The organism is Flavobacteriales bacterium, assembly GCA_021296215.1.
GTDB lineage: Bacteria > Bacteroidota > Bacteroidia > Flavobacteriales > ECT2AJA-044 > ECT2AJA-044.
On the sequence record JAGWBA010000014.1, the window covers coordinates 1 to 57,144 of the forward strand.

General features: G+C 49.4%; 53 protein-coding genes and 1 other RNA gene. 36 read left to right on the forward strand and 18 right to left on the reverse strand.

The genetic code is table 11. The features are described 5' to 3' along the window. Positions 1-204 precede the first annotated feature (204 nt). Positions 205-2,343: a gliding motility-associated C-terminal domain-containing protein gene (locus J4F31_03860; protein ID MCE2495706.1), complete on the forward strand. Its 2,139-nt coding sequence runs from the start codon at positions 205-207 to the stop codon at positions 2,341-2,343. Positions 2,344-2,435: 92 nt separating this feature from the next. On the opposite strand, the gene gyrB is transcribed toward J4F31_03860, so the two are convergent. The 3 genes from gyrB to J4F31_03875 all read right to left on the reverse strand — a co-directional run bounded on the left by gyrB (position 2,436) and on the right by J4F31_03875 (position 9,322). After that, a complete protein-coding gene (gene gyrB, locus J4F31_03865) occupies positions 2,436-4,385 on the reverse strand; it encodes a DNA topoisomerase (ATP-hydrolyzing) subunit B (protein ID MCE2495707.1) in 1,950 nt (649 codons plus the stop codon). A 178-nt stretch (positions 4,386-4,563) separates the two neighbouring features. Next, positions 4,564-6,225, reverse strand: a complete 1,662-nt coding sequence (locus J4F31_03870) for a TonB-dependent receptor (GenBank protein ID MCE2495708.1) — start codon at positions 6,223-6,225, stop codon at positions 4,564-4,566. Between the two features lies 1 nt (position 6,226). Beyond that, positions 6,227-9,322 (reverse strand): tetratricopeptide repeat protein, encoded by a 3,096-nt coding sequence (locus J4F31_03875; protein ID MCE2495709.1) that lies wholly within the window; start codon positions 9,320-9,322, stop codon positions 6,227-6,229. Between the two features lie 133 nt (positions 9,323-9,455). Here J4F31_03875 and J4F31_03880 point away from each other — a divergent pair, with 133 nt between their 5' ends. Beyond that, positions 9,456-10,151, forward strand: coding sequence for an ATP-binding cassette domain-containing protein (locus J4F31_03880; GenBank protein MCE2495710.1), 696 nt, complete (start codon positions 9,456-9,458; stop codon positions 10,149-10,151). Here the strand turns inward: J4F31_03880 and J4F31_03885 are convergent. Further along, positions 10,060-11,247, reverse strand: coding sequence for a glycosyltransferase (locus tag J4F31_03885; protein MCE2495711.1), 1,188 nt, complete (start codon positions 11,245-11,247; stop codon positions 10,060-10,062). The genes J4F31_03880 and J4F31_03885 overlap by 92 nt on opposite strands. Further along, positions 11,231-12,343: a glycosyltransferase gene (locus J4F31_03890; GenBank protein ID MCE2495712.1), complete on the reverse strand. Its 1,113-nt coding sequence runs from the start codon at positions 12,341-12,343 to the stop codon at positions 11,231-11,233. Before J4F31_03890 ends, J4F31_03885 begins: the two co-directional genes overlap by 17 nt. An 86-nt stretch (positions 12,344-12,429) precedes the next feature. Between J4F31_03890 and murB the strand changes: the two genes are divergently transcribed. Further along, positions 12,430-13,467 carry a UDP-N-acetylmuramate dehydrogenase gene (gene murB, locus J4F31_03895; protein MCE2495713.1) on the forward strand — a complete coding sequence of 346 codons (1,038 nt, stop codon included), beginning with the start codon at positions 12,430-12,432 and terminating at the stop codon, positions 13,465-13,467. Between the two features lie 39 nt (positions 13,468-13,506). Then, a complete protein-coding gene (locus tag J4F31_03900; protein MCE2495714.1) occupies positions 13,507-13,713 on the forward strand; it encodes a membrane or secreted protein in 207 nt (68 codons plus the stop codon). A gap of 25 nt (positions 13,714-13,738) precedes the next feature. On the opposite strand, the gene J4F31_03905 is transcribed toward J4F31_03900, so the two are convergent. The 7 genes from J4F31_03905 to J4F31_03935 are packed head-to-tail and all read right to left on the reverse strand — an operon-like array spanning position 13,739 to position 20,707. Next, positions 13,739-14,746: an FAD:protein FMN transferase gene (locus tag J4F31_03905; GenBank protein MCE2495715.1), complete on the reverse strand. Its 1,008-nt coding sequence runs from the start codon at positions 14,744-14,746 to the stop codon at positions 13,739-13,741. A gap of 50 nt (positions 14,747-14,796) precedes the next feature. Further along, positions 14,797-16,053, reverse strand: coding sequence for an NADH:ubiquinone reductase (Na(+)-transporting) subunit F (nqrF, locus tag J4F31_03910; protein MCE2495716.1), 1,257 nt, complete (start codon positions 16,051-16,053; stop codon positions 14,797-14,799). A gap of 20 nt (positions 16,054-16,073) precedes the next feature. Further along, a complete protein-coding gene (nqrE, locus tag J4F31_03915; protein ID MCE2495717.1) occupies positions 16,074-16,691 on the reverse strand; it encodes an NADH:ubiquinone reductase (Na(+)-transporting) subunit E in 618 nt (205 codons plus the stop codon). A 10-nt stretch (positions 16,692-16,701) separates the two neighbouring features. Further along, positions 16,702-17,415 (reverse strand): NADH:ubiquinone reductase (Na(+)-transporting) subunit D, encoded by a 714-nt coding sequence (locus J4F31_03920; protein ID MCE2495718.1) that lies wholly within the window; start codon positions 17,413-17,415, stop codon positions 16,702-16,704. Positions 17,416-17,420: 5 nt separating this feature from the next. Next, the gene (nqrC, locus tag J4F31_03925; GenBank protein ID MCE2495719.1) at positions 17,421-18,152 is read right to left on the reverse strand and encodes an NADH:ubiquinone reductase (Na(+)-transporting) subunit C; all 732 of its coding nucleotides are present in this window, start codon (positions 18,150-18,152) and stop codon (positions 17,421-17,423) included. Positions 18,153-18,156: 4 nt separating this feature from the next. Then, positions 18,157-19,341 (reverse strand): NADH:ubiquinone reductase (Na(+)-transporting) subunit B, encoded by a 1,185-nt coding sequence (locus tag J4F31_03930; GenBank protein ID MCE2495720.1) that lies wholly within the window; start codon positions 19,339-19,341, stop codon positions 18,157-18,159. A gap of 13 nt (positions 19,342-19,354) precedes the next feature. Further along, a complete protein-coding gene (locus tag J4F31_03935; GenBank protein ID MCE2495721.1) occupies positions 19,355-20,707 on the reverse strand; it encodes a Na(+)-translocating NADH-quinone reductase subunit A in 1,353 nt (450 codons plus the stop codon). A gap of 118 nt (positions 20,708-20,825) precedes the next feature. On the opposite strand from J4F31_03935, the gene J4F31_03940 reads away from it, so the two are divergent. From J4F31_03940 to meaB, 11 genes are all read left to right on the forward strand, one after another. Then, complete coding sequence (locus tag J4F31_03940; protein ID MCE2495722.1) at positions 20,826-22,124, forward strand: DUF5103 domain-containing protein; 1,299 nt, start codon at positions 20,826-20,828, stop codon at positions 22,122-22,124. A 22-nt stretch (positions 22,125-22,146) separates the two neighbouring features. After that, positions 22,147-22,599, forward strand: coding sequence for a DUF3667 domain-containing protein (locus J4F31_03945; GenBank protein ID MCE2495723.1), 453 nt, complete (start codon positions 22,147-22,149; stop codon positions 22,597-22,599). Positions 22,600-22,760: 161 nt separating this feature from the next. Beyond that, a complete protein-coding gene (locus J4F31_03950; protein ID MCE2495724.1) occupies positions 22,761-23,264 on the forward strand; it encodes a hypothetical protein in 504 nt (167 codons plus the stop codon). Between the two features lie 160 nt (positions 23,265-23,424). Next, a complete protein-coding gene (gene apaG, locus J4F31_03955; protein MCE2495725.1) occupies positions 23,425-23,811 on the forward strand; it encodes a Co2+/Mg2+ efflux protein ApaG in 387 nt (128 codons plus the stop codon). A 75-nt stretch (positions 23,812-23,886) separates the two neighbouring features. Then, positions 23,887-25,512, forward strand: a complete 1,626-nt coding sequence (gene pruA / locus J4F31_03960) for an L-glutamate gamma-semialdehyde dehydrogenase (protein ID MCE2495726.1) — start codon at positions 23,887-23,889, stop codon at positions 25,510-25,512. Between the two features lie 3 nt (positions 25,513-25,515). Continuing rightward, positions 25,516-25,830, forward strand: coding sequence for a septum formation initiator family protein (locus J4F31_03965; protein MCE2495727.1), 315 nt, complete (start codon positions 25,516-25,518; stop codon positions 25,828-25,830). Continuing rightward, positions 25,830-26,381 carry a hypothetical protein gene (locus J4F31_03970; protein ID MCE2495728.1) on the forward strand — a complete coding sequence of 184 codons (552 nt, stop codon included), beginning with the start codon at positions 25,830-25,832 and terminating at the stop codon, positions 26,379-26,381. The genes J4F31_03965 and J4F31_03970 overlap by 1 nt, the downstream gene beginning before the upstream one ends. A gap of 3 nt (positions 26,382-26,384) precedes the next feature. After that, on the forward strand, positions 26,385-27,779 hold the full coding sequence (locus J4F31_03975) for a hypothetical protein (protein MCE2495729.1): 1,395 nt from the start codon (positions 26,385-26,387) through the stop codon (positions 27,777-27,779). Continuing rightward, positions 27,769-29,832: a methylmalonyl-CoA mutase gene (gene scpA / locus J4F31_03980; protein ID MCE2495730.1), complete on the forward strand. Its 2,064-nt coding sequence runs from the start codon at positions 27,769-27,771 to the stop codon at positions 29,830-29,832. The genes J4F31_03975 and scpA overlap by 11 nt, the downstream gene beginning before the upstream one ends. A 12-nt stretch (positions 29,833-29,844) precedes the next feature. Further along, positions 29,845-30,066 (forward strand): zinc ribbon domain-containing protein, encoded by a 222-nt coding sequence (locus J4F31_03985; GenBank protein ID MCE2495731.1) that lies wholly within the window; start codon positions 29,845-29,847, stop codon positions 30,064-30,066. Continuing rightward, a complete protein-coding gene (gene meaB / locus J4F31_03990; protein MCE2495732.1) occupies positions 30,066-31,076 on the forward strand; it encodes a methylmalonyl Co-A mutase-associated GTPase MeaB in 1,011 nt (336 codons plus the stop codon). The genes J4F31_03985 and meaB overlap by 1 nt, the downstream gene beginning before the upstream one ends. Here the strand turns inward: meaB and J4F31_03995 are convergent. Next, positions 31,053-31,499 (reverse strand): hypothetical protein, encoded by a 447-nt coding sequence (locus J4F31_03995; protein ID MCE2495733.1) that lies wholly within the window; start codon positions 31,497-31,499, stop codon positions 31,053-31,055. The two genes, meaB and J4F31_03995, sit on opposite strands and share 24 nt — an antisense overlap. 176 nt (positions 31,500-31,675) lie before the next feature. Next, positions 31,676-32,197 carry a hypothetical protein gene (locus tag J4F31_04000; protein MCE2495734.1) on the reverse strand — a complete coding sequence of 174 codons (522 nt, stop codon included), beginning with the start codon at positions 32,195-32,197 and terminating at the stop codon, positions 31,676-31,678. Positions 32,198-32,280: 83 nt separating this feature from the next. Here J4F31_04000 and J4F31_04005 point away from each other — a divergent pair, with 83 nt between their 5' ends. The 11 genes from J4F31_04005 to J4F31_04055 all read left to right on the forward strand — a co-directional run bounded on the left by J4F31_04005 (position 32,281) and on the right by J4F31_04055 (position 41,728). Beyond that, complete coding sequence (locus J4F31_04005; protein MCE2495735.1) at positions 32,281-33,480, forward strand: pyridoxal phosphate-dependent aminotransferase; 1,200 nt, start codon at positions 32,281-32,283, stop codon at positions 33,478-33,480. Beyond that, positions 33,480-34,475 carry a D-glycero-beta-D-manno-heptose-7-phosphate kinase gene (locus tag J4F31_04010; protein ID MCE2495736.1) on the forward strand — a complete coding sequence of 332 codons (996 nt, stop codon included), beginning with the start codon at positions 33,480-33,482 and terminating at the stop codon, positions 34,473-34,475. Before J4F31_04005 ends, J4F31_04010 begins: the two co-directional genes overlap by 1 nt. A gap of 6 nt (positions 34,476-34,481) precedes the next feature. Beyond that, positions 34,482-36,293 carry a hypothetical protein gene (locus J4F31_04015; protein MCE2495737.1) on the forward strand — a complete coding sequence of 604 codons (1,812 nt, stop codon included), beginning with the start codon at positions 34,482-34,484 and terminating at the stop codon, positions 36,291-36,293. A 58-nt stretch (positions 36,294-36,351) separates the two neighbouring features. Then, positions 36,352-37,452: an amino acid permease gene (locus J4F31_04020; GenBank protein ID MCE2495738.1), complete on the forward strand. Its 1,101-nt coding sequence runs from the start codon at positions 36,352-36,354 to the stop codon at positions 37,450-37,452. Positions 37,453-37,590: 138 nt separating this feature from the next. Further along, the gene (locus J4F31_04025) at positions 37,591-38,505 is read left to right on the forward strand and encodes a hypothetical protein (protein ID MCE2495739.1); all 915 of its coding nucleotides are present in this window, start codon (positions 37,591-37,593) and stop codon (positions 38,503-38,505) included. A 20-nt stretch (positions 38,506-38,525) separates the two neighbouring features. Next, entirely contained in the window at positions 38,526-39,260 is a 735-nt protein-coding gene (gene ubiE, locus J4F31_04030; GenBank protein ID MCE2495740.1) for a bifunctional demethylmenaquinone methyltransferase/2-methoxy-6-polyprenyl-1,4-benzoquinol methylase UbiE, read from the forward strand. Positions 39,261-39,319: 59 nt separating this feature from the next. Next, positions 39,320-40,024: a PorT family protein gene (locus tag J4F31_04035; protein MCE2495741.1), complete on the forward strand. Its 705-nt coding sequence runs from the start codon at positions 39,320-39,322 to the stop codon at positions 40,022-40,024. Then, on the forward strand, positions 40,024-40,899 hold the full coding sequence (locus tag J4F31_04040) for a hypothetical protein (protein MCE2495742.1): 876 nt from the start codon (positions 40,024-40,026) through the stop codon (positions 40,897-40,899). The genes J4F31_04035 and J4F31_04040 overlap by 1 nt, the downstream gene beginning before the upstream one ends. Further along, positions 40,889-41,131 (forward strand): hypothetical protein, encoded by a 243-nt coding sequence (locus J4F31_04045; protein ID MCE2495743.1) that lies wholly within the window; start codon positions 40,889-40,891, stop codon positions 41,129-41,131. The genes J4F31_04040 and J4F31_04045 overlap by 11 nt, the downstream gene beginning before the upstream one ends. 12 nt (positions 41,132-41,143) lie before the next feature. Next, complete coding sequence (locus J4F31_04050) at positions 41,144-41,467, forward strand: EamA family transporter (protein MCE2495744.1); 324 nt, start codon at positions 41,144-41,146, stop codon at positions 41,465-41,467. Then, on the forward strand, positions 41,468-41,728 hold the full coding sequence (locus tag J4F31_04055) for an EamA family transporter (GenBank protein ID MCE2495745.1): 261 nt from the start codon (positions 41,468-41,470) through the stop codon (positions 41,726-41,728). On the opposite strand, the gene J4F31_04060 is transcribed toward J4F31_04055, so the two are convergent. After that, positions 41,725-42,453, reverse strand: coding sequence for an RNA methyltransferase (locus tag J4F31_04060; GenBank protein MCE2495746.1), 729 nt, complete (start codon positions 42,451-42,453; stop codon positions 41,725-41,727). The genes J4F31_04055 and J4F31_04060 overlap by 4 nt on opposite strands. 49 nt (positions 42,454-42,502) lie before the next feature. On the opposite strand from J4F31_04060, the gene J4F31_04065 reads away from it, so the two are divergent. The 9 genes from J4F31_04065 to J4F31_04105 all read left to right on the forward strand — a co-directional run bounded on the left by J4F31_04065 (position 42,503) and on the right by J4F31_04105 (position 54,490). Continuing rightward, complete coding sequence (locus tag J4F31_04065) at positions 42,503-44,767, forward strand: BamA/TamA family outer membrane protein (GenBank protein ID MCE2495747.1); 2,265 nt, start codon at positions 42,503-42,505, stop codon at positions 44,765-44,767. A gap of 67 nt (positions 44,768-44,834) precedes the next feature. After that, positions 44,835-45,890 (forward strand): class I fructose-bisphosphate aldolase, encoded by a 1,056-nt coding sequence (locus tag J4F31_04070; protein ID MCE2495748.1) that lies wholly within the window; start codon positions 44,835-44,837, stop codon positions 45,888-45,890. Between the two features lie 10 nt (positions 45,891-45,900). Continuing rightward, positions 45,901-46,743, forward strand: a complete 843-nt coding sequence (locus tag J4F31_04075; protein MCE2495749.1) for an acetyl-CoA carboxylase carboxyltransferase subunit beta — start codon at positions 45,901-45,903, stop codon at positions 46,741-46,743. A 168-nt stretch (positions 46,744-46,911) separates the two neighbouring features. Next, a complete protein-coding gene (locus J4F31_04080; protein MCE2495750.1) occupies positions 46,912-49,068 on the forward strand; it encodes a TonB-dependent receptor in 2,157 nt (718 codons plus the stop codon). A gap of 147 nt (positions 49,069-49,215) precedes the next feature. Next, on the forward strand, positions 49,216-50,106 hold the full coding sequence (locus J4F31_04085) for a DUF4249 domain-containing protein (GenBank protein ID MCE2495751.1): 891 nt from the start codon (positions 49,216-49,218) through the stop codon (positions 50,104-50,106). A gap of 97 nt (positions 50,107-50,203) precedes the next feature. Further along, positions 50,204-50,473, forward strand: coding sequence for a 30S ribosomal protein S15 (gene rpsO, locus J4F31_04090; GenBank protein ID MCE2495752.1), 270 nt, complete (start codon positions 50,204-50,206; stop codon positions 50,471-50,473). 169 nt (positions 50,474-50,642) lie between these two features. Then, positions 50,643-52,799: a polyribonucleotide nucleotidyltransferase gene (locus tag J4F31_04095; GenBank protein ID MCE2495753.1), complete on the forward strand. Its 2,157-nt coding sequence runs from the start codon at positions 50,643-50,645 to the stop codon at positions 52,797-52,799. Between the two features lie 83 nt (positions 52,800-52,882). Next, positions 52,883-53,746: a sigma-70 family RNA polymerase sigma factor gene (locus J4F31_04100; protein MCE2495754.1), complete on the forward strand. Its 864-nt coding sequence runs from the start codon at positions 52,883-52,885 to the stop codon at positions 53,744-53,746. Positions 53,747-53,842: 96 nt separating this feature from the next. Further along, positions 53,843-54,490: a ribulose-phosphate 3-epimerase gene (locus J4F31_04105; GenBank protein ID MCE2495755.1), complete on the forward strand. Its 648-nt coding sequence runs from the start codon at positions 53,843-53,845 to the stop codon at positions 54,488-54,490. A 171-nt stretch (positions 54,491-54,661) separates the two neighbouring features. On the opposite strand, the gene J4F31_04110 is transcribed toward J4F31_04105, so the two are convergent. Beyond that, positions 54,662-55,873 carry an alanine dehydrogenase gene (locus J4F31_04110; protein MCE2495756.1) on the reverse strand — a complete coding sequence of 404 codons (1,212 nt, stop codon included), beginning with the start codon at positions 55,871-55,873 and terminating at the stop codon, positions 54,662-54,664. 106 nt (positions 55,874-55,979) lie between these two features. On the opposite strand from J4F31_04110, the gene ssrA reads away from it, so the two are divergent. Continuing rightward, positions 55,980-56,354, forward strand: a transfer-messenger RNA (tmRNA) gene (gene ssrA, locus J4F31_04115). 41 nt (positions 56,355-56,395) lie between these two features. On the opposite strand, the gene J4F31_04120 is transcribed toward ssrA, so the two are convergent. Both J4F31_04120 and J4F31_04125 read right to left on the reverse strand, forming a co-directional pair. Continuing rightward, positions 56,396-56,566, reverse strand: a complete 171-nt coding sequence (locus tag J4F31_04120; protein MCE2495757.1) for a hypothetical protein — start codon at positions 56,564-56,566, stop codon at positions 56,396-56,398. A 165-nt stretch (positions 56,567-56,731) separates the two neighbouring features. After that, on the reverse strand, positions 56,732-57,094 hold the full coding sequence (locus tag J4F31_04125) for a hypothetical protein (GenBank protein ID MCE2495758.1): 363 nt from the start codon (positions 57,092-57,094) through the stop codon (positions 56,732-56,734). Between the last annotated feature and the right edge of the window lie 50 nt (positions 57,095-57,144).

Sequence of the window (57,144 nt, forward strand, 5' to 3'; positions counted from 1 at the left end):
ATTTTGTAATCGCTGAGTTTGCTATATTTTACAGGCATTACAGAACAAATCTATCCAATTGTTCCGGTCTTATGCCTTTATTATTCTGATTTTGGGGCCACAAAGTTAACAAACGTTTAGGGGGTTACACCAACGAATTGGCCATTTCTCTCGTGTATTTTGGTACTTTTAACCTTGCCATATGGACCTACGAAAAACCCATTCATGAAAAAAACTCTTCTTCTTGTTATTCTTCTCTTTTCTTGGGCCACAGTTCCCGCACAAATTTGGGCGGGATTGGATCAGGTCATATGCGGTTCAGACTCAGTCACTCTGGGTGCTCAAGTTGATCATGTGGCTCCGACCCTCGTTTACGCGAATGGGGCGAATCTAACAGACGATCAATACTCGGACGTTATTGCTTTGGGATTCAATTTTACTTTCTTCGGGAATACGTACGATAAGTTGGTTTTCAGCTCGAACAACTACATCACTTTCGACACTACGGTAGCCACCGGGTATTCGAACTGGGACATTACGGGTCCAGCACCCACGGCGGGAAACACACCCACCAATGCCATCCTCGGGCCATGGCAAGATGTAAACCCTTCCCCATTTCCTCCTCCACCGGTCTATGCAGTGATGTACGGAATATACGGGCCACCGGGACAGCGGGTATTCGTTGCTGGTTTTTGCGAAACTCCCATGTTCAGCTGTACCGGACTACTCTTTAGTTCTCAAATTAAACTGTTCGAGGCCGACAACCACATCGAAATGCATATTCAGAGCAAACCTCTCTGTACCAATTGGAATTATGGTCATGCGATACAAGCAGTGACTAATTCAGACTTGTCTTTCACTGTGGTAGTTCCTGGTCGAAATGCGGGTACGGCAACTGCGCCGGTGACCTGGACCGTCAATCAGGATGGAATGTCCTTTTTCCCAGTAGGGACGTCATATTTTTCATTTCCCATCGCTTTTGCTCCGACAGTCTTCAGTAATATTCCACCCGTCGTTGAGTGGTTCGATTCAACTGGAACCAGCATAGGTATTGGCGATACCATTCAGGTACTTCCTCCTGGAAATATGACGTACTACGCCAGCGTATTGATCTGCGGAAATCAACAGACAATATCGGACACTGTAAACATACAGTTCTCGGGTTTGAACCCACTGTGGGATGTCGACTCAGTCATTTGTAAAGGAGATAGTACGGGAAACATCACCTCATTATCGACCGGAAATGCGGTGCCCCTCAGTTATTTATGGTCCACTGGAGACACCACTGCCGACCTATTGAACATATCAGCCGGCACCTATTTCGTAACCTTAACTGATCAGGAAGGATGCTGGGTCAGTGATACCGTTGACGTTTTCGAGGCCGACAGCCTGCTTTTTAATCCGGTCGTTGAAGACGATCGATGCAACAATGGCGTAGGAAGGGTTATTCCAAACATAGCCGGTGGTGTTCTGCCCTATCAAATTCTGTGGAGTAACGGATCTGTATCGGACACATTGTCAAATGTTACCGCCGGTGTATATAGTCTTATATGTACGGACGCCTTGGGCTGTGTACATACTGACACCTTCACAGTTGGCAACATGGATTTCGCGGTTGTTATTGATTCCATTTTAGGCCTTCCCGAAGCTTGCGGTCGAGCTGATGGGTTCATTGAAGTGGCTGCCTCCGGAGGCACCTCCCCCTATTTATACGAGTGGAGTGATGGCTCAACGGGCTCCTTAATTTCGGGTTTAATGACTGGCTTCTACGACCTAACAGTGAGCGACCTCAACGGATGTACGGCCTACGGTCAGTACTTTGTACCCTACCATGAGGCACCGATTCCGGGAATCGTGGGACCCGATTCGGTTGATACTGCAGATCCGTATGCCACATTCTACGATACTACAGATGCCATTGCGAGCTGGACTTGGCAATTCGGCGATGGGTCAAGCGGAATAGACAGTGTGGTCACGCATGTCTATCAGCAGGACGGAGAATACTTGGTTTCTCTGACCGTCACTGACAGCATGGGATGCGAAGGCATTACCACAAAAACGCTATTCGTTGTTGAGGAATTCTTTTACTATGTTCCGAATGCCTTTACACCGAATCAGGACGGAACCAATGAATTGTTTTTTCCAGTTATCCTAGGAGCGGATCCGACCACCTACTTGTTTCAAATTTACAGTCGAAACGGCCAAATGATCTGGGAATCGAGTGATCTGAGTACCGGTTGGAACGGTACTGTTGATAACGCCGGAACGGAAGCTAAGCAAGATGTATTCACTTGGCGATTGTATTTCCGAACGTTCAGCGGACGCGAGATTGTGGAGAAAGGAACCATTACCCTGATCAGATAAGTCAAACCGTTTGAATCCTGATCTTCCTTCGAAGGGGATAAAAATGAAAATCCCGCCGTAGGCGGCGGGACTTCCAATAAAAACTAACCAAATTAGACGTCGATATTCGCGTATTTCGCGTTCTTTTCGATGAACTCACGTCGGGGTGGAACATCGTCTCCCATAAGCATGGAAAACACGCGATCCGCTTCCGCTGCGCTGTCTATTGAAACTTGACGCAGGGTGCGGCCATCCGGACGCATCGTTGTTTCCCATAGCTGTTCAGCATTCATCTCTCCAAGACCTTTGTAGCGCTGAACACCGACTCCTTTCTTCTCTTCACCGCCCATTTCCAACATCAGTTGGTCACGTTGGTCATCGTTCCACGCATACTGCTCTTTGCTTCCCCTTTTCACGAGATACAGTGGTGGCGTGGCGATATAGATGTAACCAGCTTCAATTAGTTCTTTCATGTAGCGGAAGAAGAAGGTCAAGATCAAAGTCGATATGTGGCTTCCGTCAACATCAGCATCACACATGATAACGACTTTATGGTACCGCAGTTTCTCGATATTCAATGCACGCTCATCTTCTTCTGTACCTATTGTGACTCCCAGAGCCGTAAAGATGTTCTTGATTTCTTCGTTCTCAAAAACGCGGTGCTGCATGGCCTTTTCAACGTTGAGGATCTTACCCCGAAGCGGGAGTATGGCCTGAAACTTTCGATCGCGGCCTTGTTTGGCCGTTCCACCTGCCGAATCTCCCTCTACGAGGAATATCTCGCAAGCTTCCGGATCTTTATCCGAACAATCGGACAGCTTTCCAGGAAGACCGGTACCCGTCAACACGTTTTTGCGTTGCACCATCTCTCGGGCCTTTCTTGCGGCGTGACGAGCACGTGCTGCAAGAATAACCTTTTGGATGATCACTTTAGCCGATTTAGGATGCTCTTCAAGATAGTTTGAGAGCATTTCACCGACCAATTGGTCTACAGCCCCGCTCACTTCTGAGTTACCCAATTTGGTTTTCGTTTGACCTTCGAACTGAGGCTCCATAACCTTTACGGAAACCACGGCGGTCAAACCCTCGCGGAAGTCGTCACCACTCACCTCTACCTTTTCCTTTTCGAGCATGCCGCTATCTTCGGCGTACTTCTTCAAGGTACGAGTAAGCGCTCTCCGGAATCCGGCCAAGTGCGTACCCCCTTCGTGGGTATTGATGTTATTCACGTAAGAGTGGATATTCTCGTTGAACGTGGTATTGTAATGCATGGCGACCTCTACGGGAATATCGTTCCGCTCACCCTCCATGTACATCACCTCTTCAAGCAACTTGTCGCGGTTCTCATCGAGGAATTCAACGAATTCCTTGAGACCTCCCTCACTGAAGAAAGAATCGCTCACAAAGCTTCCATCTTCTTCTGTGCGGCGCTCATCGGTGATGTTCAACGTGATTCCCCTGTTCAAGAAGGCCAGCTCGCGCATACGCGCTACGAGAATGTCATAGCGGTACTCCGTTTCGGCGAAGATGGAATCGTCCGGCTTAAAGTAGACGATGGTACCACGCGTATCCGTTGTACCGGTTTCCTTGACCGGCCCCTGAGGAACCCCGCGCTTGTACTTTTGCTCGTAAACCTTTCCGTTCTTGTGCACGATGGCGTGCAGGTCGTTGGACAAGGCGTTAACACAACTTACACCGACCCCGTGCAAACCACCGGATACCTTGTAACTGTCCTTGTCGAACTTACCCCCGGCATGCAGTACGGTCATGACGACCTCCAGGGCCGAACGCTTCTCCTTCGGGTGGATATCCACCGGAATACCACGCCCGTTATCCTTTACACTGATCGAATTGTCTTCGTGGATGGTCACATCGATCGTATCACAATGCCCGGCGAGGGCCTCATCGATGGAGTTATCTACGACTTCGTATACCAAGTGGTGCAATCCCTTCTGCCCCGCATCTCCAATGTACATGGCCGGACGCTTGCGCACGGCTTCCATGCCTTCGAGAATCTGAATACTCCCGGCCTCGTACTCTTTCGGCTTTATTTCATCACTCATAGAAAGAACTCTAAGGTTTCGTCAGGTCTTAATCTTAGGTTAACAAAGATAGTAAATTCAACCCCTAAAACCGCGCCGAAACCCGCGTAAACACTGAGTTTTTCAACAATTATAATGCAGTTATCAACAGCCTTTGGGATATGGCCCTCGCGGGCCGATGCGGAACTTCCCGTTCCGGTCAGAATCGATAGGTAAAGCCACCCAGCACATTGAATCGCTGAGCCGGGTAATAGAGCCACAGCTCGTACTTGGACCCCGTCAAGTTGTTTAACCTCAAGAAGGCCGACAAGAGCTCGCTATAGCGATACTCTAGCCCGAGATTGACATCCACGTACGCAGGCAATACCTCGCGGTCATTGGGTACGCCCGCCAAGTTGGCGGGTAGTACTTGTCGCTCCCCCACTAAAAAGGCCTCCAAGTCCACATAGATCTTGTCGCCAATGAGATACTTACCCAATGCGGTCAATTGAAGCGATGGAAGGTTCCAAGCCGCCGCAAAGTTCTCCGGGGAGTAACTATTGAACGCACCTCGGAGTCCGGCCGTGAATTTATCACCCGTTTGGAAGAACACCTCGCCGGCCACTGTAAATACACCCATTTCATCGTAAATGATCTTGAATTTGTTGGTGTCGAGATCGCCAACTACCGGACTGTACGGATTATTGTAGAACAATACGTAGTCGCTATACGATGCGAACTGAGCCTTTACATTAAAGCTCGCCTGTGAACTCAGCGCTCCCTTCAACCCCGCGAAGATGCGCCCCTTCTGAACAGTGATCTCAGGCTGAAAATAATCCGTGATGAAGGGGTTCTGCTCAGTTAAACTGCGGTAACTGTTCGGCATCAAGCGTCCGTCCCATCCACCATAAGCGATCAGGATATCGTCAACCACATTGTAGGTCACATCGATCTGCGGAAACAAGTTCGCGCGGGTCGATTCAGCAGTAAGGTCTCCTGTTAAGTAAGCATGTATACCCAGCGTAAAATGTAGATCCCCATACTGACTCTCGATCCGAGGGCGAATCCCGAATATAAAATAGTCTTGTGCCAAAGTGTCGAAGGCCGTGTTCAAGTACCGCGCATCCACATCGAGCCTAAAAAGTACTTCTCTCACAGGCGTAGAGATCTCAGCTAAGAATTGCAGATTGTTTTCCGCCCCATCAGCGGCATCAAAGAAGCGCATGTATTTCACTTCCACACAGTCTAAGACCACCTCATCGCGATCTTTGGAACTCTTGAGCTCGAACTCCGCTCCGACCGTGTGAAAGTCTTGGCGAATACTATCCTTCTCAATATCCTCCGCGACATTTCCGTAGTAGTGAATACGATCGTGATCGTAGTACAAACGACCGCCCAGGTTAAGGCCGCTGTAGTACCTATGGCCGAACACCCCGACGTTGTTCTGTGCAAACCCGTTGAAGGCGTAATCCTTGATCCCTCCTTGAGAGCTCAAGTGGCGCACGTAAACTCCGCCCGACCAATTTCGGTTTCTACGGCTCGAATGACTGAAATGCACGTACGGTGTCGTGTAATTTCCAAAGCCCACTTCGAGGTAGTTCTTGTACAGTTTATCGAGCTTGGTGCGACTTATGCGCGCAGGAGCTATTGGCTCTGGTGTAAAACGAGTTTCGTACTCCAAAGGACGAATGCTGTACTGGAGGTTTAGTGGCTCCGGATTCGTGTTCTTCAGCGAAGGGAAATACTGGAGCTTTACAACATCCGAAAGCGTTGGATCGTACTCTTTGACCACCGTTATCTCCTCGGTTCCCAGGTCGCCGGGTTGTGCCATCGCGCCGTAGACGCAAATCGTTAATATGCTGAGGAAAACCAATCTTTTCATCTTATTCTTCATTTTCCTGTTCCTCCATATCGTCGGGCATCTCGATCTGTAGGGTGTCGATCACGATGCGCTGTTTCTCTTCGATCTGACGCTCTTGAGCGCGCACGATAGCTTCTTTCCATCGCTGTGCCTCGGCTAAGATCTCGTCGTTATTGCTTCGCTGTAGAATCTGATCCAAGGTGAAATTCGCTTGGTACAGATCATCGAGTTTCCAGTAATTACGCGCCAATAAGATCAAGGCTTTGTTCCCCCAGAACTGGTACGATGGCATATTCTGTAACAGATCGAAAATGCGCTTTTGACTCTCTTCGTAGTTGCCCGCATCGAATTCCAATTCAGCGAGGTAGTACTTTGCCTCTGCGCGGAAGACGTTGGCCGCTTTGTCTTCGACCCACAGGAACTCGCGTTGGGCCACCTCGCGGTCACCGGACTTAATGGCGCTCTTGGCCAAGATAATGTGCGCTTCCTGCTCCAGGTCGACATCGAGTTTGTCCATACGCAGTACGCGATTCGCGTATTGAACCGATTGCTCACTCTTTTCGAGCTTGAAATTCGTTCGCATGAGTCCGATCACCGCGGTACGGCGATTCTCGGGGTAGGCCGCTTGGCGTTCCAGAACAGCGTAACGCTCCAAGGCCATTTCCCAGTTCTTCCGACTGAAGTACAGATAGCTCGACTGCAACAAGGACTCTTCAGAGTATTTATTCTTCTTCGCCATGGCCAAGAACTCGTAGTCCTCCAAGGCACCGCTTAGGTCGTCTACCCGGTAGCGACATTGCGCACGGTAGTAGTGAACGTCGAGGTGGAAGATCCCACTCGGGTACTTCTGTAGATACTGATTGAGCGCGGGTAAGGTCTTGTTACAATCGCCTTGAGTGTACTTCAAGTAGGCCGCGTCAAAGCTCAAGCTATCCAATTCGGCATCGGTGATATTGGTAAAGTCGAGTCCCTTGACCCAGTCGGCATAGGCTTCTATATTTCCCAGGTCGATGTAGATCTTTTCCGCGACGGAAATGGCTTCGTTCGCCTCCGGAGAATTAGGGTAACGATCGACCACTTCTCTCAGCTTGATCAGTGCGGCTTCATTCGCCCCGATATTGTAGTGGATCAACCCTTGATTCATGAGTGACTTGCGCCCATAATACGAATCCGGATAATCATCCAATACCCGTTGGAAAGTTTGAACGGCCAAATCGTTTTGCTCGCTCTGCATGTAGCTTTTCCCTAGCGCGTACAGCGCGTCGTCGATATATTGACTCTCGGACTGCTCTTGGATGAGTGACTGCAACTGATTGATCCTGGCCTGGTTGTTACCCAGGAGTCCTTGGCACAGTGCCGCTTGAAAGTAAGCGTAATCTACATCGGGTCCGGCCGTGGCTGCCGCAGCTTCGTAAAAGCGGTTGGCCGTGAAATACCCTTTGGTAACGAAGTAGCTATCGCCAATGCGAAGTTGAGCGTCGTGTATTAGGCGTTCATTTTCATTGTTGGCCTCATCCACGAATTTACGAAATTGAGTGGCGGCGTTATTGTAATCTTTGGATTGGAAGTAAACATAGCCCAGCCCATACCGTGATCGGTTGAAAAGAGGACTTGTAGTAGCCCCGGGAGTAACGCGAAAATCGGTGTATGCCACTCGTGCTTCATCGTATCGCTTCTGCTGAAAATACCCTTCGGCCATCCAGTAGTACGACTCCGCTTCCATGGTACGATCGATAGGGTACCGTAAACTCTTACTGAAAAGGTTGATCGCATTTTGCCACATGCGGTTGTTAAAAAACTCTATACCACGGTTAAAAGCGATCTTTTGATAAGCGCTTTGGAGTTGTCGATTCCTCGGTCCCAATCGCTCCAAGCTCTCCAGAGCACGTCCGTAATCCTTGGTCGTTAGGTACGCATTTACCAAGTATGTAGATGCTTCTTCAAAGTATTCCGATTCGGGGTAATCATCAATAAATGCCTGCAATTCACGACCTGGATTCTGATATGGATTTCCGACCTCGTAACTCAATTTGGCTACGTTGAATCGAGCAGTTTCTGTAAGGTCGGGATTGAAGTTTAACTTGGCAACAGATTCAAAGGCGTTCAAGGCCTCACTCTTCTGATCTTTTTTAAGATAGCAATCAGCTAAATGGAAATAGGCATTTTGAGCCAGTGAATCGCGTGCATCGACAATTTTATTGAAGGCGCCAATAGCTTCATCGTAGGATTCAGTTCGGTAATAAGTATAACCGAGCTGGTAGTAATCCTCATCCTTCATTCTTGGCCCCTCTTCTCTATAACGCTGAAGGTATGGAAGTGCTACTTCGTATTCGCCAAGGTGATAATGAGCCTCTCCGATAAGCCTTGCCACTTCCGGGGCGCGTTTCTCGGTAGCCGACGCTAGGAGTGATTCGCCGCTTGTAGCCAATTCCTCCCATGACTCCAGGTCGTAGTAGATCTGGGTGATATAGTAGGGAACGATGGGTCCAAAATTCGGATCGCCCCGCAAGCTCTCAAAATACTCGAGGGCGCTGGCGGTCTTCCCTTCGGAGTACGCTATATGGCCGTAGTAATAGATCGCTGAAGAACGATATTCGCTTTTGGACTCGACAGCCTCCAACAAGTGAGGTTTCGACTCTTCGAACTTCTCGCGCATGAAGTAGCTGTATCCTAATTTAAAGTGATACTCGGGACGCTCTGCACGAGCCAGAATTCGCGGATCCAACCTTTCGTACCAATCGATAGCGTCATTGTACTTTCGGCGGCCAAAGTAGTGGTTCGCCGTATGCCACGTGATCTCATCGACCCTTGGTGAAGCCGGATGTGCTCGAACGAACTCTTCGACTTCGTGCTCTGAATTGCGCTGCTGCAATTCGAGCGCACAAATGGCGTGGTAATATTCGGCATCGATTCGAATTTCGGAATGCGGTTCCGGGGATGACTCGATCACCTTGGTGAATTGATTTTTCGCTTGAACGAATTGTCCCTTATCGAACAGCACTCTCGCTCGGTCGTAAGCCTCGTATGGATGTGTGTGTATCTCGGTTTGTTGAGCTTGGCCTTGACCAATGGTCAAGACAACGGCAGCACCCAACAATAGCCCTTTTAAGTGTTTCATATCAATCTGCTCGGTACAGTATTGGCGAAGCTAAAGTACAATAGTAACATGCGGAGGGGGCTTGCGGATTGAGATAGTTATCAAACGCCGTCTGTTTATTATTATTTTAGCCCAAATTTGAATCCAAAGTCACATGGACGTACTCATTTCCCTAAACCGGGCCTCCATCTACCAACGCGTAAGCCTCGTACTCAGCGATGTAAACTTCGAAATTGAAAAAGGAGCTTTCGTTTATTTGATCGGAAAGACCGGTAGCGGAAAGTCGTCTCTGCTCAAAACTCTTTACGGAGACCTCGAACTCAATCAGGGTCAAGGCGAAGTGGCCGGATTCGATCTATCGACTTTGCGAGAGAAGGACATCCCATTTCTCCGCCGCAAGATCGGTATCGTATTTCAGGATTTTCAGCTCCTTACCGACCGGAATGTTCATGAAAACCTGCTTTTCGTGACCAAAGCCACGGGTTGGACCGACAAGGCAAAAGCGGAAGAGCGTATTGAGGATGTTTTGAAAAAGGTGGGCATGGAAACCAAGGGATTCAAAATGCCTTTCCAACTATCGGGAGGTGAACAGCAACGTATCGCCATTGCGCGGGCTTTGCTCAACGATCCGGAATTGATCTTGGCAGATGAGCCCACGGGTAATCTAGACCCCATCACATCAGAGGAGATTATGAAACTCCTTTGGGACATCAGTAAAACGGGACGAGCCATTTTCATGGCAACACACGACTACAGCCTTATTCGCAAATTTCCTTCGCGTATTCTAAAGTGCGAGAGTGGTCAGGTATCGGATCTTCGAACAGCAGGGGCCAAAGAGAACGAAGCGTAGACCTATTGCTGAAATTGCGTTCAAGAACTTCTGCCCTCATGGTATCTTGTTGAGAAGGTTCTTGCATCAGGTCGCGAATCAGTTTCGAGAAGTCACCACAGTCTTGGGCAACATGGCATAATTCCTCGAGCCCAGTACCCTCCACCATTGGCGTATTCACAACACAATGGCGCCCCAGGTAAAGGGCAGATAATAATTTCAACTTAATTCCCGTGGCTTGAAAGGTAGGAAGCACGTTAATGTGTGCATTTCTAATCAAGTCTTCTATGCGTTCCGTAGGCACGTCGTTCTCCAGCCGAATATGATCGTGCTGTTCCACAGCCGCCTTAAGCTCGGGTTGAGCATCGCTTCCGGCAATGACGAAAGGAATCTTTAGATCGTTGAATACCTCGTCGATCAAGAACATGGCTGCACGGTGGTTTTCGGAAACTCCGAGGTTTCCGTGATAAAATACGTAGCTTCCTCGTCCTTCCAAGCTTTCTACTGCCTGATGAGCATGAAAAGCTGAAACATGAGCGACCTCCATATTCGGGAATCGTCGACTGAAGTACTCCGCATCCGGAGCTGAGATCGCTGCAACAGCAGTTGCGTGCTCCAGTTCCTCCTCAAAACGCTCAAGTTTAGTGGCCTCATTCTGAAAATACAATCTCTTGAAAAGGTTCGATTCGGCTTCGACCAAATTCAAATAGTATTCGTGCTCGATATTGTGGCTGCGCAGAATGCGGGTGCGATCCGCCAAGTCAGGATGAGCCAAATAGTAACAGCAGTGAACTCCTTCAAAGATTATTGGATAATCATCTTGGTTCAACCGGTCGATCAATTCGTTTGAATTCCGGCTGACGACGATATACGGACGGCGTTTGAATAAGTTGCTCCGGCCCACTTTCCGTGGATAATAATGCACTTCAGCGCAAAGCAACTCTAGCTTCTCGGAGTGCTTACGACCATATTCATAACAGTGTAGATGCACCTGAACTCCTTCGTTGTACAAGGCTTGAACTTTGTAGAATACATCAATGACCCCGCCGTAATTGGCCGGACAAGGAATATCGAAGGAAATTAAATGAACGTGCTTGGGCTTAGGCAAAACGGTCAATGATTTGGGTTAGGTTCTTTTTCTCATGATCCCAGTGCAATTCAGTTGCGGCTTCGCGTGCCTTAGCTTTACAGGCACTAAGGTATTCATGATTGCGCACGAAGCGCTGCATGGCCCAGGCGATGTCCGACGGGTCGTGACTCGGAATAATGGCCCCCAATTCGTACTTCTCCACTATTCGTTTCACCTCGACCACGCCACTAGCTATGACGGCGATACCGGCTTGCAAGTAATCAAAGAGCTTGTTCGGTAAACTGAAGCGATAATTGATATTCGTGTCTTTGTCCAAGGTTAAACCTACATCGCAGATCTGCGTGCACTGCATCATGCGCTCGTATGGCATTCGCGGGTAAAAATGTACCCGGTCAGACAAGGACAACTCTTCTACTTTCGACTTCAGAATGTCCAGAACGTCGCCCCCGCCAATGATCACCAAATGTGCTGTCTCCACTTGCGCCATGCCTTCTACGGCTTCTTCCGCGCCTCGGTCCACGTTGATTCCGCTTCCTTGCAAAATGAACACGGTTCCTTCGTCGGGTAGACCCCAGTCTCGGCGAGAGTTCGCCGTTTTAACGTCGAATCGCGGAGGTATATTTCGCACCACGGTCAAACTTTTTCCATACTCCTCCTCATAAAGGCGTGCAATACTCTGATTTACAGTAATTACATGATTCAGGCGTGGGAAAATATTCTTCTCTATTCGCTTCCAAACTGCCTGAACTTTCGGGCGACTCTCGAGCTCCGGAACACAGGTGAAATATTCGTGGGTGTCGTAAACCAATGGCTCACCTTTGAGCCGGCTCACCCAAAAATTCGGCCAAAGCGTATCCAAGTCGTTACTCCAAAGCAATTGAGCGCGTCGAATCAAGAGAAAAACGAAGAGTCTAAAGTTGTATTCAGCGTAAAAAGCAAAGCCCTTGTTGAAGAAAAGGCGCATGCGATGCGTCTCGTAAGGGCGGTCGAGCTCCAGACTGTCGGGCAGCTTTCTCCCTACCAGAAGCACGTCAAATCCTCGCTCGCGCAGTACCATGCACGTCTTGTGCACACGCTGATCGGTACTTAAATCATTCGTCACGGATACGATCGCTCGCTTCACTCCCTGCAGTTTGGTCGCAAAAATAGGCAATTCTTAACAGTCACTTAATGTATCGCCCTGGCGGGCGGATGTATATCTTTGTCGCCATGAATTGGACACTCAAGGCCGACTTACAAGCGCTCAATACCTTTGGCCTGCGAGCTCAGGCTAAACGTCTCGGGCGTTTCACCTCTAGGCAGGAACTCCGGCGAGCGCTCGAACAAATCGATTTGCTCAACGAACCGTTGATGATCCTGGGCGGTGGAAGCAATATGCTGCTGACCACTGATTTCGAGGGTACCCTTTTGCGAAATGAGATCAAGGGAGTAGAGATCGTCGATGAGGACGATGATTCTGCCTTGGTGCAAGTCGGGGGAGGTGAGGTTTGGCATCAGTTCGTGCTGTGGACCATAGAACGCGGGCTGGGCGGATTAGAAAATCTGAGTCTGATCCCGGGCTCGGTCGGAGCAGCTCCTATTCAAAACATCGGCGCATATGGAGTCGAAGTTAAAAGTACTTTCGTGAGCTGTGATGCCCTCGAAATAGCTACTGGCGACCTGCGCACCTTTACTCCCCAAGAGTGTGCCTTCGACTATCGCTGGAGTGTTTTCAAAGGACCCTTAAAAGGTAAATACGTCATCACATCAGTGACCTTTAAGCTGAGCAAGAATCCTGTTGTTAATACGCAGTACGGAGCGATTCAGGAGCAACTCAAGGCCATGGGCGTTGAGGGAACACCGACCATCAAAGAAGTCAGCGACGCGGTGATCGCTATACGTCAGAGCAAATTGCCCGATCCCAAGGAGATAGGGAATAGTGGGAGTTTCTTCAAGAACCCGATAGTGAGCGAGTCCAAATACCGATCCTTAAAGGCCGATTTCCCCGAGCTGGTTGCGTATCCTGCCGCAGGCAGTAATTATAAAATAGCGGCGGGTTGGTTGATCGATTTTTTAGGCTGGAAGGGCTATCGTCGGGGCGATGCGGGGGTGCATGCTCGCCAAGCGCTCGTACTCGTGAACTACGGAGCAGCCAAAGGCGTTGAAATTGCAGCGTTGGCCCGGGACATCCAAGACGATGTTCGAGAGAAGTTCGGAGTCGAACTGGAGGCCGAAGTCAACTTCATTGGCCCTCGAGGACCAGTGTAATTTCGTATCTTTGTACACTCAAAAATCGAGACGCTCATGTTGAAGATCATATTACTTGCCGTTGGGCTTTTGGCCCTTGGAATCGCCGGATTGGCGATCAAGATCTGGGGAAAGAAGGATGGAGAGTTCTCGGGTACATGCGCGAGTAATTCGCCCTTTTTGAACAAGGAAGGTGAGTCGTGCAGTATTTGTGGTGCTGCTCCCGGTCAGCAGTGCCGCAAGGAAGAGGTTGTCACTGAGGCATAATACCTAATTCCTGTCAGGGCGATTTTTATCGGATCAGGTTTTCAAAGCCGGGCGACTGATAAACTTCCCACTTCCCTTTTTCATTACTGTAAACGAACATCGCTTCGAGGTCTGTCCGGGTTTCGACCAGTTCGATGGACTTCTTTAGACCCAAGACCATGAAGGCCGTTGCGAAACCGTCGGCTGCCATAGCTTCATCGGCTACGACGGTTGCACTGAGCAAGTTTTGTTGTACTGTGTATCCCGTAGTCGGGTCAATGGTATGTACATACTTTTGACCCGTGGTTTCATCGGCCCGAAACTTGCGGTAATTTCCTGAGGTGGCCAATGATTTGCCCTGCAGAGCAACAATGGCCTGAAAAGGATCCTCACCTCGCTCCTTAACGGGTTTATCGATACCAATTCGCCACACACGCCCTTCGAGATTCACCCCTTTTGCCCGGAGCTCACCTCCTACTTCGACAAGGTAATCGCCTATCCCTTTACTTTCGAGGAATTCGGCCAACAGGTCAACTGTGTAACCTTGCGCAATAGCATTGAAGTCAAATACGATTCCGACCGGGTCGGTTATAACCTTCCCGTTTTGAATGCGCACTTTATCCAGTCCCACGTAATTCATCATACTATCGACCTGGGCGCTATCGAGCCGCGAAGGGCCTTTAGGACCGAAACCATAGGCGTTTACCAATGCTCCGACCGTTATATCGAATCGTCCATCCGTGGCCTTATGGATCGCCTTCGAGGCTTCAAAGACTTCGATAAAAAGCTCGTCAACTCGAACCGCGGTGTCTCCTTCGTTCAGTCGGCTGATGAGTGATGCACCGTACCAAGGGTTCATGCTTTGATCGACCGCTTTGAAAATAGAATCGATCTCGCTCTCGAACGATGTTTCCGGATCGCTGACTACTGTAGTAATCTGATAGGTGGTGCCTTGGGCATCGCCTTGGTAGCGTACAAGTTGACCTTCGGGTCGAACGGTACAGGCTACGAGCCCCAAGAGGCCGATCAATACAACGTGCAATAGACTTTTCATGACGGTAAAGTTCGCAAATAAGAAAAGGGGCCGAGGCCCCTTTTTGTTCTTTAGCCCCCGAAGTCGTCGAAGGCGATGTTCTCATCCGGCACACCCAGATCGTCGAGCATCTTGAAGACCGCCGCGTTCATCATCGGTGGTCCACAGAGATAAAACTCAATCTCTTCTGGTTCCGGGTGGTGTTTCAAGTAGTTTTCGAGTACCACGTTGTGAATGAAGCCTGTGTAACCGTCCCAATTGTCTTCGGGCATTGGCTCACTCAATGCGATGTGGTAGCTAAAGTTGTCGAATTCCTTCTCGATCTGACGGAAGTCTTCCGTATAGAAGAGTTCGCGTTTAGAACGACCACCGTACCAGTACGACACCTTGCGATTACGGGTCTTTTCGGTGTGGAACAAATGGAAGATGTGCGAACGCAATGGAGCCATTCCGGCACCACCTCCGATGTACAACATCTCTTTCTTAGTGTCCTTGATGTGGAATTCACCGTAAGGACCAGAAATGGTCACCTTATCACCCGGATTTCGAGAGAATACGTACGAAGAACAAATTCCGGGATTTACATCCATCCACTTATTCTTGGCGCGATCCCAAGGCGGAGTGGCGATACGGATATTCAACATCACGATGTTTCCCTCAGCTGGGTGATTCGCCATGGAGTAAGCGCGGAAGATCTCCTCGTCGTTCTTCATCATGAGATCCCAGATACCGAATTTATCGTAGTCAGACTTATACTCTTCCCCGATATTGTAGAGGTCTTTACTGAAGTCTACTTCGATAGGCGGCACGTCTACTTGGATATAACCTCCTGATTGGAAATCCAGTGTTTCCCCCTCGGGCAACTTTACAACGAACTCCTTAATGAAGGTGGCTACGTTATCATTTGAAATGACTTCGCATTCCCATTTCTTTATACCGAAGATCTCTTCAGGAACTTTGATCTTCATATCGTTCTTCACCTTCACCTGGCAGCCCAAGCGCCAGTTCTCCTGAATTTCTTTACGAGTGAAGTACGGCTTTTCGGTAGGGAGGATTTCTCCCCCTCCTTCGAGCACCTGGCATTTGCACATAGCACAGGTACCACCACCTCCACACGCCGACGGCAAAAAGATCTTGTTGTTACCCAATGTGCTGAGCAAAGTACTTCCCGACTCTACTTCAACTTCTTTTTCTCCGTTGATACTCAACTTTACCGGTCCGGAAGGAGCCAGTTTTGCTTTGGCCGTCAAAAGCACCGACACCAACAACATGATGATGATGGCGAAAGCGACAACGGTCGATACTATGGTGAGTGTACTTAAAAGCATCCTTTAAGAGGTCTGATGATTTACAATTCGATTCCCATAAAACTCATGAAGGCAATACCCATCAATCCAGTGATGATGAAGGTAATACCCAATCCGCGAAGAGGTGCAGGCACATTGCTGTAGCGAATCTTTTCTCGGATAGCAGCAATGGCCACGATGGCCAAGAACCAGCCCACTCCAGAGCCCAAGCCAAAAGCAGTTGCCTCGATGATGGTGGGATAATCACGCTCTTGCATAAATAGTGCTCCCCCGAGGATAGAACAGTTTACGGCGATAAGTGGCAAAAAGATCCCCAATGCACCGTATAGTTCAGGAGCGAACTTTTCAACGACCATCTCCACCAGCTGAACCATAGAGGCGATTACGGCGATGAACATGATGAAGGAGAGGAAGCTCAAGTCAACGGTTGCAAACTCTGGTCCGAGCCATTTTAAGGCTCCTTCTTTCAAAATATAGTTTTCGAGTAACCAGTTGATCGGAACGGTGATCCCCAAAACGAAGATCACGGCAGCACCCAATCCAACACCGGTTTTTACCGTCTTCGATACAGCCAGGTACGAACACATACCCAAGAAGTAGGCGAAGATCATATTGTCTTCAAAGATCGACTTGACGAATATGTTAACGAGTTCTTGCATGGTCGTAATCTTAGTTTTCTTCGATCAGTTGGCGATTGCGGGCGCGCTGCACCCAAATGATGATTCCCACGGTGATCAGAGCCATGGGCGGCAACAACATGAGTCCGTTGTTTACGTATCCCATGGTATAAAGGCCTGATTCACTACCTGCAGTGGCATTTCCGAAAATATTGATCTCGAACAACTGACCGCTTCCAAATAGTTCGCGGAAGAAGGCGACTGTGATCAATATCCAGGCATAACCTGCGGCGTTACCTACTCCATCGAGGAATGAGCGCCACGGGTTGTTACCCAGAGCAAAGGCTTCGAAACGTCCCATGATGATACAGTTGGTAATGATCAACCCAACAAAAACTGATAGCTGTTTGCTTACGTCGTAAACGAAGGCCTTCAATACTTGGTCAACCAAGATCACCAAGCTGGCCACTACGACCAACTGAACAATGATTCGAATTCGGTTCGGAATCAAGTTCCGAAGCATCGAGATCACCACGTTACCAACGCCCAAAACGAAGAATACGGAGAGCGACATTACGATCGCAGGCTCTAGTTTCACCGTTATGGCAAGCGCTGAACAAATTCCCAATACCTGCACGGTGATCGGATTGTCGTCGTTCAACGGCGTGGTGAGGAGTTTTCTATTTTTCTTGGAGAAGAGGCCTTCCTTTTCGGTCACCTTGGTTTCGGTGGTCTCTTCAGCGACTTCTTTCACTTCTGTGCTCATAGTCGTTATTCTTGTGCGTTCATCGTCATTTGCCCACCTTCAATCTTATCGAAGTAAGGCAAGTAAAAAGAGATACAGTCTTCGAGCATGTTGTCCACACCATTACTGGTGATGGTTCCGCCCGAAATTCCATCAACTTCGTATTGTCCAGAGGCGCCGCCTTTAACGACCGCTACACTCACGAATTCTCCGTTATCGAAGATCTTTTTTCCAACGAATTGATCTTGGAAAAAGCCTTTGTTGATCTCGGCACCGAGACCCGGAGTTTCTGTTTTGTGGTCGAAGCTAGCACCGTAAATGGTGTTGAGATCATCTTCCAAAGAGATATAGCCCCAGATAGGACCCCACAAACCTTTACCTCGCAAAGGAACGACGTAGAAGGTCTTTCCATCTTTCTCGGCGATGTACAACGGCCAAGTTTGCTCTTCGCGAGGCAGTTTAACTTGCTTAGCGAGATTGATCTTAAAGGCCTCACCTTCCACTTCCTCTCCACTCACGTTCAACACGATCTGGCGCTTTACGAACTCGGGGAAGATCTCCGCAGCCTTCTCGCGAGAAGTCTCACCTTTATCGAAACCGATGGTGGAGAGAATATCTTGTTTCTTTTCATTCTCAATGTTCTTATCCTGCATGGGCTTCAAGCTGATCGCCGCTGCGGAGAGAATGACTCCTACGACCACCACCATCGCAGTTGCGAAGATGAAGGTGTAACTATTCTTATTAACGTCTACTGCCATGGTCTTAAGCTTTTGCAGTGTTCATTCGTTTCATGCGCTTTTTAACATTGGCTTGAACCACGTAGTGGTCGATGAGCGGCGCAAAGACGTTCATCAATAAAATGGCCAACATAATTCCTTCGGGATAAGCAGGGTTGAATACGCGAATCATGATTGCGAAGAATCCTACCAAGAATCCGTAGATCCACTTTCCTTTGGTGGTTTGTGCAGCAGAAACCGGATCAGTGGCCATAAAAACCAATCCGAATGCGAAACCACCGATCACCAAGTGCTCGTACCACGGTGTGGCCATGAGCAAGTTCACCGAGAACGCATTGAAGATGAGTCCCATAAGAGATGCTCCCAACAATCCGCTCAACATGATTCTCCAGCTTCCGATTCCAGTCCAAAGCAAGAATGCCGCACCGAGTATAATGGCCAAGGTGCTCGTTTCACCAACTGAACCCGGGATAAGTCCAAGAAACGCCTCCATTGGGGTCCAGCTGTCATAGCCAGTCCCGGCGGCGGCCTGAGACAAAACTTCCTTTGCGGCCGCGAGGCCGCCCAAAATAGTCTCACCCGAAATCGCATCCACAGTACCGGCATCGGCCACCCATACCGCGTTTCCGGACATGTACGTCGGGTAGGCGAAAAACAGAAATGCACGCGCGGTCAGTGCGGGGTTCAAGATGTTCATACCGGTTCCACCGAAAACCTCTTTACCGATGATCACGGCAAATACGACGGCGACGGCCAACATCCACAAGGGCAAGTCAACCGGCATGATCAAGGGAATCAACATTCCCGTTACGAGGTACCCTTCATTGACCTGGTGGCCGCGAATAATGGCGAACAAGAACTCGATTCCAAGACCTACTCCATAGGAGATTACGATCATGGGGAGTACTTTCCACAGACCGAACAAGAATGCACTCATCAAAGTGAATTCTTCACCGAGTTGAGAGTAATGCTGGAATCCAATGTTGTACATTCCGAACAACAACGACGGTACGAGCGCTATGATCACGAAGAACATCGTTCTCTTCAGATCGATTCCGTCGCGAATGTGAGCACCGCTGTGGGTCGTTTCGCCCGGAACAAAAACGAACGTTTCGAATGCATCGAGTGCCGGGTGGAACTTCTCGAATTTTCCGCCCTTCTCGAAGTTGGGCTTTATACCGTCAAAGAAATTGCGCAATAGCTTCTTCATCGTCCTTATTTCTTTATGACATTTCGTGTTTGATGGTGTCCAAACCTTCGCGAATGGTCTTCTGTAGATCCATTTTCGAAGTACAAACCACTTCGCAGAGCGCAAAGTCTTCTGGACTCACTTCGTAAATACCCAACTGCTCCATCGCTTCTACATCGCCGACCATGATCGACTTGAGAAGCTGCTGCGGATAAATATCCATCGGTAATACTCTTTCGTACTCCCCGGTTACCACGAATGCGCGTTTTTCACCGTGCATGTTGGTATCGAGCGCATACTTCTTACCCGGCATCATCCACGAGGGGAAGGCACGAGAAATACTGAATTTATCGAATCCAGGGGCGATCCAACCAAACAATTCGGGTTCATCCCCTTCCGGTATAGCAGTGACTACATGATCGTAAAAACCGAGATATCCATCTGCACCCACCTTGGAACCGGTCAGGACATTACCCGAGATCACGCGAATATTTCCTTCTTTCAGATTTCCTTCGAGCATCCTAGACAACTGTACTCCCGTTACAACCTTGAAGTAACGCGCTTGGTTCACCTCGGATCCGGCGACGGCGATCGTGCGAGATGCATCGTATTTTCCTTCCGCGAAGAATCGTCCGATTGTAGCGACATCCTGAGGATTCACATACCATACGACCTCACCTTTATTGATAGGGTCTATGTGGTGGATCTGGATTCCGACGTTTCCTGCCGGGTGAGGACCCGTTACATTGTGTCGCTCAACGCCTTTAGCTTCAGTAAACACTTTGGCAGGAGCACTTTTACCGCGAACCGAAAGGTGAATTTTCCCTTCGGTCAAACAGCTCAAAGCATCGATACCGGCCTGAAAATCGGTTTCGCGACCTTCGAGCATGAAGTCGTAATCGGGAGCCAATGGGGCGCTATCGAATGCCGAAATAAAAATCGCTTTGGGAGCATCATCCGGATTTGCGGTTACGTCGTAGGGACGCTGGCGCAACATGGGCCACAATCCTGCATCGAGCATCAACCCGGTCACCTTCTCTTTGCTGAGATCGGCCTGAGCTCCGGTTTCGAACTGCTTATAGCGAACTTCTTTATCGGCCAAAATCTTGACCTCTAAAATCTTTCGCTTATTACCGCGTTTGATTTCTGCGATCTCGCCACTCACGGGAGCGGTAAAACGCACGCGTTCCTCGTCTTTACTGTAGAATAGTTGATCTCCGGCAAGCACCTCATCGCCCTCAGCTACGAGGAGTTTCGGAACGACACCATGAAAATCAGTGGGCTTGATCACGTAGGTTTCTGAAGGAGACACATCGCCGTACACTTTGTCGGCTGCTCCAACGAGCTTGATGTCGACCCCACGCTTAATCTTAATGTCTTTAGACATTGAAATATGGAATTAATTCGCTCTAAAAGGGACGGCAAAATTATTAAAAAAGGCCAATGTTTTTAACTTTTACCACTATTTTGTGCGCCGCGTCACACAGCGCCTAATTAAAACGTTTATGAAGCGACTGCTGTCTCTGCTTTTAGTGAGCTTTACCTTTTTTTCCTGGGCCTCTCGGCCCGATGCATATCCCGCGTTCAATGACGACCAAGAGATGCGCTATGATGACTTCGTTTACCAGGAGTACATCGAAACGGTGCTTTTGTACAACGTTAAGGATAGTTTGGGCTTCCCAATGATGCGTCTGGGCCAAGGAGGTCGAATGAGGTTACATTTCGATGACTTGGTGGGAGACTTTCAGCGCTATTCGTATACCTTTATACATTGTAATTTCGACTGGACCCCCTCTCAATTGTCCAAACAAGAATACCTCGTTGGTTTTGGCGACAACTTTATCGACAATTACGCCTTTTCCTTTAACACGATCGTCCCATACACACACTATCAACTCGAATTCCCGAATAGCAATGTTCGCTTTCTTAAATCGGGTAATTACCTACTCAAAGTGTACGCGAACAACGACCCGAATCAGGTGGTCCTTACCCGTCGATTCATCATCTGGGAACCTATTGTGTCTGTCCCCATGCAAGTGCGCCGACCAACCGTGGTCGAATACCGGGACGAATATCAAGAGGTCGACTTCGAATTGAATCACAGAGGATACAACATCCCCTATCCTTTTCAAGATCTACACGTGGTGCTCGTTCAAAACCGTCGCTGGGATAATGCCATATACAACCTTCAACCGCTATTCGTTCGCGATGGATCGCTATCGTACAACTACGAATACGAAAACCTCTTCTTAGGCGGAAACGAATACAGGTACTTCGACACCAAAGACCTCATTACCTTTCAATCGAGAGTGAGCCAAATAAAATTCGACACCCTTTTTCAGGTACTGGTCACGCCCGATCAACCCAGGCGATTCAAGACCTACAGCTTTTGGCCAGATGTCAATGGTCAAAGGGTGATCCGAAATGTTCGCGACCGTAATCCGCACATCGATGCCGATTACGCCATGACGCATTTTAGGCTTTTCATGCCCGAACCAACCGACGAAGGCAATATTTATGTGTACGGAGGACTAAGCGATTGGCGAATAGACCCAAAGTACATGATGCGCTACAATTACCGTCGCGGGGCCTATGAAGCTCAAATCCTGCTGAAGCAAGGCTACTACAACTACGAATACGTGCTGGTTCGCGACGGTAATGCCAAGGTCGATCCCTCCTTTATTGAAGGAACTCATTACGAGACCGAGAACCAGTACTCCGTGTTGGTCTATCACCGCGAAATGGGCCAGCGGTACGATAGACTCGTTGGTTTCTCGTCGGTAAATGCTACGGAGTTTTATTGAACCGAATGTTTATCTTCGGTAGGTGGCAAAGAAGAACGAAGAACTCACGATTTTACCGGATAACCGGCCCGCTCTCAAAGGTGAGGAGTGCCTGAATTGCGGTACACCCCTCGAATACAAAGAGAACTATTGCCATTATTGCGGTCAACGGAACAACCAGCGCCGGCTGAGTTTTTGGGATGTCATTTCCGAGAGCTTTAAAAGCTACTTCTCAGTAGATAACCGGGCCATTCATTCCCTTATCCCGCTTCTCACAAAACCGGGAAAACTAACGCGCGAGTTCGTCGAGGGAAAACGACAACAGTACGTTCACCCGATTAGGATATACCTAACCATTTCAATCGTTTATTTCTCGCTCATTAGTTTGAGTAACCTCTTGGGCCGACCCGAGCTAGGCCTGGTGCGTATCAATGAAAACAACAAAACCACCATTCGGTTCGATAGCTCCGACCAAAACTTCATCATCAACGATTAGGATGCAGAAAAAAACTTGAAAAGGATCTTGAGAATACTCAAAATCAGGCCGTATTCGCTCCTATTTCCCTAAGCCGGTCAGAAGTTGCCGATACGGCTAAAACAGAAAGCTCTTCAACCTCGAAACCGGGCTTTGGCACTAGCGAATGAACCAACGATGCATTGGATTCAGCACAGGCTCAACTGGATGAAGAACTGAAGTCCATTAAGCCCACTTGGGACACCATCCCCAATGATGGACCCTACTTACATCCCAAGGGCTACTACCTTGAGGAAGACGAGACCTTGGGGCGAATCAACCGATTCATTGAAGATCACGATACGGTCGATGTTATCACAGGACTAGATTACCTAGAACTTGAGAACAGTCGCTGGAATCGTCTGATGTATATCGAGCTTCAAAAAGGACGAACTCTGGAATGGAACAAGTTCCTGAACTATTTCGTGGGCAAGTTGCCCATCATCATTTTCCTTTTTCTTCCGCTTTTTGCGCTCTCCTTCTGGGCCGTGTACATACGGCGCGACTATTTTTACATTGAGCATCTCATCTTCCCGGTCCACGTTCAGACCGTTTTCTTCATCATGTTGATCTTGCAGTGGTTGATCAATTTTAGTTGGCCCGAATTAGATTTGAATGGCCCCATAATGCTCCTTTTCATCGTGTAAGCTTTATTAGCGATGAAGCGATTCTACAAACAAGGATGGATCAAAACCGCGTTGAAGTTCGTACTCGTGAACTTGGGCTTTTTGGTTTTCGGTACGGTGTTTTTCTTACTTGCCTTCGGAGTCGTTTTTCTCCTTTACTGATAATTGCTATACTTGATTCGTGGTAACGCGAATTACATCGGGAATCAAGATCTCTGTAGAGACCCAATACAAAGGCCGCTTCGTGAGCTCGGACGGGCCCCTTTGGGTGTTTCATTACCACGTTACCATTACCAACCAAGGAGATCGTGCAGTGAAGTTGCTTCGCCGACAATGGAACATCTGGGACAGTGGTGCGGCACCGACCGAAGTGGAAGGCGACGGAGTTATTGGACTTCAGCCCGAGATGTCCCCGGGCGAGTCGCACAGTTATCAAAGTGGATGTCACTTGCGATCGGGAATTGGCTACATGCGCGGAGCCTATCGAATGAGAGATCTGGTGACCGGAAATTTTTTCGAAGTGGCCATCCCCCTCTTTCAACTGATCGCACCACAACGAATGAACTGACCTCAGGCGACCGATTTTGACCCTGATGTTTCATAAGTTTGTGGCTCATTACACTGCGAACTTAAAAATCATATCATGCTTAAAGGATTTTTCAATGTGCCGGTCGCGACCAACGAACCGGTATTATCCTATGCTCCCGGCACTTCAGAGCGAGCAGAATTAGAAGCCGAATTGAAACGTCAAATGTCGGAGATAGCCGATATACCTATGGTCATTGGAGGTAAGGAGGTCCGCACTTCCGACGAGGTCGATATTCGTCCGCCTCACGATCATGCCAAGGTAGTTGGGAAGTATTCCCGAGCCGAAAAAAAACATGTAGAACAAGCTATTGAAGCGGCCTTGGCCGCGCGTAAGCAATGGGCCGAATTGAGCTGGGAGCATCGCGCTTCCATTTTCTTGAAAGCCGCCGATCTATTGGCCGGTCCGCACCGCGCCAAGATCAATGCCGCGACGATGATCGGTCAAAGTAAGAACGCGTTCCAGGCGGAGATCGACGCAGCCTGTGAGTTGGTCGACTTCTTCAAATTCAACGTGGAGTACATGGCTCAGATCTACTCAGACCAGCCCGACTCGGCTCCGGGAATGTGGAACCGCATGGAGTATCGTCCACTCGAAGGTTTCGTTTACTCTATCACTCCTTTTAACTTCACTTCAATTGCGGCGAATCTTCCGGCATCTGCAGCCCTGATGGGTAATGTGAACATCTGGAAACCATCGGATAGTCAAGTATACAGCACGCGGATCATTCTCGATCTCTTCAAAGAGGCCGGGGTTCCGGACGGAGTCATTAACGTAGTATACGGAGACCCTGCCATGATCACAGAAACCCTGCTAAGTCATCCCGATTTCGCAGGAATTCACTTTACGGGATCGACTTCGGTGTTCAAAGGCCTTTGGAAGCAGATCGGTGGAAACATAGACACGTACCGCAGCTATCCGCGTATCGTGGGTGAAACCGGCGGAAAAGACTTCATCGTGGCCCACCCGAGTGCTGATGCGACCGAAGTGGCTACTGCGATGGCTCGCGGAGCATTCGAGTTCCAAGGTCAAAAGTGTTCAGCGGCGTCACGCGCTTACCTACCCGCTTCAAAAGCTCCACAAATGCTGGAGATCCTGAAGGAGCAGGTCGACAGCTTTGACATGGGATCACCACTCGATTTCAAGAATTTCGTCAATGCGGTCATTCACGAAGGTGCGTTCGACAAGCTCGCAGGTTATATTGATCGCGCCAAGGAAGATTCCGACGCCGAAGTGATCATCGGTGGAGGCCACGACAAAAGCGTGGGCTACTTTATTGAGCCTACCGTCATTTTGACGCCCAACCCAAAGTACACGACCATGGAAACGGAACTCTTTGGTCCGGTTTTGACCGTTTACGTGTACGAAGATGCGGAATGGAACGATATGCTGAAGCTGGTCAACGAGACCTCTCCCTATGCCTTAACGGGAGCTATTTTCAGCAACAACCGCTACGCTGCCGAAGAGGCGACCAATGCATTGGTCGATTGTGCGGGTAACTTCTATATCAACGACAAACCCACCGGTGCCGTAGTAGGTCAGCAGCCCTTTGGTGGTGCTCGCGGATCGGGAACCAACGACAAGGCGGGGTTAATGATGAACCTCATGCGTTGGGTCAGTGCTCGTACGATCAAGGAGACCTTTGTTCCACCTACCGATTACCGTTACCCCTTCATGGGATAGATCATGAAGAAGTGGTTCGATCGCATACCATCCTGGCTGAAAAACCGCTACCTTCTGGTAGGAGCGGTTTTTCTGGTCTGGATGCTGTTCATCGACACCAATTCATGGTGGTTTCACCGCGAGCTCAACCAAGAGATCGACGAGCTCGAAGAAGCCATGGACTATTACCGCGAGGAGATCGATCGCGATAGCACGCTTTTACACGAACTCGACAGCAGTCCGGAGGCTTTGGAGCGCTATGCACGAGAGCGCTATCGCATGAAAAAAGAAAACGAAGATTTATTCATCATTTCCGAACCAAAGGAAGAAGACAAATAATGGATACAGAAAATGTTGGCGTTGGCTCCCGGGTGGAGCACGAGCGATATGGCGAAGGCGTTATTAGCGCCGTAAACCTGAGCACCTACGAGATCTTTTTTGAGCGTGGGGGCAAAATGGAGATCAGCAAACACAACGACGAATTAGAGATTACCGATGTGGTGAATAACGACGGAGGTGGCCATCGTGCCGCAGGCACTGGAATTCGTTTAGAAGACCTGAGACAAGTCATTGTTGACACCCTCGATCAATTCGGACATTTGCAGGAAGTCGTAGAACTCGGCGATCGCTGGCACGGTGGCACCATGATCCTGAAGCCTGCCAACGAAGAGCTACAAAGCAAAGAGGTGCCCATTGAAACGTTCTTTCACAAGATCGTGATGATGCGGGATCGAATGCGGGTTCTAGAACAACACATAAATGCAAACAAGAACATGAGCGATGAGGAAAAAGTGGATCTGCAACAGTACATCACGCGATGCTACGGCAGTTTCACGACCTTCAATATTCTGTTCAAAGACAAAGATCAACAGTTTTCGAGTAAAGGATAAATCATGAGTGACAGCGGGCTATTTTCGGAGTTTCAGGGGACCTCCCGGTCCGATTGGCAAGCGAAGGCCGAGAAAAATCTTCGCGGCGTGCCGTTGAGCGATTTGGAACACATTGACGAAGATGGCATCACCATTCGACCGTATTACACCGAAGAAGATCGTCCGCCCGTAGCACTGAGAAAACGCCCGGGACGTGGCACGGCTAACATTCAGGAAATGCCGGTTCTCGATGAAGGTGAAGCCAATAGTGCCGCCCTCGACTATTTGAATAGAGGGGCGACCGGCCTTCTCTTCTACCTTTTGCCAGAGGTAGACCTCACGAAGCTCTTGGCGGAAATCCATCCGGAACACTGCGAACTCCATTTCGTACAGGAGGGTAATGGCGCTCTACTAGCAGAAGCGCTCGGGTCGTATTACGAGTCACAAGGCTACGACCACACCAAATGTCGGGGGTCCATTAACGTTGACATTCTCGAGAATTTAGCCAGAACCGGAGATTGGTTCAAAAGCGAAGATGAAGATTGGATCAATTTGACCGCCCTCGTCGATCGGGTAGATTTTGCTCCATGGAAGACCTTGTGCGTGAATGCCAACCTATTCAATAACGCCGGTGCCACACCGGCTACCCAGGTCGGTATCGCATTGAGCATGTTGCACGAATACTTGGTTCGATTTGGAGAGATTGCTGCAGAAGCGCACTGGCTCAATATGGCGGTCGGAACGGATTATTTTCACGACATCGCAAAGCTGAGGTCGGTTCGCCAGTTGTGGTGGTTCTTACTGGAGCAATACGAGTTTGATGCGGTTTCGTACCCGTTACACCTCCATGTAGAAACGGGATTGCGCGATAAGACCATTTACGATCCGTACAACAACATGCTGCGAAATACATCGGCCAGTATGGCGGCCATGGTTGCCGGGGCCGATAGCATCAGTGTAAAGCCTCACGATGTGGCCTTTAAAGACCCTACCGAATTCAGTGAGCGCATTGCGCGGAATATCCCGTTGATATTGGAGCACGAAAGCTACTTCGGCGAATTTTCGGATCCGGCAGCGGGCTCTTATTTCATCGAAAATTTAACTGCCGAGATCTCGAAGAAGGCATGGAGTGTTTTCAAGGCTATCGAAAGTAAAGGCGGATTCGTTGAAGCTTTGAAAATCGGTTGGCTGCAGGGTCTGATTCACGATCAGGCCGCCGCCGAAAACGATCGCGTTTCATCTTCTGATAAAAAGGTGCTCGGGGTCAACCTATATCCGAAAGACGACGAGAAGATGTCCGAACAAGTGGACCGCGCAATGTTCTGTAGCGAACCGCAACAAGATACTGAGGTCGAACCGATTCGAATGCAACGCTGGAGCGAAGCATTGGAAGCCAAAAGATTGAACGATGAAGCGTAAGGAGTTCAGCGAGATAGAATATCGACCCGGAGCCGCGAAGGAACCCATCGCGCCGCAGGCGCATGAAGGCTTTGCCGCAGGATTGCCTCCCTATTTGCGCGGCCCGTACACCACTATGTACGCCAGCCGCCCGTGGACCATTCGCCAGTACGCGGGCTTTTCGACCGCCGAAGAGTCCAATGCCTTTTATCGACGCAACCTCACGGCAGGGCAAAAAGGTCTTTCAGTGGCCTTCGACCTGGCCACCCACCGCGGGTACGACAGCGACCACGACCGAGTAGTTGGCGATGTGGGAAAGGCGGGTGTAGCGATCGACAGCGTGCTCGATATGAAGATTCTCTTCGATAAGATCCCGCTCGATAAGATGTCGGTTTCGATGACCATGAACGGTGCGGTAATACCGATCATGGCCTTTTTTATCGTAACGGCCGAGGAGCAAGGTGTATCGCGCGAACAGCTTAGCGGCACTATTCAGAACGACATTTTGAAGGAGTTCATGGTGCGGAATACCTATATATATCCGCCTCAGCCGAGCATGCGTATCATTGCAGATATCTTCGCGTACACGGCGGAGCACATGCCGCGATTCAACAGTATATCGATCTCGGGTTATCACATGCAAGAGGCCGGTGCCACGCCGGAGATCGAGTTGGCTTACACGCTGGCCGACGGACTCGAGTATTTGCGCACGGGACTTGCCGCGGGTTTAGAGATCGATGTCTTTGCGCCTCGGTTGAGCTTTTTCTGGGCCATCGGAATGGACCATTTTACTGAGATAGCCAAAATGCGTGCGGCTCGCATGTTGTGGGCCAAACTCGTGAAACGGTTCGATCCGAAGAACACAAAGTCAATGGCGCTGCGGACTCATTGCCAAACGAGCGGGTGGAGTTTGACCGAGCAAGACCCGTACAATAACGTGGCCCGAACCGCCATTGAGGCCATGGCTGCCGCTTTTGGTGGCACCCAGTCGCTGCACACGAACGCACTCGACGAGGCCATTGCGCTTCCGACCGACTTTAGTGCTCGAATTGCACGGAATACCCAAATTTACCTTCAGGAAGAAACCGGGATCACCAACGTCGTTGACCCTTGGGCCGGAAGCGATTTCGTAGAGCGAAAGGCCGCAGAGATCGCCGAATCGGCTTGGGCGCTGATCGAGGAGGTGGAAGAACTTGGAGGAATGGCCAAGGCCATTGAGAATGGCTTGCCCAAGATGCGCATCGAAGAAGCAGCTGCCAAGAAGCAGGCGCGCATTGACGGCGGTAAGGATATATTGGTAGGAGTGAATCGCTACCGCACCAATACCCATAACCCCATGGATATCTTGGATGTGGACAATTCCGCGGTTCGCGAATCGCAGATCAAGCGATTGAATTCCATGCGCGCCGAGCGCGATGAAAAAGCCGTTCAGACTGCCCTGAAAGCCTTGACGGAATGCGCTCGAAGCGGTGAGGGCAATCTGCTCGACAAGGCCGTCGACGCCGCTCGCTTAAGAGCAAGCCTCGGCGAAATCAGCGATGCCATGGAAGAAGTATTTGGCCGGTATACGGCAAAAATTCAAAGCATAAGCGGCGTGTACAGTAAAGAGATCGATCAAGACGACAGATTCAAGAACGCTCAGAAATTGGCCGATGACTTCGCCGAGAAAGAAGGTCGGCGCCCTCGCATCATGATCGCAAAGATGGGTCAGGACGGGCACGATCGCGGAGCAAAGGTGGTGGCCACGAGTTTTGCCGACCTCGGCTTCGACGTCGATGTTGGACCACTTTTCCAAACCCCAATGGAAGCCGCCAAGCAAGCCGTAGAGAACGACGTACATATTTTGGGTGTGTCGAGTTTAGCGGCCGGACACAAAACCTTGGTGCCTCAAGTGATCGCAACTTTGAAAAAGCTCGGCCGCGAGGATATTCTCGTGATCGCAGGAGGCGTTATTCCACAGCAGGATTACGACTACTTGTTCAAAGCCGGCGTTTCCGGTGTATTTGGTCCCGGTACGGTGATCGCCGAGGCAGCTGCCGATATTCTCACTAAATTGATCGAAACTATCGATTAATTGAGTGAAACCATGGCGAAAGAACTAACGCACCCGAACTACAAATGTCCTAAGTGCAATAACCGCAAGTATACTTCGGAGTCAATAAGCACCACCGGAAGCGGATGGTCACGCATTTTCGACATGCAGAACAAGAAGTTCACCGCTGTCAGTTGTAACTACTGTGGATTCACGGAACTCTACAAGGGCAAGCACAGTAATTTGAGCAACATTTTCGACTTTTTCACGAGCTAATGAGCGGCCGATCAGACCAGCTTCCCAAGCGCAAACTACCGAGCAACGAGGCTTTCATTGAAGGCCTCCTCTCGGGCGATCGTACCCTGCTGAGTAGGGCGATAACATTGGTGGAAAGCACCCGTTCGGATCATCAGGAAAAAGCCCAATCCATCATCGAAGCCTGTCTCCCCCACTCCGGAAACAGCTTTAGGGTCGGGATCACGGGTGTACCGGGAGTCGGAAAATCGACCTTTATCGAGGCCCTCGGCAAGAGCCTGATCGACAAGGGGCATCGCCTGGCCGTGTTGGCCATCGACCCGAGTTCGAGCCGCAGTCGAGGAAGTATTCTGGGCGATAAGACCCGCATGGAAAAACTGAGTACCGACGAGCGGGCATTCATACGACCCAGCGCGGCCGGTAATTCGCTCGGAGGGGTTGCACGTAAAACGCGAGAGAGCATCATCCTCTGTGAGGCGGCCGGATTCGACATGATCTTCGTAGAGACCGTCGGAGTAGGCCAAAGCGAAACGGCCGTACACAGCATGGTCGATTTCTTTTTACTGCTGATGCCGGCAGGCGCGGGCGATGAGTTACAAGGGATCAAGCGCGGCATCATGGAAATGGCAGAGGGCATGGTCATCAACAAGGCCGACGGCGACAACTTGAGTCACGCGCGAAGGGCACGGGCCGATTATCAGCGCGTTTTGCACCTCTTTTCGGCGCATCCCGGCGGCTGGACCCCCCAAGTGCGGCATTGTAGCTCATTGACCGGTGATGGAATCGAAGAGTTCTGGAACGAGGTCGTAATGGAATATCAGAAGTCGTGCAGCGAAAATGGCTATTTGCGCCTACGGCGCGATGAACAAGCCGGGTACTGGTTTCGCGAACATCTCGAAGATCGACTCCACCGAACGTTCTACGAGCATCCGGCCGTTAAGGCCGAAATCGGAATTATGGAGAAAAAGGTACTCGACTCCGAACTGAGTCCGTTCAAAGCGGCAGAACTACTCTTCGCCTTGGTCCAATGACCGATTCTCGAGAACGAGGTCCACAAAGAGCTTTTGATCTTCGACGAACGCCTGCTGCCACTCGAGCACATCGTCCGCTGTAATGCAGCCCGATCGCAAGTGGCTCGATAAAACGACATCGCCTTCCTTATCGATATACGACTTTGAAAAGCGCACTTCGTTCCAGCGGTGAATGAGCGCATCGCTGCATGCACCCTCCATCCCCCAGGCCAACATGAGGTCGCCCCCGAGGTCGTTGTACAAGTTCACGGCCACTTTGCCGTAGTATAAAATGAAACGCCCCTCCTCTACTTCAACGATCGAATCGGTTCCCGTACTCGCAAAGAGCCGCTGAAGCTCACGGTCGCTGAAACTCTCGACGTACTGAGCCGAAGCGATCGAACCAATGAAGAATGTAATGATGATGAGTAAGGTTCGTTTCATGAGAGTTCTTATATTCTTAGTTTTTTGGTTCTTCGTTTCATCAGACCGCGAGTATTAATCTCACATATTCTCAAACCCTATTAGATTTAACAGGGCTCGTTAAATTATTACTTGACTTAGGTCAAATTTACTCAGGCAAAGCCCGAATTCACTTTGCACCGGCAAAAGTAAATTCGTTATAATTCCGCGCCTACTTCGTTCTTAATGAACTCCAGGGCTCGATCGCTGGGACTCCGTTCTTTGGCCGTCAGGATCTGAAGCACCAATTCCCGAAGATCCTCGGCCGACGCATCCGGATTGAGGTTTTTTGCGGCTTGATTGATCAAATTCACCGTCGCATCCTTGGCGCCTTTGATCATGCTCCAAGCGTCGTTGCTCACATAAATTTGTTGAGAGAGATTGTACTCGTACTCTGTTCTTATGGTCTGCAACAAGATCGCCTGATACCCCGAAACGTTCATCCGATTGGTCTTGATCCGAACCATGAGGTTCGCCGGTTGAATACGCTCCAAAAACAGGGCCAAACGTTCATAGGCTTGCAAACGAATGGGCAAACTGTTGCGTCGGCTATCGAGTTTGACCTCGTACATGCGACGTTTTTCTTCGTTCCCCATGAACATGCTCAACATGATGTAGGTGATAATGAGCACAATGATAGCGGGCAAAATGTACCGGATGACTTCGAGTCCGACTTCCATAATTTCAGAGTTAGGGGTTAACAAACCTACACAATAGAACGCAACTATTTCTATCTTTGGTTTCCTTCAAATCCTAGTATTTCATGAGCCATCCGATATCAGACCGATTAAACCGACTAAGCGAATCGCAAACCATCGCCATGGCGCGCAAGTCGAGGGAATTGCGCAGTTGTGGTATCGATGTGATCAGTTTGAGTCTGGGAGAACCGGATTTCAACACACCCGATTTCATCAAAGAAGCCGCCAAGAAGGCCATCGACGATAACTTTTCGTCCTACACCGCCGTAGCCGGCTATCAAGAACTTCGCGAAGCCATTTGCCTCAAACTAAAACGCGACAATGGGCTGGATTATACACCCGACCAAATCGTCACCAGCACGGGAGCTAAGCAGAGCTTGGCCAATGTGCTGCTTGCACTCATTGATCCAGGTGATGAAGTACTGCTTTTGGCACCGTATTGGGTGAGCTACAAGGAGATGGTGAAGCTCGCCGAAGGAACTCCGGTTGAAGTACTCGCAGGAGTTGAGCAGGAATACAAGGTGAGCGCAGAGCAAATTGATACGGCTATAACCCCCAAGACCAAAATGGTCATGTTCAATTCACCCAGTAATCCGACCGGATCGGTTTATTCGAAAAAAGAGGTAGACGCCATTGTCAAGGTCTTCGAAAAGCATCCGCACGTGTACATCATGAGCGATGAAATCTACGAACACATCAACTTCACCGAAGAAGGTCAAGTGAGTTTGGCAGCATACCCGAGCATTTACGATCGCGTGATCACGGTAAATGGATTATCGAAGGGATTCGCCATGACCGGATGGCGCTTTGGATACATTGCCGCGGCCAAATGGATCGCTGAAGCCTGCGATAAAATGCAAGGTCAGATGACCAGCGCAACCTGCTCCATTACGCAAAAAGCTGCTGAGACGGCCATGCGTGCCGACGCTTCAGTAACTCATGAAATGCGCGATGCCTTCAAGGCACGGCGCGATAAAATGATACCGCCCTTCAACGAGATCCCCGGTTTCAAAACGCCCGTCCCCAAAGGAGCCTTTTACTTTTTCCCCGATGTTCGAGGAGTGTTCGGCAAAAGAAAAGGCGACCGAGTCATAGAAGACGCCAATGGCCTGAGTATGTACCTGCTCGACGAAGCACATGTAGCAACCGTACCGGGCGAGGCTTTTGGTGCTCCGGGATGTTTGCGACTGAGCTACGCGGCGGCCGAAGACGTTTTGATCGAGGCCATTCAACGCATCAAAAAGGCCATCGAAGAGCTATCCTAATGACGGAGAAGCAAATAAAAAACATTATAAAAGGCTTTAAGAACCAAAACGTGCTCGTGATCGGCGATGCCATGATCGATTCTTACATGTGGGGACACATCGAGCGCATGTCGCCCGAGGCCCCCGTTCCTGTGGTGTCTGTCGATTCGCGCGAAGAGTGCCTCGGGGGAGCTGCGAATGTGGCTCTCAATGTACAATCGCTCGGTGCCACTCCCTTTTTGTGCAGCGTGGTTGGTGAGGACATTCGAGGCGATCTCTTTGTCCAACTGATGCAGCAACGAGGGCTGAATACGGAAGGAATCGTACCGCTGAACGATCGCCCGACCACGGTAAAGACCCGCATCATCAGCGGCGATCAGCACGTTCTTCGGGTCGATCAGGAGAGCACCGAAGACGTTCCCGTAAGCCTGGTACTCAAACGCATTCAAAAGATCTTTAAGCAGCACGATATCCAAGTCATGATCTTCGAAGACTACAACAAGGGACTCCTGACACCGGACCTCATCAATGCGGTGGTCGAACTGGCACACCAACATCAAATACCGGTGGCCGTGGATCCCAAAAAGAACAATTATTGGGCCTATAAAAACGTCGATCTGTTCAAGCCCAATTGGAAGGAGTTGATCGAAGGACTCGAAGATGCGCATCCGGCCGCAGCGGCAGCGCAGGCCGAAATCAGAAAAAAAACCATTTCAGAAACGCGTATGCGCCTCTCGGCGCGATGTGTTCTGTGCACCCTTTCCGAACACGGCGTTCACATTCAGAACGATAGCGAAGATTTGCACTTTCCGGTGTACAAACGCAAGATCGTGGATGTTTCCGGGGCCGGCGATTCGGTCATCAGTACAGCGGCTCTCGTGTACGCTCAAGGGGTCGGAATCCGCGATGTCGCCCGATTTGCTAACTTAGCGGGTGGACTCGTTTGTGAGCACGTGGGCGTGGTGCCCATCGATCGTTCGGAACTGCGCGAAGAAGCACTTCGACACCTTACCTGAGACGCTATGTCATTAAGATCTTTCCGAGAGCGCGTCAATATTTTTCTTTTCGACAGCAGGGAACAAGTGCTGGGGGCACTGAGCTACGTCAGTTTGGCCGTTTCAATTTTCGCTATCGGCGTACTCGTTTACTATTTTGGGTACCCGCAAGATGACTCGTCCCGATCGTTCGTGGTGATGGTCATCCGAGGCAGTTTCGGGTTTTACTTTGTCAAGTACCTCCTCGGATTCATCTACAGTTTTCAGCCGAGCGATTACCTGCGTGAAACGTGGTTCGAAGGGGTACTCATGGCCTTGATCTTCATAAACTCCATTTCGCTCTTCGCCTTCGATTTTCAGCTCGTTCGGTGGATCGGAACGGAAGTCGGCTTCGAAAATCTTACCAGTTTTTACGTGCTGTTCATTCAGGTCTATTTCCTGTTCATCGTTGGCATCGAACTTACCAAAGCCACTACGGTTTTTAACGCCATTCGGCTTCGTCCGCCCACCATGCTGCTCATGAGCTTTTTGGTGTTGATCACTTTGGGCTGCGCTATATTGAGCCTCCCCGAAATGAATGTCACCGGAAAATCCATGCCTTTTATCGATGCGCTCTTTACATCCATTAGCGCGAGTTGCGTTACGGGGCTGATCGTCGTTGATACTGCGACTTTTTTTACCACCAAAGGTCAAATCATCATCATGTTCTTGATACAGCTGGGCGGACTGAACATCATTTCCTTTGCCACCTTCATCGCCCTCTTTTCAAGAAAGGGCATCGGACTTCGCCACCGGAGTATGTTCCAAGATTCGGTGTCCGCGGACGGGCTCACGGAAGGACGTGGATTACTTAGGCAGATCTTTCTCTTCAGTTTTACGGCAGAACTCGTTGGTAGCTTTTTGATCTTTATGTTGTGGAGCCCAAAAATGGAATTCACCCATTTTGGCGATCGATTCTTTTATAGCGTTTTCCATTCAATTTCAGCATTCAATAATGCCGGATTCAGCCTCATGTCAAATGGCTTGTACGAAGAAATGGTGCGGAACGGATATTTACTGCACATCGTAATTGCCATTCTCGTGTTTTTCGGTGGACTCGGATTTCCCGTCATTCGCGACATTTGGGGCCTGCGACGTATGCAGGAAAGAGTACGGCAGCCCTGGAAAACCTATTCCATTGCCACAAAGATCGCCATTTACAGCTCTATTGCATTGATCGCAGTCGGAGCGGTGGGTTTCTTTATTCTCGAAAGAAATGGCACCCTCGAGGCGATGAATTTCGGCGAACGCGTCATCTCGTCGGTATTTCAAAGTGTGACTACTCGTACTGCAGGTTTTAATACCGTAGACATAGGACAACTCGCCGTTCCAACGCTGATCCTATTCATTTTCTTGATGTTCATTGGGGCGTCGAGCGGATCTACCGGTGGAGGTATCAAAACCTCCACTTTTGCTGCGATATTCTTGGCGGCATGGGCCACGATCCGCGGTAAAAAGAACGTAGATGTATTCAAACACACCATTCATCAGGAAACCTTGAGCAAGGCATATTCCATATTCCTATTTTCGGCAACGTTCGTATTCCTGTGCGTTTTCGCGTTGTCGATAGCCGAACCCGACCACAGTATCTTAGCTTTGGTCTTTGAAGAGGTGAGCGCATTTGCCACGGTTGGACTCTCAACCGGGTTAACAGCGGACCTCGGCACGGCCGGTAAAGCAATCGTAATGATCTCTATGTTCGTCGGAAGGGTCGGTACCTTGACCTTGGCTTTTGCCTTGAGTTCCCGCGTGGGTTCAACTGAATACAAATACCCTAATGCCAATTTGATCGTCGGATAATGAGTAACTCGCTCCGCACAACAGGAAGCTTGGAACCCTACCCGTTTTTTTAACGGCGATATCGACGATTCTCGGAGCCATCCTATTCCTGAGGTTCGGCTATGCCGTAGGTCATACAGGTTTCATCGGGACCATTGCGATCATCGTGATCGGACATATCGTAACCCTCCCTACCGCTTTGGCCGTTGCCGAGACAGCCACCAACATCAAGGTCGAAGGTGGCGGTGCGTACTATATCATTAGTCGAAGCTTCGGACTCAATATCGGTGCCGCGATCGGAATCGCTTTATTTTTGAGTCAGGCCATTAGCGTTGCTTTTTACGTAATTGCCTTCGTAGAATCACTAGAGCCCCTCGCGAATTTCCTATCGCAGGAATACGGCAATACGTGGTGGATCGAAATCATGCACAACAAGTCGGCCCTCGGATTTGCCAGTATGACACTTCCGACCTTGTTGATGCTGACCAAAGGCGCGAATATCGGTATCAAAGCCCTGTATATCGCGGTTGCTGTATTGTTTACTTCATTGGTGATGTTCTTTGCCGGTACTACCGATATGCCCTTCGAAGAAGTCGATTTCCTGGCCAAAACTGATAATCCGAACGCGTTCTTTTACGTATTCACCATCATTTTCCCTGCATTTACGGGGATTGCGGCCGGGCTCGGCCTTTCGGGAGATCTAAAGGATCCCAAGAAAGCCATTCCAAAAGGAACGCTTTGGGCAACATTCGTAGGAATTGCGATCTACATCGCCGTTGCCTTCAAACTGGTGATTTCCGTACCGCTAGATGACTTGGCGAACGATCAACTCATTATGTCGCAAATTGCCATATGGGGACCGATAATACCGATCGGACTGGCTTGTGCGGCTATATCCTCGGCTTTAGGGTCGATCATGGTAGCACCGCGAACTCTTCAGGCCTTGGGCTTGGATGGAATTTTCCCCGGAAACAGGGCCAATCGCTGGACCGCCAAAGGAAAAAAGAAGGATAACGAGCCCATCAACGGCAGCATCATTACCTGCCTGATCGCCTTTATATTTGTGAGCGTGGGCGATATAAATTTCGTGGCCGAGGTGATCTCTATGTTCTTTATGGTGACCTACGGGGCCATCAGCTTTCTCGAGCTTCTTCTCCTTGGTAAACGTTCTTCTCTTTGACATAATCTTCTAAATTTAAGTCTCCTAAACTGTTTTAGACATGTTCAAAATGAATGCCCCATATGCCTTATTGTCTCTAGCGCTTATGGGCGTCATTTACCTCTATATATCGAGGTACAACAGCACCCGGGGGGGCTTGTGAAGTTGTTTCGCGGAGTAATCTTTCAGTGGAGTAGAGGGCTCCGGGTCTACGTTCAAAAAAAGGACTACAACAATCCCGATGCCTACTGGCGACCCATCGCTGTGGTGATCTCAGATCAAACCTTTGAAAGACGCGATGCCTTTGACCTCCTGCGTTGGTGGTCCTTGAAATACGGATTCGGAACCTATATCCACTATGTCAAGGGGTATTTGTCGGCGGAAACTCACCAAAAGACTCAAGAGGTCATGAGAAAACTCCTTCATTTGGCCGAAGGAAATAAAAGTAGGGTAGTCATGGACACCATCGTAAGTCCGAGCTACACCAGTGCCCTAGCCCAGGTAATCCAGCTCAACGGAATTTCAGGTAAAGGCCACAACCTCATCCTCTTTGAATTTCCGCGAAATAATGAAGAGCAGGTAAACCAGATCGTGAACAACTACGGCATGCTCAAGGCCACCGAGTTCGATGTGGCACTACTGGCAACGAATTATAGAGGCTTCGGAAGCCGGAAGAAGATCCACCTGTGGGCCGGGTTCCGGGATTACGACAACGCTACGCTTATGATTCTGTTGGCGTACATCACTTTGGGGCACCCCGATTGGAAAGATGGCGAAATAGAGATCTACACCCTATACGAACCGGGCAAACGGAACGAAACGGCCGAGCACCTCCAGAATAACATTCGCGAAGGTCAATTACCGGTATCGCCTTCGAACGTTCGACTCATTGAAAAAGACAGCGATCGCCCGGTGAAGGATTTCATCAATGAGCACTCGGCCAAAGCCGATTTGACCATGATCGGATACCAAAGCAGGCACCTCATGAACCTCGGCACACAGGTGTTCGACGGATACGATGACCTCGGAAACATCCTGTTCGTGAACAGTTTGCTAGAGAAAGACCTTGAATAGTTCGTACTTTGCACGCGAAAATGGAGAAGCTCGAACAAGTAACACCGTACGGAGCCACCGACAAGTCGAAAAAGGAGCAAGTCGCCGAGATGTTCAACAACATTTCCAAGCGGTACGATTTCCTGAATCACTTTTTGTCGTTGGGCATCGACAAAGGCTGGCGACGCAATGTCGTAAAGCTCGCAAAAGCCGAGCAACCTGAACGTATTCTGGACCTTGCGACCGGAACGGCCGACCAGGTCATTGCCCTGCGCGCGACTCAACCCACAGAGATCGTGGGAATGGACATCTCGGAAGGAATGCTGGCACAGGGCCGAGCAAAGGTGGCCAAGAAAGGCCTCGAAGAACTCATTACCTTGAGCTTGGGCGATTCAGAGAATCTACCTTTCGACGACGATCACTTTGATGTACTCACCGTGAGTTTCGGCGTGCGCAACTACGAAAACCTGGAAAAAGGACTGGCCGAAATGCTTCGAGTCACCAAACCGGGTGGCAAGGTCATCATTCTGGAGTTTAGCCAACCCGAAAAGTTCCCCATGAAGCAGCTGTTCGGCTTTTACAGCAAACGCATACTTCCGGCCGTAGGCCGCATTGTCAGTAAAGATTCGCGCGCGTACACTTACTTGCCCGACTCGGTCGAGGCATTTCCGTACGGCACCGACTTCACCGATGTACTAGATCGCCTCGGCTACCGCGAAACATCGGTATGGCCACAAACCTTCGGGATCGCGAGTATTTACACAGGCACAAAATAAAAGAGAAAAATAGGTCGTTGACCCACATGATGCTACGCTTTCGACATACAATCCTTTTATTGGTTCTCACCCTAGCGGGTGGATGGGCGACTGCGCAGGAATTATACAACTACGAGACCCGCCAGTTGCGCTCTCCGAAATACGACTTCAAGACCATTCACTTCGGTTTCGAGTTAGGCATCAATTATTACGATTTTCACATCGATCCGGCCGAGACCTTGCAGAACATTCAGGACAATCAAAATACACTGTACAGTATTGATTGTATAGCAACACCCGGATTTACCTTGTTACTGATCTCGGACCTTCGGCTGACCAATTGGCTCAATCTGCGTTTTACCCCGGGCATCAGCTATACCCAGCGCGACATGGTCTTTGACGTATTCAACGACCAATTGGGCGATTTTTACCAACCCAAGAGGTCGGTAGAGTCGACCTTCATCGAGTTTCCACTATATCTCAAGGTGCGTGGAAAGCGAGTCGGAAATGCTCGTCCCTATCTTATGGGAGGTGCTAAGTACATGATCGACATGGCGAGTCAGGAATTGGTTGAGGATCCGAGGTTGTTTCGCATTAAGCGTTTCGATCTGGCCTACGAATTCGGTTTTGGGATCGATATCTATTTCGATTTCTTCAAGTTTAGTCCGCAGATCAAAGCCGTTACGGGAATGCGGAATATGGTGGTTCCCGACGACACCATCTATACTGAGGGTGTGGTCGATTTGACCACGCGCTGTGTCCTCATAAGCTTTCAGTTCGAGTAATGAGACCATTGGCCCTAATACTGGCGGTGTTGTTCATCGTACCGCAGGCACAGGCCCAAATCGACTGGAATACGGAAGAAGAAGATGCGCAGCAGCAAGAGCGCGAACCGCAACAGGGCGAGGTTCCGCTTTCGCATCTGGGCATGAGCTACGCGTTGAACATTGGGGTATACTTTGCCAATCCGGCCACGGCCAACTACTACAACGGGAGTCCGAACGAGCCCAATTCCATCATGAACTTGTACAACAATCCGAATACCTATGCGGAAATTCGGGATCAGTATAATGGGAACGACTGGTACCTCGACGGAAACAGTTTGCCGCTCGATATGCGGTACGATCGGCCTATGATGTTCGGTGTAAACCTGCAGTATTTCTGGACCGAGACCATGGGTGTTTTTCTGGACTTCAATACGGCTCAGCTGGTATCGGGCGGTTACGTGGCCGTGCAGGTGGAAGATTTTACGGGGCCGGTCATGGAACAGCGCATTGAGCCGGAGGAGATCTGGGGAGAGGAAAGCCGGGTTCACGCTGATCTGGGATTCGCGTATGTCGTGAAGAATTCGAGTGCTGTGCAGCCATTCGTGAGCGCGGGTATCGACTTTCTCTACACCGAAGTAAAAACGAACAAAGTGAAATTCGGTAACCGCACCTACACTATATTCAATCAGGGTTTAAACGAGAACGTGAACATGCCTCAAGGTGGAATGGGCCTAGGGTGGATGTTTACCCCGGGGGTGAAATTGCGGTTGAATGCGGCCTTTTCGGCCGACATCGGATGGAACGTGTACAATACCCAAGTTCGATTGGGCGATTACAAAGAGCGCAACATGAACAGTGCCCTCTATCTTCGGTTGGTCTACTATGACTTCTAAAGGTATTCGCTACATGCTGCTCAGCACCTTTGCGTTCAGTCTGATGCAGCTGTGCGTAAAGTTCCTTCCCCACTTACCGGCCACTGAGCTCGTACTTTTCAGAAGTCTTATTTCGTTGGTCCTTTCCTTGGTTTACCTTCAGAGAATTGGAGTATCGCCCTGGGGAAACAATAAAAAATGGTTGGTACTGCGCGGGCTATTCGGTATCACCGCCTTGAGCATGTTCTTCTAAACTTTACAAAACATGCCGTTGGCCTCGGCAGTAACGATTCAGTACTTGTCGCCCCTGTTCACCTCGATCTTCGCCATTTTCATTTTGAAGGAACGCATGGCCAGTATTCAATGGCTGTTCTTCGGCCTGTCGATCGCCGGTGTCGTGGTATTAAAGCGTTTCGACCCCGGAATCAACTTGTTGTACATGATGTTGGGCTTGGGAAGCGCCTTTTTCGCCGGATTGGCCTACAATGCCATTCGCAAGGTTCGAGGGACGGATCATCCCGTTGTGGTGGTGTTTTACTTTCCCTTGATCGCCACGCCCATCATGGCGGTATTGAGCATTTTCAACTGAGTGACGCCGACTGGCTGGGATTGGCTCATTCTGTTGGGCATGGGAGTCTTTACTCAAATCGGGCAGGTGAATACGACCAAGGCCTTGCAGGCCGATGCTGCGAATAAGGTGACCTCGTTGAAATACCTGGGAGCGATCTACGCTTTGCTCTACGGCTTCTTCATTTTCGGCGAAACCTACACCCGGCAATCCATTTTCGGAATTATCTTGATCTTGTCGGGAGTACTGGCCAACGTCTTGACCAAGAAAAAGACCGTTTAACGGGTCAAATGCGAGAGCAGGATTCCGGCCGCAACCCCGACATTCAGGCTGTCGATCGGTGCATTCGGATCAACCTTTGGAATCTTAACTCGGTGCGATACGCGTGTTTGCACATCGGGCCGTAGGCCGTGAGATTCTGAACCCATCACCAACACCGTGTGATCCGGCACGGTGAACTGCGCCACTTTTGCGCCGTCCATTTCGGCGCCAACGGTCGCAAAAGAACGAGCCTTGGCTTCATCGAGGAAATCGGGTATTGCTCGCTCGATAAGTTGCATGCGGAAGAGGCTGCCCATTGCGCTTTGCACCACCTTGGGGTTCCACGGCTCAGCACAATCGGAGCTCAGGATCACCTGTCGCAAACCAAACCATTCGGCCAGTCGTAAAATGGTGCCAAGATTTCCCGGATCGCGCACCCCGTCAAGCGCGAGGATCATGGGGACGTTCCATTCGATTTCCGCCTGCGGCGGGATTTGCACCACCGCGAGAACTTGATTCGGCACTTTGAGTCCGCTGATCATTTCGAGGTCTTTGTCAGAAACGAGCGTTGCGGCCTGCTTTTTGAGTTCGTAACTAGTGAGAGCAAAGATTTCGTCAATCCGAAGTGGAGAATTCATTAGCTCTTCCACGACCTTGGGTGTTTCGGCGACGAATTTTCCGAACCGCTGCCTGAATTTCTTTAGTTGCAGGGAACGCAGGTATTTCTTTTGAGCGCGTGTGAGCATGCAGCGAAGAATGATAATTTTGCGAAGTTAGCAAATAGAAACCGTGCACTTGAACAAGCTCTTTCGACTCGTATGCCTCTTGATTGGGAGCACCCTTGTACTTTCGTCGTGCAAGGTGACCAAGTACGTCGATGACGATGAGCACATGCTCATGACGAATGAGGTAACGGTCGACAGCACGCGATTGAGAAGTGGAAAAGAATACAGCTATTTGCGTATTACGCCGAATCGCCGATTGCTGGGTGTTCCTTTGTACTTGTTGCTGTACAATGCGGGGGATCCCGAAGCGGAAAAGGGCTTTGGCCATTGGGTTTCTGGCCTTGGTGACGGTCCGGCCGTGATCGACTCCACCAACCTGAGAAAAAGTTCAGAGCAGCTCAGTCGCTACTATTTTAACAAGGGGTATTTCGATGCCGTAGCCGATTACAAGGTCGAGTGCAATGATCGGAAGCGGGCCAAGGTGTACTTCACCGTGAAGAAAAAGAAACCTTACTTCATACGGAATATCGATTATCAAATGAATTCGCCCGAGCTCGAAGAGGTCGTTACGGCGCAAATGAATCAACTGGGCTTTAAGTCCTGGGATCAATACAATGCCAAAGTGCTGGATCAGGAGCGCGGCAGATTAACCGAACTTTTTCGCGAGCGAGGCTTTTACGATTTTTCCAAAGAGTTCATCTATTTCGAGATCGATAGTGCACTCCCCGGTAACTTCGTGGACATCACCATGGGCATTGAGAACAAGCCCGTTCAGGAGGGCGACTCCATTCGTTATTTCGAACACACTCGATTTAACCTTCGCGATGTCAACATAGTTTATCGCTACGACCCCAATAAAGACTTTGGCGACACCTTGTCTACGTATTTGGGTTACCGTTTCTTCTTCAACGATGAATTGAGTTTTAGGCCCCGATTAGCTACCGATGCGATACTGATAGAACCGGGTGATCGATACAAGCAATCGGACGTTACACGCAGTTATCACCACCTGATCAACCTCAAGGTCTTTGCCGGTGTGAATGTGGATTTTGTTCCCGTTGAGGGTGATAGTGCGAGTCACTGGCTCGACGCCTATGTACTCCTGAGTCCATTCAAGAAACAATCGCTCGGTCTCGAACTCGAGGGAACACATACTTCTGGAAACTTTGGTGCGGGTGGATCCATCTTCTATCGCAATCGAAACATTTTTCACGGAGGCCAAATCCTCGAAGTGAGGTTGAACGGTGCTTTGGAAGCACAGCAGGTGAGCTCTGATGCCAGTGGGGTATTCAATACCATCCAATACGGAGTAGGTACAACCTTGCACCTTCCCTACTTCTTGCTCCCTTTCGACACTGAGGGTTGGATGCCCAAGCGCTATCAGCCTCAAACCGATATCAACGCCAGTTACAATCAGCAAATACGGGTCGATTTCAATCGCTCCATTTTGAATTTTGGCTTACACTACACCTTTGATGAGAGTGTGGCCAAGCGTCATAAATTCGAATTGGCGGATTTTAATTTCGTAAAACTGACTGAGATCCGGGATTCCAGTAACATCGATGGAAACCGGATCAGAACAGGTTTCCAAGACGCCTTTATTCCGACCATTGGTTACACCTTCCTGTACAACGACCAAAGCCTAACAGCTCCTAGGCGCGATTATCAATTTTTCAGAGGTCATATTGAATTGGCCGGAAACATATTCAATGGTATAGCCCGGGCGTCGTCATGGACACCAAATGAGGATGGGCAGTACGAATTATTCGGAAACCCCTTTGCTCAATACGTAAAAGTGGACCTCGATTTTCGGCATTATCAACCCGTATTGGATTCGCGGCGATTCGAGTTCAGGATCAATGGTGGCATTGCCCTGCCATATGGCAACAGCAGCGTGGTTCCTTTCGAGAAACAGTTCTTTGCGGGTGGTGCCAACGACAACCGCGGATGGGTGGCGTATACACTTGGACCCGGAGGCGATACAACGGGGTTCGATGTGAACACCGGAGATATCAAGATCATGGCGACCTACGAATATCGCTTTTCGATTCTGGGAGATTTAAATGGGGCGCTTTTTGCCGACGTAGGAAACATATGGACCTTGGATCCCATCGAAGACCGGTATAACACCGCATTCCGATTCGATCGATTCTACGAGGAGCTCGCCATTGGTGCGGGAGCGGGATTGCGGTACGATTTTGGGTTTTTCGTTTTTCGATTGGACGCCGGATTCAAGATCGGGCAGCCCTCACGGCCGAATGGCAACTACTGGACCTGGGATCAGCTTCGATTCGGCAGAGCTGTTTGGAACTTCGGAATCGGATACCCCTTCTAAAAAGCCTCCAATTGCTATATTGCGTACCATTGGAACAACCTGACGAACGAACTTAAACCTTCATAAAATGGCTTTCGATAACATTGCCTCTATCTTGGCCGATCAAGCCGATTATTTGCTTGAGCACGAGTCCAAAACTATCTCCAAAGACCACTTACACCAACCGGGAGCGGATTTTGTCGACCGAATTTTCACGAGTGGAAATCGCTCGAATCAGACCATGCGAAGTCTTCAATCACTGTACGATCACGGTAGACTTGGCGGCAGCGGATATTTGAGTATTCTGCCCGTAGATCAAGGAATTGAGCATTCTGCCGGTGCATCGTTCGCACCTAACCCCATTTACTTCGATCCTGAGAACATTGTAAAACTGGCCATTGAAGCCGGCTGTAACGGTGTGGCATCAACTTTTGGAGTCTTGGCGAGCGTTTCTCGAAAGTATGCCCACAAAATTCCATTCATCGTAAAGATCAACCACAACGAGTTATTGAGCTATCCGAACACCACGGATCAAATCATGTACGGTAGTGTCGAAGAAGCCTGGAACATGGGTGCCGTTGCTGTTGGTGCAACCATTTACTTCGGTGCTCCGGAAATGGACCGGCAGCTTCAAGAAGTGGCAGCTGCCTTTGAACGCGTACATGATTTAGGAATGGCCACTATTCTCTGGTGTTATACGAGAAACGCCGCCTTTAAAACGGCAGATGAAGATTATCATACTGCGGCTGACCTACAAAGTCAGGCCAACCACATTGGAGTGACCATTCAAGCCGATATCATCAAGCAAAAGCTCCCCACCACCAATGGAGGTTTCAATGCCGTGAAGTTCGGTAAGACTCATCCAAAGGTATACTCGGAGCTAACCTCTGATCACCCGATCGACCTTACGCGCTATCAAGTGGCCAATTGCTACATGGGGCGTCAAGGTCTCATCAATTCGGGCGGAGGCTCTGGCAGCAATGACATGCAAGACGCTGTGGTGACCGCTGTAATTAACAAACGCGCCGGCGGTCAGGGACTAATTTTGGGCCGTAAAGCATTCCAACGTCCGATGGACGAAGGAGTGAAACTTTTGAACACGGTTCAGGATGTTTACCTTGCCAACGAAATCACCATCGCTTAAACCCTAGTTTATGACTTGGTTTCAAAGGAAAGAAAAGGGAATCACCACCCCGACCCAAGAAAAGAAGGACACGCCCAAAGGCTTGTGGTACAAGACTCCAAGTGGCAAGATCATCGACACGGATGAACTAAAGGCCAACTTGTATGTGTCGCCCGAAGACGGGTACCACGTACGGATTGGATCGAACGAGTATTTTCAAATACTCTTTGACGAGGGCAATTACGAAGAGCTGGATAAAGACATGAAGTCTGCCGATCCATTGAGTTTCGTAGATACAAAGAAGTACAAGGATCGACTCAAGGCCACCATCGAAAAGACCAAACTCAACGATGCCGTAAGGATCGCAGTTGGGAAGCTCGATGGACACGATATCGTGATCGGCTCTATGGACTTTAGCTTTATTGGCGGATCAATGGGATCAGTAGTGGGTGAGAAGATCGCCAAGGCTATCGACCACAGCATTAAAAACGAGATCCCGTTCCTGATGATCAGCAAATCGGGCGGAGCCCGAATGATGGAAGCGGCGTTCTCGCTCATGCAGTTGGCCAAGACTTCTGCGAAGCTAGCCGAACTCGACGAGGCCGGTGTTCCTTACATTAGCCTTTTGACCGATCCAACGACGGGTGGAGTAACCGCATCGTACGCTATGCTTGGTGATATCAACATAGCGGAGCCCGGTGCTTTGATCGGATTTGCAGGCCCACGCATTGTACGTGAAACCATCGGAAAAGATTTGCCGGATGGGTTCCAAACCTCAGAATTCGTATTGGAACACGGATTTTTAGACTTCATTGTTAACCGTAAAGAGCTGAAAAAGAAGCTTTCACAATTCTTAAAGCTGTTAGCCAACTAATTAAGGCACAGTTCTTGAAACCAACCTGGAGTCCGCTAAAGACTCCGGTTTTTTTGTGGCTAACCACAACGAACTCCTACACGTATAGTAAGAAAGAAGCGGACTCAGCGTTATGAAACTTACATAAAGTCGAGCATATAAATGAAACACTAAGCTCTATCGATCGCTTTGATCCTCTTTTCGATCGCGTCGATCGCTCAACAGCGATTCACGATCAGCGGAACCGTTACTGACTCCTATAGCGGGGAGACCATGATAGGCGCCGGTGTTTTTGAGCCCGGCCTCGAAAAAGGCACCACAACCAATACTTATGGGTTTTACAGCCTTTCCCTTCCGGCGGGAATATACGAGATCGTGTACTCCTTTGTAGGCTACGAGCCCTATGCAGTGGAGGTAGAATTGAATAAGGATGTCCGCATCGATGTTTCACTCAAGGGCATGGAGCTCATGGAGGTGGAGTTGGTCGAGAAAGTAACGACGCAGATTCAAGAGCAGACCCAAATGAGCACGATCGACCTACCGATGGAGGCCGTAAACAAGCTTCCGGTATTCATGGGAGAACGGGACATATTGAAAACGGCTCAATTGCTTCCCGGAATTCAGAGCGGTAATGAAGGTACCGGCGGACTTTTTGTGCGCGGGGGAAGCCCCGATCAGAACTTGATCTTGTTGGACGGAGTTCCCGTGTACAACGCCAACCACCTCTTTGGATTCTTCAGCGTGTTCAATCCGGATGCTATCAGCAACGTGTCGATCATGAAGAGCGGTTTCCCTGCCCGATACGGAGGACGGCTGTCTTCGGTGATCGATGTGCGAATGAAAGAGGGAAACATGCGCGAATTTGAAGGAGACCTGAGCGTTGGATTCATTGCAACGAAGATCGCAGTGCAAGGCCCGATCAAGCGAGATACAACGTCATACATGATCTCTGCACGCCGGACTTACATCGATGCTTTGATCCAGCCCGTACTCATTGCGGTAGAAGATGTTTCGGCCGGATACTTTTTTCACGATGTAAACGCGAAGGTGAACCACAAGATCGATCGGGAAAACCGCATCTTCGCCGGTGTCTATTTTGGAAAAGATCGGGCCTACAACAACCAAAATGATGGCGACGGCGACATCTTTAAAGCCGGACTTCAATGGGGCAACCTCACTAGCGCCCTTCGATGGAACTGGCAAGTCACCGACCGCCTTTTTTCTAATGTTACCCTCACCTACTCCAATTACGAAATGGCTGTTGGCTATGAGGAAAAATGGACCGACGATGGCGAGCAATTCGAATACGCCTACGAATACTCTTCGGGCATTCGGGACTGGGCGGCGAAGTACGATCTCGATTTCATCCCGAATACGAATCACTACATACGCGTTGGGGCCGACTTCAAATACCACGCTTTTAATCCGGGCGTAAACCTTTTTCAAGCCAAGGAAGGATCCGAGAAACAAAGCGTGGAAACCGGCGGCAACAGCATCTTTGCGAATGAGTATTTCCTGTACGCCGAGGATGACCGGGAACTATCGAAAAGACTCAAGGCAAATGTCGGATTGCACTTCTCCGGTTTCACGACCCAAGGAGAGCATTACACGAGTTTGCAACCGCGAATATCGGGTCGATATCTGATCACCGATGCCCTTTCTTTCAAGGCCAGTTACGCTCAAATGGCACAGTATATCCACTTGCTCAGTAATGCCGGCATAGGGTTGCCGACCGATCTTTGGCTACCCTCGACCGAGCGGGTAAAGCCCCGGTTCAGTCAGCAGTTTGCCGCTGGTTTCGCCTATACCTTCAACAATGAATTCGAGGTTTCCCTCGAAGGATATTACAAAGAGATGCAGAACGTCATTGAGTACAAGGACGGCGCAAGTTTTGCCTCCGGTGCCGATTGGGAGGAGCAGATCGAAGTCGGAGACGGTACGGCCTATGGAGTAGAGCTCTTTATCCAAAGGAAATTCGGCAAGTTCACAGGATGGCTGGGCTACACTTTGAGCTGGAGCTGGAGACAGTTCGACAACCTCAACGGCGGCGATCCCTTCCCCTGTCGATTCGACCGTCGACACGATATCAGTTTTGCCGGAACCTATGAATTCAACGAACTCAAGGACATCGGATTGGTCTGGGTCTACGGAACAGGAAACGCCGTTAGTTTACCCATTGCCACATTCGGTTCGCCCGATGAACCGTTCGACAATAACCCCTACGGATACCGGGGCGACCTCAACTTCTACGACGAGCGCAACGGCTTCCGAATGCCCGCCTATCACCGGCTCGACATCAGCTACAACACCAGAAAGTACTACGACAATGGCGCCTTGCGCACTTAAAGCTTCGGCGTGTATAACCTTTACAACCGACAAAATCCATTCTATCTCTACTTTGCCGATAAAAACAACGACGACACCAACGAACTGTACCAGGTCAGCCTGTTCCCGCTCATGCCGTACGTCAGTTACAACCTGAAATTCTGACCCATGAAAAAGATCACTTACCTTCTCATTCTTCTGATTGCGGCCTCAACGGCCGGATGTGAAAAAGAAATCCCTTTTGATCCTGAGAATGCGCGTACGCGCATCGTCATGTACTCCTTTTTATACCCGGGCGAGCTTCTACAGGTGGAGTTGACGAAAAGCCAGAACATCCTCATAAATACGAACGGAGGTGACTATCCGCCCGTTGAGGGCGCAACCATTAAAGTGTATAAGGACGGAGTTTTTGCCGGAGAAATGCAGGAGGACCTGGTGAATAACAATGGGAATTACTACCTATTCGAGACGGTCGAGGCGGGAGCATCGTACCGTTTCGAAGTGGAGCATCCGGAGCTCGAGGGGGTTCGATCATTCACTCGGATGCCGGAAAGCGAGCCCACTTTCACGGCGACACTGGTCGATACTTCGAGCATTGAATGGATATTGGAGATCGAAGTACAGGACGATCCCGGTGAAGATTACTTCGTGCTGGATCTCATTTGGGAATCGCAGGCCGGCGGAACTTCTCCGGAGCCCATTTGGTTCGCGTCGACTGATCCATTTTTACAAACGCCCGAATCGTACTACGACCCCACCGATCCGAATGAGTATTTCGACGGGGAGGCGTATTTCACGGACGAGCATTTTGCAGATGGCACGTATCGGTTCCGTGTCAAGATGTATGCCGACTGGTGGACCGTTCAAGACAAAACGCATATCCGCGTACGGCTCAAGTCGCTTACTCGTGACTACTATTTGTTCCGCTACAGCAGCTTGCTTCAGCAATGGAACAACGGTGATCCGTTTGCGCAACCCGTTCTAATTCATAACAATGTGGAAAACGGAATGGGCTGCGTAGGTAGCCTGAATCCCGGTATGCAACGCGTGGAGATTTAAAGAATTGGGCACGGTATTACCGATTTATGAAATTTAGTTTGTACATTTGCGGCTTGAAATAGAAGTATAGTAAAAAAAACTCTATCTCTGTAGTTTTATGACGATTACGCCGGAAGAAAAGAAAGAAATTTACGCCAAATACGGTAAGGGCGAAGGTGACACAGGAAACACCGAAGCACAGATTGCCGTGTTCACGAAGCGCATTAGTGCCTTGACGGAGCATTTGAAAAGCAACCGCAAGGACTACAATACACAACGTTCACTGATCATTATGGTAGGTAAGCGACGCAAGTTGTTGAACTACTTGAAGCAGATCGATATCGAGCGTTACCGCGCCATCGTTAAGGATCTCGGTTTACGTAAGTAAGCACAGGAAAATAACGCGAAAGAAAAAGGCAATTTTACACGAATTGTCTTTTCGCGTATATAGCTGTATCTTCCCGGCACTTTTGGGGTTTCGGTAGAAAAAGCTAATCGGCCCGGGACCTTTATTCACGCGCATACACATACATTTTTACACACATACATTTACACACATGAGACCTGAAGGAATCAAACAATCCATCACACTTCCCGACGGAAGGGAAATCACCATCGAGACCGGAGTGCTCGCCAAGCAAGCCCACGGATCTGTTGTGGTACGCATGGGCGACACCATGTTGCTCGCAACTGCTGTATCGAACTACGAACAAGCGGACGTAGACTTTTTGCCGCTGACGGTAGATTACCGTGAAAAATTTGCGGCCGCAGGTCGCGTACCTGGCGGATTCTTCAAACGCGAAGGACGTCCGTCAGATGAAGAAATTTTGATCATGCGACTGGTCGATCGCGCCTTGCGCCCACTCTTCCCGAAAGATTACCACGCGGAGACGCAGGTAATGATCCAGTTGATGTCACACGATAGCGAAGTTCAGCCCGACGCATTGGCCGGACTTGCAGCTGGAGCGGCGATCGCCGTATCTGATATTCCCATGGAAGGACCAATGTCTGAGGTGCGCGTAGCGCGTATCGACGACGAATTCGTGATCAATCCATCCAAGGAGGAGACCGAGAAAGCCGACATCGACCTCATGGTAGGTGGTACTAAAGACAGTATCGTCATGGTCGAAGGTGAAATGAAAGAGGTTTCGGAAGAAGAAATGGCCGATGCCATCATGTTTGCACACAAGACCATCATCAACATGTGTGAGGCTATGGACGAACTTGCCGGAAAGGTTGGAACTACCGAAAAACGCGAGTACGAGCCGGAAACTGAGGACGAAGATCTTCGCAAGAAAGTAGCTGATTTCTGCTACGACAAAGTTTACGCAATCGCAAAACAGGCATTGCCTAAGCACGATCGTTCGGTCGGATTCGGTGAAATCAAAGACGAGCTAAAAGCACAGTTCAGCGAAGAGGAGCTTGAAGAGAAAGGAGCATTGATCGGTAAGTACTGGAAAGAGACCGAAAAGAAAGCCGTTCGCGACATGGTCTTGAACGAAGGCATTCGTTTGGACGGTCGAAAGACCACAGAAGTTCGCCCTATCTGGACAGAGATCGATTACTTGCCAAGCGCACACGGGTCCGCTCTTTTCACTCGCGGTGAAACTCAGTCTTTGACCACGGCGACATTGGGAACCAAACTCGATGAAAATCGAATCGATAACGTAACCTTCCAAGGTTCTGAGCGTTTTTACCTGCACTACAACTTCCCTCCGTTTAGTACCGGAGAGGCGCGTCCGATTCGCGGATCAAGCCGTCGTGAAGTAGGTCACGGTAACTTAGCTCAACGGGCGTTGGAACCAATGATTCCGGCCGATAACCCATATACGGTTCGTTTGGTATCTGAGATTCTCGAATCGAACGGATCGAGCTCTATGGCTACCGTTTGTGCGGGAACCATGGCCCTTATGGATGCCGGTATCAAGATTACTAGACCTGTTAGCGGTATTGCAATGGGATTGATCACCGATCAAGAAAGCGCTAAGTACGCAGTACTGAGCGACATTTTGGGTGATGAGGATTTCCTCGGTGATATGGACTTCAAAGTAACCGGAACTACCGAAGGTATTACGGCCTGTCAGATGGACATCAAGATCAAAGGCCTGGATGCCGAGATCTTGGTTAAAGCTTTGCACCAAGCTAAGGATGGTCGCGCACACATCTTGAACAAGATGATGGAAACCATTTCTGAGCCACGCACCGAGCTGAAGCCAAATGCACCGAAGATCGTTATCCTCGAGATCAACAAAGATTACATCGGTGGCGTGATCGGACCAGGTGGAAAAATCATCCAAGGAATGCAAGAAGAGACAGGTACTACGATCACCATCGAGGAGGTCGACAACAAAGGTATCGTGGAGATCCTCGGTATCGACCAAGCCGGAATCGACGAAGCGGTTTCACGAATCAAGAGCATTTGTTGGGAACCCGTTGTCGGTGAGATCTACATGGGTACCGTTAAAGCTATTCAGCCTTACGGAGCATTCGTTGAGATCGGGCCTAAAACGGACGGACTCCTCCACATTTCTGAGATCGACTGGAAACGTATCGATAACGTAGAAGACGTATTGAAAGAAGGTGACCAAGTGAAAGTGAAGTTGCTCGAGATCGATGATCGCGGCAAAATGCGCCTTTCTCGCAAGGTATTGTTCCCTAAGCCAGAGCGTAACGAAAGCTACGGCGGAGAACAAAAAGCTGAGCAGGAAGGATAATTTTTTTGCAATAATGTAACCCTACGCCTCCTTTTCTCGTATAAGGAGGCGTAGTTCGTTTTAAACAAACGGAGGAATAGCGTATGAGACAGCTAAAGATCACCAAGCAGGTAACCAACAGAGAGACGGCGTCGTTAGACAAATACCTGCAAGAGATCGGAAAAGTAGATTTGATCACGGCGGAAGAAGAAGTAGAACTCGCCAGAAAGATCAAGCAAGGTGATCAACGAGCCCTCGAAAAACTGACCAAAGCCAACCTGCGATTTGTCGTATCGGTGGCAAAACAATACCAAAACCAAGGTCTTACCCTACCCGATTTGATCAACGAAGGAAACTTAGGTTTGATCAAAGCGGCGCAGCGTTTCGACGAAACTCGTGGATTTAAATTCATTTCCTACGCCGTATGGTGGATCCGTCAATCGATCCTTCAAGCATTGGCCGAGCAGAGCCGTATCGTTCGCTTGCCATTGAACAAGATCGGTTCCATCAACAAGATCAACAAGGCGTATGCCCAGCTCGAGCAAGAGCACGAGCGCCAACCCAGTGCCGAGGAGATCGGGAACATGCTCGAAATGAGTGAAAACGACGTTAAGGAGAGCATGCGTAACAGTGGCCGTCACGTTTCTATGGACGCACCGTTGGTCGATGGTGAAGATAGCAACTTGTACGACGTATTGCGAAGCGCAGAGAGCCCGAATCCGGACGCTGACTTGTTGAACGAGTCGCTCCGCACGGAGATCGAGCGTTCTTTAACAACGCTTACACCCCGTGAGGCCGATGTTATTCGCCTTTACTTCGGGTTGAGCGGTCAGCACCCGATGACCTTGGAAGAGATCGGAGAAACCTTTGACCTTACGCGCGAGCGGGTTCGTCAGATCAAAGAAAAAGCGATTCGTCGCTTGAAACACACCAGCAGATCCAAAATCCTAAAAACGTATCTGGGGTAATCCTCAGCTAAAACAATGACGAAGCGTCGACCCACCGGTCGGCGCTTTTCTTTTTTTAAGAAGCTTATCTTTGCCCCACGATCAATACCTACCGATATGCCCATTGTTGCTTCTTCAATTTTAGCAGCTGATTTTGCCAATTTGCAGCGCGACTGCGAACTGGTGAATAACAGCAAAGCCGACTGGTTCCACCTCGATGTGATGGACGGGGTATTTGTACCGAACATCAGCTTTGGCCTCCCGGTAATTGCCGCTATTCACGAGCACGCTCAAAAGCCGCTCGACGTTCATTTGATGATCGTTCAGCCCGAGCGCTATATCGAGGACTTCAAAAAAGTAGGTGCCGGAATTTTAACCGTGCACTACGAAGCAAGTACTCACCTACACCGCACACTACAAGCGATTAAAAACGCCGGAATGCAAGCGGGTGTCGCCTTGAGCCCGCACACCCCGGTCAGTGTATTGGAGGATACGATCGAAGACATCGACTTGGTTTGTATGATGAGTGTGAATCCGGGTTTCGGAGGACAAAAATTCATTGAACGGACCTACGACAAGGTGCGATCACTCAAGGCGATGATCAACGAGCGAAACGCCCCTAGCCTGATCGAAATCGACGGTGGAGTTACCGTCGAAAATGCTCCGAAGTTGATCGCTGCAGGTGCTGATGTTCTCGTTGCCGGATCAACGGTATTCAAGTCGAGTGATCCGATCAGCACCATTGAACAACTGAAGAATCCTTAGTTCTTAGTTTTGAGAGTGAGCGTCAGAACAATGGGCTGAGGGGCGATGAGCTACAGGGCATATGATCAACACTATCTCGTGCAACCAACTGACTCGCTGAAAGCGAACCGACTCGTGAAACGAATAGACTCGCCGAAGGCGAATAACCAGTGCCTACGGCACGAATAACATCTACTCGCTGCCTAAGACGTAATCTTCCAAGTAACTGAACTCTTCGGTCAAGTTTCCTTTGAGGTCCGTTTCGGATGCACGGCCAATGATATTGGTAGGATCTTCCTCGAATAAAGCCGGAACTACATTCTTTATGAGTTCACTTCCGAAGTCCTCGGAGGCATCCTTTGGAAGCTCGCAAGGCAGGTTATCCACGGCCATCACTCCGACTGCATTATTGGCCATGAAGTCTACTTCACGCTCCAGATAAGGGTCGTAGCCGTACAGGGGATCGGCAATAGTGGAAGGACGTAAAGTGGTTGCGACAGGCCCATCGATATCACAGCTGATGTCTGCTACTACTCTAATATTAAAGATAGGGTTGCGGGCATCGTCTCGGGTAAATATGAACGGCACTTGACTGTCCCAATAGTGACAGGCTACATACACGTCCATTCGACCCGCGTAATTCATGAAATTTGATTCGAAGTCGGCTGGATTCTCGTAGAACTCCTTATTATTAAAGGACTTTCCATCTTTGCGTTTCACGTAGTCTTGAACGAGGAGTTGAGTGAATACCGGGTCGTCGAATTTTCCCTCTATAAATTCTTGTGACGCGACTTGCCGGATTCCGGCCGCCTTCAATACTTCAATGCCTCCGCCGGCGACTCTTCCACCGCCGGTCATGGCCAGTCGAAAGTGTTTGGGTAGCGATATTTTGGAAAGTTCCCCTTCCATTTCGCGGCGGTCAGCGCAAGCGTGAGCGGGTTCAAGAGCGTATCGATTGGTCTTTTTGCCGTAGGCAAGTAATGCATTATAAGCGCCCACGACTCCGGCGTATCGCCCGAATCCGACCAAGCGTTTACCACTCGCTGCCGTGAGCACTTCGTAGTCTACAAGCCGTATCTTTTTTTCGAGAATGGCGCGGAGGAGATCGCGGTTATACGATTGTTTTTTAAAGGTGTGTGAGAAGAAGAAATACGTTTTGTTCGGGATCAACATATCGACAGGAACTTCCTTTACGCCGAACAAGTACTCGCAATCAGACAAGTCCTCATCGACCCGAATACCTTTGATCTCGTACTCTTCATCGTGGAAGCACCGAATCTTGCTAGGTTGAACGGTGATATCGAGCTGTGGATATTGGTCTTTTAGTGCGCGGCATTGCGCCGGTGTGAAAGGTACGCGTTTGTCGGGCGGATTCTTGCCTTCACGGATGATGCCGATCTTAATCTTCTCCATGGTCTGAACAATAAGGCCGCAAAGATATTGACTACTTGAGCGTCTTCCTAATAAGGTGTATCTTTGCGGGCCGACTTTTAACGATCTTTGACTTAATGGGGCTGATTTGGTTTTGACAGCAAGATAGTGGTCATGTAAGCACGCCGAGCATTGGGTATTTGGCTCGTAAATATCAAGACTCAACTTTTGTAATTGGCGAGACTAATTACGCTTTGGCAGCCTAATACTAGGTATTAGATGTCTTTGATCCAGGGGCTTACGTTCGCACCGTACGCGGACCCCACCGGATCATCATAACAAACGGTGATAGAGAAGTGTAGTCGTTTCGGACACGGATCGAAAATTTAGAGACTAAGGAATGTGTTGGTCGTCGGGTTTCCGGCACATTCTCAAAAATCAAACGCGACTAAGCGCGTAGAAAGCATGTCTGTTACTTGTTTGGACGCGGGTTCGAGCCCCGCCAGCTCCACAGAACAAAATGGAACCCGTTTACCGAAGAGGTAAGCGGGTTTTTCATTTGACCTGAGCCAAGCTCTGCTTGATGGGGCGCAGCCCCGAAACGGGTTCCATTTTGATTTGTCGCGCCCCCACGACCACGCCCGAGGAGCGCAGCGACAAAGCGCTAGCCCCGCCGGCTCCACTTTCGTACCGAGGTACGAAAATATACCAAAACTTAAAAACCATGCCCAACGGCTTGTTTTTAAGGGAATTATAAAAAGAGGCAAATTTGTATTTGCCTCTTTTCTTATGAATTTTAATCTTTTTTGGAAAAGACCCAATAGAGTTCGAACCTCATAAAATACTTATAATCAACACCTTGCGTTTTCAATAAAATATGAAATGCGTCTATTAAGTCACTAAACGGTAAAAATCCCGCAAAAAAGCTATAATTCGTACCAATTGCTCGGAATCGAGTAAACGTCCATCTGCTTTTTCTGCTGACCAGATTTTCTTAAAATTCGGATCTTCAAGATTCTCGATTTTAGAGGAAGAATCTTTTGTTACAGGTTCCAGATTGAAAATGATTTTTGTAGGAGTACTAGCGGCATAATGGAAGTGATACGGCTCTAAAACAGCCTTGTCTTTAAGTAGTAATGAAATCAATTTCTGTCTGGTATAAAAGTCAGCTTTTGTGTAAAGCTTGCCTAGATGAGATAGCCAACGTGCAATCTTTTTGGATTTCTTTTGAGTCTGTTCAGAAAAGTGTGTCACTTAACTTAGTGATATGAAAAAGCAAGAAATATCGAAAGCCGGCTTACAAG

Excerpts from the sequence above, each read along its gene's own strand:
- J4F31_04050 (MCE2495744.1), top strand. The coding sequence starts at position 41,144 with ATGCCGTTGGCCTCGGCAGTAACGATTCAGTACTTGTCGCCCCTGTTC.
- J4F31_03975 (MCE2495729.1), top strand. The coding sequence starts at position 26,385 with ATGAGTGACAGCGGGCTATTTTCGGAGTTTCAGGGGACCTCCCGGTCC.
- ubiE (MCE2495740.1), top strand. The coding sequence starts at position 38,526 with ATGGAGAAGCTCGAACAAGTAACACCGTACGGAGCCACCGACAAGTCG.
- J4F31_04010 (MCE2495736.1), top strand. The coding sequence starts at position 33,480 with ATGACGGAGAAGCAAATAAAAAACATTATAAAAGGCTTTAAGAACCAA.
- J4F31_04075 (MCE2495749.1), top strand. The coding sequence starts at position 45,901 with ATGACTTGGTTTCAAAGGAAAGAAAAGGGAATCACCACCCCGACCCAA.
- J4F31_03860 (MCE2495706.1), top strand. The coding sequence starts at position 205 with ATGAAAAAAACTCTTCTTCTTGTTATTCTTCTCTTTTCTTGGGCCACA.
- nqrE (MCE2495717.1), bottom strand. The coding sequence starts at position 16,691 with ATGCAAGAACTCGTTAACATATTCGTCAAGTCGATCTTTGAAGACAAT.
- rpsO (MCE2495752.1), top strand. The coding sequence starts at position 50,204 with ATGACGATTACGCCGGAAGAAAAGAAAGAAATTTACGCCAAATACGGT.
- J4F31_03995 (MCE2495733.1), bottom strand. The coding sequence starts at position 31,499 with ATGAAACGAACCTTACTCATCATCATTACATTCTTCATTGGTTCGATC.
- J4F31_04100 (MCE2495754.1), top strand. The coding sequence starts at position 52,883 with ATGAGACAGCTAAAGATCACCAAGCAGGTAACCAACAGAGAGACGGCG.
- J4F31_03935 (MCE2495721.1), bottom strand. The coding sequence starts at position 20,707 with ATGTCTAAAGACATTAAGATTAAGCGTGGGGTCGACATCAAGCTCGTT.
- J4F31_03930 (MCE2495720.1), bottom strand. The coding sequence starts at position 19,341 with ATGAAGAAGCTATTGCGCAATTTCTTTGACGGTATAAAGCCCAACTTC.
- J4F31_04000 (MCE2495734.1), bottom strand. The coding sequence starts at position 32,197 with ATGGAAGTCGGACTCGAAGTCATCCGGTACATTTTGCCCGCTATCATT.
- J4F31_03880 (MCE2495710.1), top strand. The coding sequence starts at position 9,456 with ATGGACGTACTCATTTCCCTAAACCGGGCCTCCATCTACCAACGCGTA.
- J4F31_04040 (MCE2495742.1), top strand. The coding sequence starts at position 40,024 with ATGAGACCATTGGCCCTAATACTGGCGGTGTTGTTCATCGTACCGCAG.
- J4F31_03970 (MCE2495728.1), top strand. The coding sequence starts at position 25,830 with ATGGATACAGAAAATGTTGGCGTTGGCTCCCGGGTGGAGCACGAGCGA.
- J4F31_03920 (MCE2495718.1), bottom strand. The coding sequence starts at position 17,415 with ATGAGCACAGAAGTGAAAGAAGTCGCTGAAGAGACCACCGAAACCAAG.
- nqrC (MCE2495719.1), bottom strand. The coding sequence starts at position 18,152 with ATGGCAGTAGACGTTAATAAGAATAGTTACACCTTCATCTTCGCAACT.
- J4F31_04105 (MCE2495755.1), top strand. The coding sequence starts at position 53,843 with ATGCCCATTGTTGCTTCTTCAATTTTAGCAGCTGATTTTGCCAATTTG.
- pruA (MCE2495726.1), top strand. The coding sequence starts at position 23,887 with ATGCTTAAAGGATTTTTCAATGTGCCGGTCGCGACCAACGAACCGGTA.
- murB (MCE2495713.1), top strand. The coding sequence starts at position 12,430 with ATGAATTGGACACTCAAGGCCGACTTACAAGCGCTCAATACCTTTGGC.
- J4F31_04045 (MCE2495743.1), top strand. The coding sequence starts at position 40,889 with ATGACTTCTAAAGGTATTCGCTACATGCTGCTCAGCACCTTTGCGTTC.
- J4F31_04120 (MCE2495757.1), bottom strand. The coding sequence starts at position 56,566 with ATGGTTTTTAAGTTTTGGTATATTTTCGTACCTCGGTACGAAAGTGGA.
- J4F31_04070 (MCE2495748.1), top strand. The coding sequence starts at position 44,835 with ATGGCTTTCGATAACATTGCCTCTATCTTGGCCGATCAAGCCGATTAT.
- scpA (MCE2495730.1), top strand. The coding sequence starts at position 27,769 with ATGAAGCGTAAGGAGTTCAGCGAGATAGAATATCGACCCGGAGCCGCG.
- J4F31_03875 (MCE2495709.1), bottom strand. The coding sequence starts at position 9,322 with ATGAAACACTTAAAAGGGCTATTGTTGGGTGCTGCCGTTGTCTTGACC.
- J4F31_04095 (MCE2495753.1), top strand. The coding sequence starts at position 50,643 with ATGAGACCTGAAGGAATCAAACAATCCATCACACTTCCCGACGGAAGG.
- meaB (MCE2495732.1), top strand. The coding sequence starts at position 30,066 with ATGAGCGGCCGATCAGACCAGCTTCCCAAGCGCAAACTACCGAGCAAC.
- J4F31_03870 (MCE2495708.1), bottom strand. The coding sequence starts at position 6,225 with ATGAAAAGATTGGTTTTCCTCAGCATATTAACGATTTGCGTCTACGGC.
- J4F31_03940 (MCE2495722.1), top strand. The coding sequence starts at position 20,826 with ATGAAGCGACTGCTGTCTCTGCTTTTAGTGAGCTTTACCTTTTTTTCC.
- J4F31_04085 (MCE2495751.1), top strand. The coding sequence starts at position 49,216 with ATGAAAAAGATCACTTACCTTCTCATTCTTCTGATTGCGGCCTCAACG.
- J4F31_03985 (MCE2495731.1), top strand. The coding sequence starts at position 29,845 with ATGGCGAAAGAACTAACGCACCCGAACTACAAATGTCCTAAGTGCAAT.
- gyrB (MCE2495707.1), bottom strand. The coding sequence starts at position 4,385 with ATGAGTGATGAAATAAAGCCGAAAGAGTACGAGGCCGGGAGTATTCAG.
- J4F31_04005 (MCE2495735.1), top strand. The coding sequence starts at position 32,281 with ATGAGCCATCCGATATCAGACCGATTAAACCGACTAAGCGAATCGCAA.
- J4F31_03965 (MCE2495727.1), top strand. The coding sequence starts at position 25,516 with ATGAAGAAGTGGTTCGATCGCATACCATCCTGGCTGAAAAACCGCTAC.
- J4F31_04015 (MCE2495737.1), top strand. The coding sequence starts at position 34,482 with ATGTCATTAAGATCTTTCCGAGAGCGCGTCAATATTTTTCTTTTCGAC.
- J4F31_03905 (MCE2495715.1), bottom strand. The coding sequence starts at position 14,746 with ATGAAAAGTCTATTGCACGTTGTATTGATCGGCCTCTTGGGGCTCGTA.
- J4F31_04060 (MCE2495746.1), bottom strand. The coding sequence starts at position 42,453 with ATGCTCACACGCGCTCAAAAGAAATACCTGCGTTCCCTGCAACTAAAG.
- nqrF (MCE2495716.1), bottom strand. The coding sequence starts at position 16,053 with ATGCTTTTAAGTACACTCACCATAGTATCGACCGTTGTCGCTTTCGCC.